The organism is Helicobacter mesocricetorum, assembly GCF_900198605.1.
GTDB classification, from domain to species: domain Bacteria; phylum Campylobacterota; class Campylobacteria; order Campylobacterales; family Helicobacteraceae; genus Helicobacter_D; species Helicobacter_D mesocricetorum.
The window spans coordinates 1-57,671 of record NZ_FZPJ01000004.1 but is presented as its reverse complement, the minus strand read 5'-3'; the positions used below and the strand labels follow the sequence as shown (position 1 = coordinate 57,671).

Annotated in this window: 58 protein-coding genes and 1 tRNA gene (1 of these 59 running past the window's edge); 23 read left to right on the top strand and 36 right to left on the bottom strand. The window is 33.6% G+C overall.

Annotated elements, in window-relative coordinates; genetic code table 11:
* On the top strand, positions 1 to 45 hold the end of the coding sequence (msrA, locus tag C6H18_RS00990) for a peptide-methionine (S)-S-oxide reductase MsrA (RefSeq protein WP_104721261.1). 450 nt of this gene lie to the left of the window's left edge; 45 of the gene's 495 nt are visible here — the last part of the coding sequence; its start codon lies off the left edge, out of view; its stop codon occupies positions 43 to 45.
* Here msrA and C6H18_RS00985 read toward each other — a convergent pair.
* From C6H18_RS00985 to C6H18_RS00970, 4 genes are all read right to left on the bottom strand, one after another.
* Positions 42 to 1,235: an acetylornithine transaminase gene (locus C6H18_RS00985; RefSeq protein WP_104721260.1), complete on the bottom strand. Its 1,194-nt coding sequence runs from the start codon at positions 1,233 to 1,235 to the stop codon at positions 42 to 44. The two genes, msrA and C6H18_RS00985, sit on opposite strands and share 4 nt — an antisense overlap.
* Positions 1,236 to 1,331: 96 nt before the next feature.
* Positions 1,332 to 1,913 (bottom strand): ribonuclease HII, encoded by a 582-nt coding sequence (locus C6H18_RS00980; protein ID WP_104721259.1) that lies wholly within the window; start codon positions 1,911 to 1,913, stop codon positions 1,332 to 1,334.
* Positions 1,913 to 4,312 (bottom strand): endopeptidase La, encoded by a 2,400-nt coding sequence (gene lon / locus C6H18_RS00975; protein WP_104721258.1) that lies wholly within the window; start codon positions 4,310 to 4,312, stop codon positions 1,913 to 1,915. The genes C6H18_RS00980 and lon overlap by 1 nt, the downstream gene beginning before the upstream one ends.
* Before the next feature lie 5 nt (positions 4,313 to 4,317).
* On the bottom strand, positions 4,318 to 4,995 hold the full coding sequence (locus C6H18_RS00970) for an outer membrane protein assembly factor BamD (RefSeq protein ID WP_104721257.1): 678 nt from the start codon (positions 4,993 to 4,995) through the stop codon (positions 4,318 to 4,320).
* A gap of 199 nt (positions 4,996 to 5,194) precedes the next feature.
* On the opposite strand from C6H18_RS00970, the gene fliW reads away from it, so the two are divergent.
* The 4 genes from fliW (at position 5,195) to flgE (ending at position 9,574) form a co-directional block, all read left to right on the top strand.
* On the top strand, positions 5,195 to 5,626 hold the full coding sequence (gene fliW, locus C6H18_RS00965) for a flagellar assembly protein FliW (RefSeq protein ID WP_104721256.1): 432 nt from the start codon (positions 5,195 to 5,197) through the stop codon (positions 5,624 to 5,626).
* Positions 5,623 to 6,360, top strand: coding sequence for a pyrroline-5-carboxylate reductase (locus tag C6H18_RS00960; RefSeq protein ID WP_104721255.1), 738 nt, complete (start codon positions 5,623 to 5,625; stop codon positions 6,358 to 6,360). Before fliW ends, C6H18_RS00960 begins: the two co-directional genes overlap by 4 nt.
* The gene (miaA, locus tag C6H18_RS00955; protein WP_104721254.1) at positions 6,357 to 7,256 is read left to right on the top strand and encodes a tRNA (adenosine(37)-N6)-dimethylallyltransferase MiaA; all 900 of its coding nucleotides are present in this window, start codon (positions 6,357 to 6,359) and stop codon (positions 7,254 to 7,256) included. Before C6H18_RS00960 ends, miaA begins: the two co-directional genes overlap by 4 nt.
* Before the next feature lie 92 nt (positions 7,257 to 7,348).
* Complete coding sequence (gene flgE, locus C6H18_RS00950) at positions 7,349 to 9,574, top strand: flagellar hook protein FlgE (RefSeq protein ID WP_104721253.1); 2,226 nt, start codon at positions 7,349 to 7,351, stop codon at positions 9,572 to 9,574.
* A 76-nt stretch (positions 9,575 to 9,650) separates the two neighbouring features.
* On the opposite strand, the gene argB is transcribed toward flgE, so the two are convergent.
* The gene (gene argB / locus C6H18_RS00945) at positions 9,651 to 10,505 is read right to left on the bottom strand and encodes an acetylglutamate kinase (RefSeq protein WP_104721252.1); all 855 of its coding nucleotides are present in this window, start codon (positions 10,503 to 10,505) and stop codon (positions 9,651 to 9,653) included.
* Between the two features lie 51 nt (positions 10,506 to 10,556).
* Between argB and C6H18_RS00940 the strand changes: the two genes are divergently transcribed.
* Positions 10,557 to 11,498, top strand: coding sequence for a D-2-hydroxyacid dehydrogenase (locus tag C6H18_RS00940; protein WP_104721251.1), 942 nt, complete (start codon positions 10,557 to 10,559; stop codon positions 11,496 to 11,498).
* Here C6H18_RS00940 and C6H18_RS00935 read toward each other — a convergent pair.
* The 10 genes from C6H18_RS00935 to purD form a co-directional block, all read right to left on the bottom strand.
* Positions 11,487 to 12,167 (bottom strand): energy transducer TonB, encoded by a 681-nt coding sequence (locus C6H18_RS00935; RefSeq protein ID WP_104721250.1) that lies wholly within the window; start codon positions 12,165 to 12,167, stop codon positions 11,487 to 11,489. The genes C6H18_RS00940 and C6H18_RS00935 overlap by 12 nt on opposite strands.
* The gene (exbD, locus tag C6H18_RS00930) at positions 12,133 to 12,516 is read right to left on the bottom strand and encodes a TonB system transport protein ExbD (RefSeq protein ID WP_104721249.1); all 384 of its coding nucleotides are present in this window, start codon (positions 12,514 to 12,516) and stop codon (positions 12,133 to 12,135) included. The genes C6H18_RS00935 and exbD overlap by 35 nt, the downstream gene beginning before the upstream one ends.
* The gene (gene exbB, locus C6H18_RS00925) at positions 12,500 to 12,937 is read right to left on the bottom strand and encodes a TonB-system energizer ExbB (RefSeq protein ID WP_104721248.1); all 438 of its coding nucleotides are present in this window, start codon (positions 12,935 to 12,937) and stop codon (positions 12,500 to 12,502) included. The genes exbD and exbB overlap by 17 nt, the downstream gene beginning before the upstream one ends.
* A gap of 172 nt (positions 12,938 to 13,109) precedes the next feature.
* A tRNA-Leu gene (locus tag C6H18_RS00920) sits at positions 13,110 to 13,193 on the bottom strand.
* A gap of 31 nt (positions 13,194 to 13,224) precedes the next feature.
* Complete coding sequence (locus C6H18_RS00915) at positions 13,225 to 13,539, bottom strand: F0F1 ATP synthase subunit C (RefSeq protein WP_104721247.1); 315 nt, start codon at positions 13,537 to 13,539, stop codon at positions 13,225 to 13,227.
* Positions 13,540 to 13,640: 101 nt separating this feature from the next.
* Positions 13,641 to 15,845, bottom strand: a complete 2,205-nt coding sequence (locus tag C6H18_RS00910) for a polyribonucleotide nucleotidyltransferase (RefSeq protein WP_104721246.1) — start codon at positions 15,843 to 15,845, stop codon at positions 13,641 to 13,643.
* Positions 15,846 to 15,860: 15 nt separating this feature from the next.
* Positions 15,861 to 16,544 (bottom strand): phosphoribosyltransferase, encoded by a 684-nt coding sequence (locus C6H18_RS00905; protein WP_233704013.1) that lies wholly within the window; start codon positions 16,542 to 16,544, stop codon positions 15,861 to 15,863.
* A gap of 14 nt (positions 16,545 to 16,558) precedes the next feature.
* Positions 16,559 to 18,685 carry an LPS-assembly protein LptD gene (locus tag C6H18_RS00900; RefSeq protein ID WP_104721245.1) on the bottom strand — a complete coding sequence of 709 codons (2,127 nt, stop codon included), beginning with the start codon at positions 18,683 to 18,685 and terminating at the stop codon, positions 16,559 to 16,561.
* Between the two features lies 1 nt (position 18,686).
* Positions 18,687 to 19,145, bottom strand: a complete 459-nt coding sequence (locus C6H18_RS00895; protein WP_104721244.1) for an RDD family protein — start codon at positions 19,143 to 19,145, stop codon at positions 18,687 to 18,689.
* Positions 19,145 to 20,410 (bottom strand): phosphoribosylamine--glycine ligase, encoded by a 1,266-nt coding sequence (purD, locus tag C6H18_RS00890; protein ID WP_104721243.1) that lies wholly within the window; start codon positions 20,408 to 20,410, stop codon positions 19,145 to 19,147. Before purD ends, C6H18_RS00895 begins: the two co-directional genes overlap by 1 nt.
* Positions 20,411 to 20,780: 370 nt before the next feature.
* On the opposite strand from purD, the gene C6H18_RS00885 reads away from it, so the two are divergent.
* Entirely contained in the window at positions 20,781 to 21,275 is a 495-nt protein-coding gene (locus C6H18_RS00885) for a c-type cytochrome (protein WP_199770097.1), read from the top strand.
* Positions 21,276 to 21,277: 2 nt separating this feature from the next.
* On the opposite strand, the gene C6H18_RS00880 is transcribed toward C6H18_RS00885, so the two are convergent.
* Positions 21,278 to 22,060: a HesA/MoeB/ThiF family protein gene (locus C6H18_RS00880; RefSeq protein ID WP_104721242.1), complete on the bottom strand. Its 783-nt coding sequence runs from the start codon at positions 22,058 to 22,060 to the stop codon at positions 21,278 to 21,280.
* A 152-nt stretch (positions 22,061 to 22,212) separates the two neighbouring features.
* Between C6H18_RS00880 and C6H18_RS00875 the strand changes: the two genes are divergently transcribed.
* From C6H18_RS00875 to C6H18_RS00850, 6 genes are read left to right on the top strand one after another with little or no spacing between them, the layout of a single operon-like run.
* Positions 22,213 to 22,656, top strand: coding sequence for a CoA-binding protein (locus C6H18_RS00875; protein WP_104721241.1), 444 nt, complete (start codon positions 22,213 to 22,215; stop codon positions 22,654 to 22,656).
* Positions 22,640 to 23,848 carry a threonine ammonia-lyase gene (ilvA, locus tag C6H18_RS00870; protein ID WP_104721240.1) on the top strand — a complete coding sequence of 403 codons (1,209 nt, stop codon included), beginning with the start codon at positions 22,640 to 22,642 and terminating at the stop codon, positions 23,846 to 23,848. Before C6H18_RS00875 ends, ilvA begins: the two co-directional genes overlap by 17 nt.
* Positions 23,849 to 23,857: 9 nt before the next feature.
* Positions 23,858 to 24,811 (top strand): hypothetical protein, encoded by a 954-nt coding sequence (locus C6H18_RS00865; RefSeq protein ID WP_104721239.1) that lies wholly within the window; start codon positions 23,858 to 23,860, stop codon positions 24,809 to 24,811.
* A 2-nt stretch (positions 24,812 to 24,813) separates the two neighbouring features.
* Positions 24,814 to 25,494 (top strand): prepilin-type N-terminal cleavage/methylation domain-containing protein, encoded by a 681-nt coding sequence (locus C6H18_RS00860; protein WP_104721238.1) that lies wholly within the window; start codon positions 24,814 to 24,816, stop codon positions 25,492 to 25,494.
* A gap of 51 nt (positions 25,495 to 25,545) precedes the next feature.
* A complete protein-coding gene (rsmA, locus tag C6H18_RS00855; RefSeq protein WP_104721237.1) occupies positions 25,546 to 26,331 on the top strand; it encodes a 16S rRNA (adenine(1518)-N(6)/adenine(1519)-N(6))-dimethyltransferase RsmA in 786 nt (261 codons plus the stop codon).
* Positions 26,332 to 26,341: 10 nt separating this feature from the next.
* Entirely contained in the window at positions 26,342 to 28,309 is a 1,968-nt protein-coding gene (locus tag C6H18_RS00850; RefSeq protein ID WP_104721236.1) for a ribonuclease J, read from the top strand.
* 627 nt (positions 28,310 to 28,936) lie between these two features.
* Here the strand turns inward: C6H18_RS00850 and rpsI are convergent.
* The 3 genes from rpsI to C6H18_RS00835 all read right to left on the bottom strand — a co-directional run bounded on the left by rpsI (position 28,937) and on the right by C6H18_RS00835 (position 31,105).
* The gene (rpsI, locus tag C6H18_RS00845) at positions 28,937 to 29,326 is read right to left on the bottom strand and encodes a 30S ribosomal protein S9 (RefSeq protein WP_104721235.1); all 390 of its coding nucleotides are present in this window, start codon (positions 29,324 to 29,326) and stop codon (positions 28,937 to 28,939) included.
* A gap of 9 nt (positions 29,327 to 29,335) precedes the next feature.
* The gene (gene rplM / locus C6H18_RS00840; RefSeq protein WP_104721234.1) at positions 29,336 to 29,755 is read right to left on the bottom strand and encodes a 50S ribosomal protein L13; all 420 of its coding nucleotides are present in this window, start codon (positions 29,753 to 29,755) and stop codon (positions 29,336 to 29,338) included.
* Positions 29,756 to 29,845: 90 nt separating this feature from the next.
* On the bottom strand, positions 29,846 to 31,105 hold the full coding sequence (locus C6H18_RS00835; RefSeq protein WP_104721233.1) for an aromatic amino acid transport family protein: 1,260 nt from the start codon (positions 31,103 to 31,105) through the stop codon (positions 29,846 to 29,848).
* A gap of 715 nt (positions 31,106 to 31,820) precedes the next feature.
* Between C6H18_RS00835 and C6H18_RS00830 the strand changes: the two genes are divergently transcribed.
* Complete coding sequence (locus C6H18_RS00830; RefSeq protein WP_407645578.1) at positions 31,821 to 32,912, top strand: NAD(P)-dependent alcohol dehydrogenase; 1,092 nt, start codon at positions 31,821 to 31,823, stop codon at positions 32,910 to 32,912.
* A gap of 389 nt (positions 32,913 to 33,301) precedes the next feature.
* On the opposite strand, the gene C6H18_RS00825 is transcribed toward C6H18_RS00830, so the two are convergent.
* The 11 genes from C6H18_RS00825 to C6H18_RS00775 all read right to left on the bottom strand — a co-directional run bounded on the left by C6H18_RS00825 (position 33,302) and on the right by C6H18_RS00775 (position 42,069).
* A complete protein-coding gene (locus tag C6H18_RS00825; protein WP_104721232.1) occupies positions 33,302 to 33,670 on the bottom strand; it encodes a hypothetical protein in 369 nt (122 codons plus the stop codon).
* Entirely contained in the window at positions 33,667 to 34,440 is a 774-nt protein-coding gene (locus C6H18_RS00820; RefSeq protein WP_104721231.1) for a type II secretion system protein, read from the bottom strand. Before C6H18_RS00820 ends, C6H18_RS00825 begins: the two co-directional genes overlap by 4 nt.
* The gene (locus C6H18_RS00815) at positions 34,437 to 34,661 is read right to left on the bottom strand and encodes a prepilin-type N-terminal cleavage/methylation domain-containing protein (RefSeq protein ID WP_104721230.1); all 225 of its coding nucleotides are present in this window, start codon (positions 34,659 to 34,661) and stop codon (positions 34,437 to 34,439) included. The genes C6H18_RS00820 and C6H18_RS00815 overlap by 4 nt, the downstream gene beginning before the upstream one ends.
* Positions 34,661 to 35,860, bottom strand: coding sequence for a type II secretion system F family protein (locus C6H18_RS00810; RefSeq protein WP_233704011.1), 1,200 nt, complete (start codon positions 35,858 to 35,860; stop codon positions 34,661 to 34,663). The genes C6H18_RS00815 and C6H18_RS00810 overlap by 1 nt, the downstream gene beginning before the upstream one ends.
* Positions 35,860 to 37,275: a GspE/PulE family protein gene (locus C6H18_RS00805; RefSeq protein WP_104721228.1), complete on the bottom strand. Its 1,416-nt coding sequence runs from the start codon at positions 37,273 to 37,275 to the stop codon at positions 35,860 to 35,862. Before C6H18_RS00805 ends, C6H18_RS00810 begins: the two co-directional genes overlap by 1 nt.
* Positions 37,275 to 37,883, bottom strand: coding sequence for an SH3 domain-containing protein (locus C6H18_RS00800; protein WP_104721227.1), 609 nt, complete (start codon positions 37,881 to 37,883; stop codon positions 37,275 to 37,277). Before C6H18_RS00800 ends, C6H18_RS00805 begins: the two co-directional genes overlap by 1 nt.
* On the bottom strand, positions 37,883 to 39,352 hold the full coding sequence (gene mshL, locus C6H18_RS00795; RefSeq protein ID WP_104721226.1) for a pilus (MSHA type) biogenesis protein MshL: 1,470 nt from the start codon (positions 39,350 to 39,352) through the stop codon (positions 37,883 to 37,885). The genes C6H18_RS00800 and mshL overlap by 1 nt, the downstream gene beginning before the upstream one ends.
* A 1-nt stretch (position 39,353) precedes the next feature.
* A complete protein-coding gene (locus tag C6H18_RS00790; protein ID WP_233704010.1) occupies positions 39,354 to 39,611 on the bottom strand; it encodes a hypothetical protein in 258 nt (85 codons plus the stop codon).
* A complete protein-coding gene (locus C6H18_RS00785; RefSeq protein ID WP_104721225.1) occupies positions 39,608 to 40,165 on the bottom strand; it encodes a hypothetical protein in 558 nt (185 codons plus the stop codon). Before C6H18_RS00785 ends, C6H18_RS00790 begins: the two co-directional genes overlap by 4 nt.
* Positions 40,162 to 41,265, bottom strand: a complete 1,104-nt coding sequence (locus C6H18_RS00780; protein ID WP_104721224.1) for a hypothetical protein — start codon at positions 41,263 to 41,265, stop codon at positions 40,162 to 40,164. Before C6H18_RS00780 ends, C6H18_RS00785 begins: the two co-directional genes overlap by 4 nt.
* 105 nt (positions 41,266 to 41,370) lie before the next feature.
* Positions 41,371 to 42,069 carry an MBL fold metallo-hydrolase gene (locus C6H18_RS00775; RefSeq protein ID WP_104721223.1) on the bottom strand — a complete coding sequence of 233 codons (699 nt, stop codon included), beginning with the start codon at positions 42,067 to 42,069 and terminating at the stop codon, positions 41,371 to 41,373.
* A gap of 69 nt (positions 42,070 to 42,138) precedes the next feature.
* Here C6H18_RS00775 and C6H18_RS00770 point away from each other — a divergent pair, with 69 nt between their 5' ends.
* Complete coding sequence (locus C6H18_RS00770; protein WP_104721222.1) at positions 42,139 to 43,230, top strand: deoxyguanosinetriphosphate triphosphohydrolase family protein; 1,092 nt, start codon at positions 42,139 to 42,141, stop codon at positions 43,228 to 43,230.
* 234 nt (positions 43,231 to 43,464) lie between these two features.
* Here C6H18_RS00770 and C6H18_RS00765 read toward each other — a convergent pair whose 3' ends face one another.
* Both C6H18_RS00765 and moaA read right to left on the bottom strand, forming a co-directional pair.
* On the bottom strand, positions 43,465 to 43,902 hold the full coding sequence (locus C6H18_RS00765) for a Dps family protein (protein WP_104721221.1): 438 nt from the start codon (positions 43,900 to 43,902) through the stop codon (positions 43,465 to 43,467).
* 126 nt (positions 43,903 to 44,028) lie between these two features.
* The gene (gene moaA / locus C6H18_RS00760) at positions 44,029 to 44,997 is read right to left on the bottom strand and encodes a GTP 3',8-cyclase MoaA (RefSeq protein ID WP_104721288.1); all 969 of its coding nucleotides are present in this window, start codon (positions 44,995 to 44,997) and stop codon (positions 44,029 to 44,031) included.
* 86 nt (positions 44,998 to 45,083) lie between these two features.
* Here moaA and C6H18_RS00755 point away from each other — a divergent pair, with 86 nt between their 5' ends.
* Together C6H18_RS00755 and flhB are read left to right on the top strand one after the other, a co-directional pair.
* Positions 45,084 to 45,647: a molybdenum cofactor guanylyltransferase gene (locus C6H18_RS00755; protein ID WP_104721220.1), complete on the top strand. Its 564-nt coding sequence runs from the start codon at positions 45,084 to 45,086 to the stop codon at positions 45,645 to 45,647.
* On the top strand, positions 45,637 to 46,701 hold the full coding sequence (gene flhB / locus C6H18_RS00750) for a flagellar biosynthesis protein FlhB (protein WP_104721219.1): 1,065 nt from the start codon (positions 45,637 to 45,639) through the stop codon (positions 46,699 to 46,701). Before C6H18_RS00755 ends, flhB begins: the two co-directional genes overlap by 11 nt.
* A gap of 2 nt (positions 46,702 to 46,703) precedes the next feature.
* On the opposite strand, the gene C6H18_RS00745 is transcribed toward flhB, so the two are convergent.
* The 3 genes from C6H18_RS00745 to ruvC are packed head-to-tail and all read right to left on the bottom strand — an operon-like array spanning position 46,704 to position 48,455.
* Entirely contained in the window at positions 46,704 to 47,345 is a 642-nt protein-coding gene (locus C6H18_RS00745) for a thiol:disulfide interchange protein DsbA/DsbL (RefSeq protein ID WP_104721218.1), read from the bottom strand.
* The gene (thyX, locus tag C6H18_RS00740) at positions 47,342 to 47,971 is read right to left on the bottom strand and encodes an FAD-dependent thymidylate synthase (RefSeq protein ID WP_104721217.1); all 630 of its coding nucleotides are present in this window, start codon (positions 47,969 to 47,971) and stop codon (positions 47,342 to 47,344) included. Before thyX ends, C6H18_RS00745 begins: the two co-directional genes overlap by 4 nt.
* The gene (gene ruvC, locus C6H18_RS00735; RefSeq protein ID WP_104721216.1) at positions 47,946 to 48,455 is read right to left on the bottom strand and encodes a crossover junction endodeoxyribonuclease RuvC; all 510 of its coding nucleotides are present in this window, start codon (positions 48,453 to 48,455) and stop codon (positions 47,946 to 47,948) included. Before ruvC ends, thyX begins: the two co-directional genes overlap by 26 nt.
* A 178-nt stretch (positions 48,456 to 48,633) precedes the next feature.
* Between ruvC and dnaA the strand changes: the two genes are divergently transcribed.
* The 4 genes from dnaA to plsY all read left to right on the top strand — a co-directional run bounded on the left by dnaA (position 48,634) and on the right by plsY (position 54,236).
* Positions 48,634 to 49,932 carry a chromosomal replication initiator protein DnaA gene (gene dnaA / locus C6H18_RS00730; protein WP_104721215.1) on the top strand — a complete coding sequence of 433 codons (1,299 nt, stop codon included), beginning with the start codon at positions 48,634 to 48,636 and terminating at the stop codon, positions 49,930 to 49,932.
* A gap of 167 nt (positions 49,933 to 50,099) precedes the next feature.
* Positions 50,100 to 51,167 (top strand): DNA polymerase III subunit beta, encoded by a 1,068-nt coding sequence (dnaN, locus tag C6H18_RS00725; RefSeq protein ID WP_104721214.1) that lies wholly within the window; start codon positions 50,100 to 50,102, stop codon positions 51,165 to 51,167.
* A gap of 26 nt (positions 51,168 to 51,193) precedes the next feature.
* Positions 51,194 to 53,512 (top strand): DNA topoisomerase (ATP-hydrolyzing) subunit B, encoded by a 2,319-nt coding sequence (gyrB, locus tag C6H18_RS00720; protein ID WP_104721213.1) that lies wholly within the window; start codon positions 51,194 to 51,196, stop codon positions 53,510 to 53,512.
* A 73-nt stretch (positions 53,513 to 53,585) separates the two neighbouring features.
* Positions 53,586 to 54,236, top strand: coding sequence for a glycerol-3-phosphate 1-O-acyltransferase PlsY (plsY, locus tag C6H18_RS00715; RefSeq protein WP_104721212.1), 651 nt, complete (start codon positions 53,586 to 53,588; stop codon positions 54,234 to 54,236).
* Between the two features lie 92 nt (positions 54,237 to 54,328).
* On the opposite strand, the gene gpmI is transcribed toward plsY, so the two are convergent.
* Positions 54,329 to 55,795: a 2,3-bisphosphoglycerate-independent phosphoglycerate mutase gene (gpmI, locus tag C6H18_RS00710; protein ID WP_104721211.1), complete on the bottom strand. Its 1,467-nt coding sequence runs from the start codon at positions 55,793 to 55,795 to the stop codon at positions 54,329 to 54,331.
* Between the two features lie 76 nt (positions 55,796 to 55,871).
* On the opposite strand from gpmI, the gene mraY reads away from it, so the two are divergent.
* The gene (gene mraY / locus C6H18_RS00705) at positions 55,872 to 56,930 is read left to right on the top strand and encodes a phospho-N-acetylmuramoyl-pentapeptide-transferase (RefSeq protein WP_104721210.1); all 1,059 of its coding nucleotides are present in this window, start codon (positions 55,872 to 55,874) and stop codon (positions 56,928 to 56,930) included.
* 91 nt (positions 56,931 to 57,021) lie between these two features.
* Positions 57,022 to 57,276 (top strand): hypothetical protein, encoded by a 255-nt coding sequence (locus tag C6H18_RS00700; protein WP_158654848.1) that lies wholly within the window; start codon positions 57,022 to 57,024, stop codon positions 57,274 to 57,276.
* Positions 57,277 to 57,671: the final 395 nt, after the last annotated feature.

The window sequence follows — 57,671 nt, the reverse complement described above, 5'->3', positions numbered from 1 at the left end:
GGCTATTGCCATATTGACTTAAGCAAAGCTTTAGAAGAGATTTAAAGCTTTAAATCTCTTATGGCTCTCTCTAATCGTTTAAACCCCTCTTCTATCTCTTCTAAGGTGATGGTTAAAGGCGGCAAGAATCGTGCGGTATTTTTACCGCTTTTAAGGATTAAAACCTGATTTTGCTTTGCATTTTTTAGAAGATTCTCTAAAGTATCCAAATTACGCATTCTAAGACCACGCATCAATCCTAATCCCACCTCTTCTATAAAAATTTCAGGATAGGTTTTTTGCAAATTTTGAAGTTTTACGCTAAAACACTCTATTTTAGTATCCAATCTCCCGCTACTCTTCTCTTCTTCTAAAATCTCTAAAACCTCTAAACCTGCTCTAGTGGATAAAAAATTCCCCCCAAAAGTGCTTCCGTGATCCCCAGCAACAAAAATATCTTTTAAAGTCGTCATCACCGCACCAATAGGAACTCCTCCACCTAAACCCTTTGCAGTCGTTATAACATCAGGATTTATCCCATATTTGCGTGAAGCAAAAAGCTCTCCACTTCGGTAAATACCTGTTTGCACCTCATCAACCATAAAAAGAATATTTTTTTCTTTCAAAAACTTCTCTAAATGGAGTATTTCCTCTCTATCTAAAGGAGTAATTCCTCCCTCACCTTGCACTAATTCTAACAAAACTGCGCAAGTAATATTGCTAACCTTATGGGGAATCTCTGCTAAATTTTTAGCATATACAAAACCATCAGGATAAGGACCAAAATAATGATGCATTTTATTTTGTGCGGTAGCCTTTAAAGTGCTAATAGTGCGTCCGTGAAAAGAAGAATCTAAAGTAATGATTTGATAACGTTTAATTTTCCCTAATTCTTCCCCAAATTTTCTTGCAATCTTTAATGCCCCCTCATTAGCTTCCGCTCCAGAATTAGCAAAAAATACCCGCATATCATAGCCACTTAATTCTACGAGTTTTTTAGCCAATCTTACCTGTGGCTCAATGCAATAAAGATTAGAAGTATGAATGAGATTATAAGCTTGCTCACTAAGGGCTTTTGCTAAACGTTCATTTCCGTGTCCTACACTACAAACTGCAATACCTGAACCAAAATCAATATAATCCCTCCCGCTCTTATCAAACAATCTAGCTCCACTGCCTTTGACAAAATGCGTATAATCTCGTGCATAAGTATGCAAAACATAGTCTAAATCCATTTGCTTTAAATCTTCTACCATCTTCACTCCTAAATTTCACTCATAAGCATTATAACCAAAATCCTAGAAAGCATTGTATATAAACTAGGGCTTTAACACCATAAAGTCTAGGTTGATTTACATTAGGGATTTTAGCTTAAAGCTTATTCTATGAATTGGGCAATAACCATAGTCTTTAATAGCCTTTAAATGCTCTTTACTTCCATAGCCTTTATTCTTTTTAAAGCCATATTGAGGATAGAGGGTATCCAAATCTATCATTTCTTTATCCTTTGCATTTTTTGCCAAAATACTTGCCGCGCTAATGCAAGGGAGTTTAGAATCTCCCTTTATAAGAGTTTGTAACAAATCTACCCCAAATTTGCAATTTCCATCAAAAATATATTTAGGGGCTTTTAGATTCTGTAAAATCTCCTTTAAGGCTTCTTGCAGACAAAGAGACAACCCCTTATCATCAATCTCTTGATGTGTTTTTTTGACTAAATAAAAATCGCTAAATCTTTGAATAAGGGGAGCTAACATATTGCGTTTGGTTTCAGAGAGACTTTTAGAATCTTTTAACTGCGCCTTTAAAGCAAGGGGGATATTTGGGCTTAAAATCACTCCACAAACAAAGAGAGAACCCGCTATACATCCTCTTCCTGCCTCATCAATCCCACAAACTACAATATCATAATCAGGAGGTAAAAGAGATTCCATTAAATTAAAACATATTTTAAGACTTCTTTAAAATGTTCCACAGGATATATTTGCAACCCCTCTCTAACCTCTTGGGGTATCTCTTCAATATCTCTCTCAAAATTTTTCTTAGGGATTAATACTTCTTTCATCCCACTTTTATAAGCTGCAATAAGCTTTTCTTGCAATCCACCAATAGGCAAGACCTTCCCACACAATGTCAATTCTCCTGTCATAGCCAATGTGCTTTTAGCAGGACGATTAGTAAAAATGGAGGCTAAAGCACTTCCTATGGCTATTCCAGCACTTGGACCATCTTTTGGCGTAGCACCCTCTGGCACATGCAAATGAATGTCAAAACAATTATAAATATTTGCCTCAAAATCTTGCTTTTTGCTTTTTTGCGCTGTGGCAATTAATGCCTTATCAACCTTTAATTCCCCACTATCAATCAAAGACTTCACATAGGAATAAGCAATCCTTGCACTCTCTTTCATCACATCGCCTAAATTTCCTGTAAGATTAAGCCCCCCCTTGCCTTTAATTTTCAAAGCTTCAATCTTCAAAACATCTCCACCAACGCTTGTCCAAGCTAAACCATTGACAAGCCCTACCTCGCTTTTCTTATCAGCATTTTCAAACTCAAAAACAATTTTATCCAAATAGTTTCCTATGTTTTTAGGTGTAATAGCTATCTTTTCTTGATTGCCTCTAAGAATCTCTTTAGCAACTTTACGCAAAATTTGTGCGATTTTTCGCCTTAGATTCCTAACCCCTGCTTCCCTTGTATATTTTTCAATCAAAACCTTAATAGCAGGCAAAGTAAAGGAGATTTCAGAATTTTGTAAGCCGTGTTTTTTTAATTCTTGTGGAATAAGATATTTTTTGGCAATTTGCTCCTTTTGGCTTGGGGTATAGCTGTTAATATTAATAAATTCCATTCTATCACGCAAAGGAGCTGGAATCTGTGTAATATCATTAGCAGTAGCGATAAAAATAACTTGGGATAAATCTAAGCTAAAGTTTGTGTAATAGTCTCTAAATTCTTTGTTTTGTTCAGGATCTAAAATCTCTAATAAAGCCGAAGAAGGATCACCCCTAAAAGAATAATGAATCTTATCAATCTCATCTAAAACAATAACCGGATTCATCTCCTTAGCATCAATTAACCCTTGCACGATTCTCCCGGGCATTGCCCCAATATAAGTGCGTCTATGCCCCCTTAGCTCATTAACATCTTCTAAGCCTCCTAGCGCAATCCTAATAAGCTTCCTCTTTAAGGCTGTGGCAATAGAGTTTGCAAGGCTCGTCTTACCGACACCTGGAGGTCCATAAAAGCACAAAATAGTCCCCTTAGAGTCATTGTTTTTTTTCCCTCGCAAAGCAAGAAGTTCTCGCACTGCAAAATACTCAACAATCCTTTCTTTGGGCTTTTGTAAGGCATAATGATCTTTATTGAGTTGGTTTTCTACTTCTGTTATTTTTAAAGTTTTTTTAGAATAGCTCCCAAAGGGAATCTCCAAAACAAGCTCTATATAATTTTGCAACAAATTTGCATCAGCACTATCAGGATGCATCCTTGAAAGCTTATTGATTTGTTTGGCAATCTCTTTATAAGCATCTTTACTCATCACATCCTTAAAGTTCTCTAACTTTTTCCTATACTCCTCTATTTCAACATCTTTGCCATTATCTACTCCAAGTTCTTTTTGGATTTGCTTTAATTGCTCTTTTAAAAAATATTCTTTGTTAATCTTTTCCATTTGGGAATTGACTTTATTTTTAATTTCTTTTTGAATCTGCTGAGCTTTAATCTCTTCCATAATAATATCAATAAGCGTTACAAGCCTTTCTTCTGGATCATTTTCTTTAAAAACTTTATAAGCTTGTTCTTTTTTTAATCGTGCTGCACTAGCAATTAAATCTGCAGCACGATTGGGATCCATAGTTTCATTAATGCTTCTTAATAAATCCTGTGGAAACATTTGTGAGATACTATATAAAGTGCGTAATTTCTCTTTTAAAACTGATAAAATTGCTTCCACACGACTTGCATCATAACTGGTTGAAAGGATGGGCGTAATTTCTGCAATCAAAGGGCTTTTAGAAGTAATCTCTGAAATACTTCCCCGACTTAAGCCTTGAAAAAGAATTTTTACTCTTCCCTCTGGTAACACAACACGGCGCATAATAGTGCCAATTACACCTACATCATAAAAGGTCTCTTCCTCATCTTCTCTATTTTTAGAAGCTGTAATAAAAATGAGTTTATTGCTACTTTCTATGGCTATATCTATGGCTTTAATATTTTCCTCATCACTAATAAAAAGAGGTGCTATCATAAAAGGATACAAAAACATATCTTCTTCAATGATTATTGGTAATTGCTTTGGGAATTCTCCATAACGTTCTAATTGCATATTTCCTACCATTCAAAGATTTTCTGATACCAAGGCGACTTGGCTTCTTGATAAAAAACATCTTTTATCCAAGCATTTTCATCAATTTTTTTCTGATAATATTCAACAGCTTGCTTCTTATCCTTCCTTTTATAAATCCTTATAATTTCTTTTTCTAGGCTAAGATTTGCTAGTTGGAGCCTTAGTAATATCATATCAGAGAATGGACGATAACGCGAATAAGGATATTTGTCGCTAAAGTTTTCGGCTAATTTAACAGAATCCATTAAAAGCTGTTGGTCTCTATGCTGTTTTGCAAAAGCAAAATAATTCGCCTGTAACTTCAAAAACTCCACAAAATCAATATTTCTTTCATCCCCAAAACGTTTAATGAATTCATCAAAATAAAAGCTTGCCAAAAGATATTCCTCTGATTGCATATGCGCCCTACCTAAAATAAGCATTGCTTCAGAAAGCAAAGGAGAATTTAAATGCTCACTTTGCAAAGAAACAAAGTAACTATCTGCTTTTTCTAAATCCCCATTACGAATTTCTTTAAGCATATTTTCATACCAATAATCCGCAGGCTTATTAATCTCATCAAGTGCTAAACCACTATTTGTCTTTGAAGAACAAGCACTAAGCCCTATAACACCTATTAAAACACCTACACTCAAAAAACAGATTCTAAAAAACTGCATCATTTTATCCCTTAAAACGATATTTTCGCCTCAACATATTAACAATCACATTGTTTATAAATTTAAATTGGCGATTATAACTTAAGTTACATACAGGTTTTATAAATTTTAAATAAAAATTGATTTTTTGCTTTTATTACGATAGAATGTTTGGTATAAAACTTTAATTCTTTTAAAAATGATTTTTACAAGGTTCAAGCATATGGAATTTCTAGTAAAATCTCCAATCTTAGGATTTGAGCATATCCAAAAAATGACATTAGAAAAAATTGCAAAAGATGATGAGACTTTTATGCAACTAAAAAGTTGCGGGGATGATGGAATTTCTTTTACTTTGGTTAATCCTTATACAATGCGAGCAGATTATCAATTTGAAATTCCAGCCCCCATTAAAGCACTCTTAGAGCTACCAGGAAAAACCAATATAGATCCAACAAACACCAAACTTGCAACATTAAATATTGTCTGTATTAGAGAACCTATTGAAGAATCAACGGTAAATTTTCTAGCACCACTACTTTTTAATTTTGAAACCCTCACTATGGCACAAGTTGTTTTAGAAAGCTTTAGATATGAAAATTTTGGCTTATCAGAACCCATTTCAAAATTTTTTGATTTTAATGCCAAAATATGAAAACACTCCTTATTGTAGGCTATGGAAAAATGGCAAAAGCCATTTGCGAAGGCTTAAAAGGAAAGTTTGAAATACAGGTATGTGGCAGAGATTCTAAAAAAATCGAAGACTTCTGCTCACAATTCCAAGCAACCCCTCAATACAACCCCAAAGAGATTAAAATTGACAATAAAGAAGTCCTACTTTGCATAAAGCCTTATGCCCTTAATAGCTTCCAATTTACAGGGGAGGCAAAATGTCTTTATTCCATACTAAATGCTATCCCCCTAGAAACATTGCGAAAAGCTATACAATCTAAATATTATATTCGTGCTATGCCAAATGTTTGCGCAAGTGTTGGTAAATCTATGACAAGTTTATGTGGTGATGAATCCTATAAAAACGAAGCCGTTGAAATCTTTAATAGCATTGGGGATTGTATTTGGCTTGAAGAAACATTATTCCCAATAGCGACAGCTCTTAGCGGTTGCGCTCCGGCTTTTCTAGCCCTCGTTGCAGAATCCATAATAGATTCTGCAGTAACTAACGGGCTAACTAGAGAACAAGCTACCCGTATAGTCAAAACACTATTTGCTGGCTTTGGAACACTTCTTCAAACCCAACATCCCACATTTTTAAAAGAAAACGTAATGAGTCCGGGAGGCTCTACGGCTCAAGGAATAGCAAGTTTAGAAAAGAATGCCCTAAGGAATGCCTTTTTTGAAGCTATTTTAGCTTCCAAGAATTCTGCTTGAGAGAAATTGCCATTTTAGGAGCAAGTGGCTCTGGCAAAACCGAACTATCCTTAAACCTTGCCGATAAATTAAACGCTATTATCCTTTCTTTGGATTCTCTAAGCATTTATCAGCAAATCAATATCGCCTCTGCAAAACCCTCTAAAGAAGAAATAAGAGAAATACCGCACTTTGGTATCGATATTTTAACCCCAAAGGAATCTCATAATGCACAAGTTTTTATCCAAGAATACCAAAAAGCTAAAGCTTATGCAAAAAATCATCAAAAAAACCTCTTAATTGTCGGGGGAACAAGCTTTTATCTAAAAATACTCTTAGAAGGACTCTCAACATTCCCTAAACTCACCCAAGAAGAAAAAACAGCTATACGGCAAAAAATCCATACATTTTCCACCCAACAATCCCGCTTTATTTATCTAAAATCTATTGATAAAACAACAAAGATCCATCCCAATGATACCTATCGCACCAATAAAGCGTTAGAGATTTATTTTAGCACCTCTTTAACTCCCACGCAATATTTCCAAAAAAACCCTCCAATACCCCTTTTAAAAAATTGTGAAATTTATGAAATACTCTTATCTAAAGAAGAACTCAAGCAAAAAATTACAAAAAGAACTCACCTTATGTTGCAAAAAGGACTTATAGAGGAGGTAACAACACTCTTAAATCGCTTTGGGGATTCTTATCAATGGGCTAAGAGTATAGGCATTAAGGAAGTAAGGCAATTCTTAAAAGGAGAGTTTTCCAAAGAATACTTAGAATCATTAATTACAACCCATACTTTACAGTTAGCAAAACGACAAAAAACCTTTAATAAAACACAATTTAAAGAACATTTTTGTGGTAGCGCACACGAAGTTTCAGAAATGCTTTTATCTAAAAACCTTTCTTAAATAACTTCGCAATCCAACCCTTAGAAAATACAAAATTGGAATAGTATTTGCTTTATTGTCTGAAAAATACTTTTTTACTAAAAGGATTGCAAATGTTACGATCTCTATGGTCCGGAGTAGGCGGTATGCAGGCGCATCAAATCGCATTAGATGTCGAATCCAATAATATTGCCAATGTCAATACCAATGGCTTTAAATACTCCCGTGCAGATTTTTCTACTATGATTGTTCAAACTCAACGTGGTGCAACAGTTCCATATAATGGTTTTGGTGGTGTTAATGACTATTCTATTGGACTTGGAACCGGGATAGAAACTACTACAAAAGTTTTCTCACAAGGCTCTTTACAAAACACACAAAGAAAGGCAGACTTGGCATTAACAGGAAATGGTATGTTTGTAGTAAGTGGGAATGGCGGTGTATCTCATCTTTATACAAGAGATGGGGGATTATCCTTTGATGCAGTAGGAAATCTTGTAACAACAAGCGGATACATTGTCCAAGGGTGGCTTAGAGATTTAGGAGATCTTAATTCATCAGGCACAGGAACCGTAGATTCTACTAGACCCACTGGAAACATCACTATCGATCCTCGACTTACTATCCCAGCAAGAGCAACTACAAATGTTACGGGAGCTATCAATTTAACAAGCGGAGTAAGAACAGAGCATACCACTCTCCCAAACCCCTTAGATAGCACAGCAACAAATAACTATTTAGCAGGTGGATTAGATAGGACTTATGATACTAAAGATAGACAACTTGAAGTTGAGCAAGATATGGGAGTTATGTTTAATGATGCTGGAGAATCTATGCGCTTACAAGAAAATCAAGGGATATGGGTAAGCTACCAAACCGCTACTTCACAAGCCCTAGACATTGATAGTGCTTACGCAGGTTCTACAACTATTACTATTAATGAAGTTGATATTACTTGGACAAATAACCCACAAACTTCTAGGTCTTCTAATTTACTCTCTGCACAAGTAGCCATTAATAACCAAAAAGATACCACAGGCGTAGAAGCCCTCATTAGAAGTGGGCGACTTGTCTTGCAAAATACCAATCAAATTGATGGTGATGCGAGTAAGAAAAACATAAGGGCTAAAATCACAGGAGGCACCGCTTTTAGCGATAGTGCTAATATTACCGTAACTACTGCTTTTAGATACAGCTATACCCAACAAACCGATGCAGATTCTGCCTCAGGAAACTTCCGAACAACAGAAGATTTAAGAGCCTTACTCCAACAAGACGCAAACAAAATTAAACAATTTGGTGGAGATTCTGCAGCAGCTGCCGCAGCGGCTGCCAATGGTCTTTTTGTGCAATCAACTTTTAGTGTTAAAGTAATACTCAATAATAGCGGACAATTTGCAATTGAAAACAAACAAGATGGATTTAATGCAAGTGCTAATACAATAGGTATAGGTGCTGGTTTAAGACAACCTGCGTATGACAATCTTAACATATTTGTCTCCGCTTATAACGATACACTTACAACCACCAATGTTCTTTTTAAAAATCAAATGAAAGGATTAAACACAGGAGTATTAGTCGAAGGAGGAAATGTTACCACTTCTAGCGGCTTAAGAATGGCTAAATTTGCTTCTACTATTGCCATTTATGACAGCCTTGGGAATAAACACAATTTAACCATAGACTTCACCAAAATTAGAGATAAAGAATGGGCTTGGAAAGTTATCGTTCCAGAACCCGCAGAGTTACTTGGGGCTAGCGCACAAAGATCTAATATCTTAGAAGGCGGTAGTGTAACCTTTGGGAATCAAGGAGAATTGCTAGGATTTAATCCTTCTACTATCCAATTTAAACCCAACAATGGAGCTGCTTTTCCACAAAATATCAATTTAAATTTTGGGACAGCAGGGGGACATTCTGGACTTACAAGCACAGGTTCAGAATCCTCAGCCACACAAGTTAATGGTGATGGTTATCCATCAGGACAGCTTGAAAGCTTCTACTTTGATAAAACAGGCACAATGATAGGACACTTTAATAATGGACGCGATCTTGCTTTGGCACAAGTAGCTGTTGCAACATTTGCGAATTACGAAGGTTTGCAAGAATCTGGAAGCAATCTCTATGCAGAAAGCCCAAACTCTGGACGAGCCACAATAGGAACTGCTGGAACAGGGGGCAGGGCATCCGTAGAAGCCTCTAAATTAGAGATGAGCAATACAGACCTTAGTAGAGGATTAACGCAACTTATTGTCGTGCAAAGAGGATTTCAAGCAAACTCTAAATCTGTTACCACCGCTGATCAGATTCTCAACACTCTCTTGGGATTAAAGCAATAATCCTAAGAGATTCCTCTAAAATATCTTGTCTAATTCTTATATCAAGAAATTATATCTTTAACAAAATATCAAAATTTCATTCTGCTATAAACTGACTTCCTATTCCTTGAGAGGTAAAAAGCTCCAATAAAAGAGAATGCGGAACTCTACCATCAATAATATGTGCTTTTTCCACACCTTGTTTTACACATTCCAAACACGCTTCCACTTTAGGTATCATACCACCGACAATCACACCTTTTGCGATTAACTCTTGCGCTTCTTGCAAGTTTAAACTCTCTAAAATTTCTTTATTCTCATCTAAAACCCCTCTAGTATCTGTTAAAAAAATAGCTCTTTGGGCTTTTGTCGCAATAGCCACAGAGCTTGCGACACTATCTGCATTAACATTAAACCCCGGATGCCCTGATTCTTCGCCACTAGCAATGGGTGCAATCACAGGAATGAGATTCTGCTCTAAAAGATTATCAATTACCTCTGCCCTAACCTCTGTAATTTCTCCAGTGTAGCCATACTTCCCGCCATCTTTTTCTCTAGCTTGTAATAAAGAGGCGTCCTTGCCACTAATACCAATGGCATTTACACCGTGAAAATTTAAAAATGCGGTAATTTCTTTATTGATTTCGCCACTAAGCACCATTTCAACAATCCTTAAAGCATCAATGCTTGTTACTCTAAGCCCATTAATAAATTGACTTTGGATTTGGAGTAGCTCTAATAATTCGTTAATCCTTTTTCCCCCACCATGAACAATAATGGGTTTAATCCCTAGCATATAAAGCAAAACAATATCAATAGCAAACTGCTCTTTTAAATGAGGATTAATTTGTGCCGCACCGCCATACTTAATCACAATTTTAGAACCCCTAAAAAGTCTAATATATGGAAGCGAATCAAGCAAGATAGAGACGATTCTAGAATGATTGCGCATTTTATTCCTTTTTGTAGTAAAATAGTATAAATTATACCAAAAGGATACCCAATGCAAAACAAAATCGTGTTTTTAGACGCTTTAAGTTTAGGGGAGAGCAATATCCAATCAAAACTTGAATCTTTTGGCACTTACACTGCCTACCCTACAACCAAACCCGAAGAAACCTTGCAAAGAAGCAAAGGAGCAAATATTATTCTTAGCAATAAAGTCGTTTTAAACAAAGAAACCTTAGAAGCCCTCAAACAAGACTTAAAGCTTATTTGCATTACAGCAACCGGGATAAATAATGTGGATTTAGAAGCCGCAAAAGAATTAGGCATAGTAGTTAAAAATGTCGCTGGATATTCTACCCAAAGTGTGGCACAGCACACTTTAATGTTAGCCTTAGGACTTTGCGCAAAATTACCCTTTTATGATTCTTATGTTAAGAGTGGAGAATACGCCAAAAATCCTCTTTTTACAGAACTTTCTTTGCCTTTAGAGCTTTTAAACAACAAACAATGGGGGATTATTGGATTGGGTTCTATTGGAAGAGAAGTTGCGAGATTAGCATCTGCCTTTGGTGCTAAGGTATGCTATTACTCAACAAGTGGCAAAAACACAAATAAAGACTATCCATCCTTGCCTTTAGAAGAACTCCTAAAAACAAGTTTTGTAATTTCTATCCACGCACCCTTAAATCCAGCAACACAAAATTTGCTCCACGCAAAAAACCTATCGTTCCTGCAAGAAAATAGCATTTTAATCAACATTGGAAGAGGCGGAATCATTAATGAAGAAGATTTAGCACAAGCACTAAAACAGCGAAGATTCTATGTAGGGCTTGATGTATTTACTAAGGAGCCTATACAAGAAAATAATCCCTTGCTTGATAAAAGCATTTCTCACCAAATGCTATTTACTCCCCATAACGCTTGGGGATACGAACAAAGCAAAGAAATATTAATCGAAGGGATAGTTAAAAACATTAAAGAGTTTTTAGCTCTTTAAATGATATTGGATAGGGATTTGGATAATTACATTATTTTTTGCTGATGGAAAACTCTCTTGTGCATCAAAAATAGTTCTTAAAGCCGATTTATCCAAAATAGGGTTTCCTGAAGATTTTATAATCTTTACACTTTGAACTCCTCCACCTGCAAGTAAAGTAAATTCTATCGTAACAACACCCTCTATCCTCATCATTCTAGCCTTTCTTGGGTAATGGAGATTCCTATCAATAGCCTGTTTGATAGCGAGCAAAAAAGGATCATTATTCTTACCAAAAGTTAGCATCTGGGGTGCCTGATTTGTAGGAGTTGGATTGGGATTGGAGGCAACCTTTTGTATCGGTGGCTCTAAAGCCTCTTGCGGCGAGGGTTGAACCATTTTATATTCTTTGCGATGATGTTTGGGTTTGGTTTTCTTAGGCAAAGGCTTATTAATCTTCTGTATGGGTTTGGGCATTGGAGGCTGAAGAGGCTGAACTTGTGGTGTATCGGGCATAAATTGATTTAAGGAGATAGCAAGATTTTGAGTTTGCAATCCTACATCTTCTTTTGAGGTAAAATTTTTTCCTACTATCAAAACACTCAAAATAAGAAAACCATAAATTGCACTTGCCATAATAAAAGAATACAAAGTGCTATTGCTGTTGCGTGGCAATACTGAAGTTTTCATGATCTTTTCCTTTTAGAATATCAACAATTTGGATAAAAGTATCAAATTTAGCTTCCCTATCACTCCTTAATTCAACCAAAGTTTTAGGATTAAGATTGACTAATTCATTTCTTAGCACTTCTAAATCCACCAAAACATCCTCTAAATAAAGCTTATTCTCCTTATCCACAAGTATTCTAATCTTTTTTTCATCTTGATTAGACATAGAATGAGAACTCTTAGGCAAATCAATAGGTATTTTTCCCTGAGCAATAAAGGTAGAGACACTCAAGACAATCGCCAATAAAACTAGCATAATATCAATAAAAGGGACGATATTTAAGGATTCATTTTTAGGAATCTTTAACATTACTATTCCTTGTTTTATAGAGATTGCTAAGAAGCGTAATCTTACGATAAAAGGCATTATAAGCAATCAAGGTCGGGATAGCCACAGCAAGCCCTAATGCAGTCGCCTTTAGAGCCAAAGATAGACCAGTCATAATTTCTTTGGTATCTATATTTCCACTCAAGCCCATATCATAAAAAGTAATCATAATCCCTATAACGGTCCCCAATAAACCCACATAAGGAGCATTAGAATAAATAATATAAAGCGTTGTTAAATGCTTAGTGATAGAATCTTCAAAAGATTCCAAAGTAGGGTATTCTTCAAATTCAATCTTTGCAAAAAATATAACGCGTTCAATGCTAAGCCAAAGTGCAATAAACCCCATAACACCCAAAATTCCAAAAATCGCATAATCGACACTCTCTTTTAAAAACTCCATTGCCAATAATCCTTGTTTATTAAAATATCACTTAAGATTATAACATAAATTACTTAATAATAAGAAATATTTTTATTATTAGGCAATAAGCACAAAATATCTTTTAGGATAAAATTTTGCTAAAAAGTTTAAAAATTAAAAAACTAGAAATGAAAAACTCAGAAAGTATATATGGTGCGCTGGGCGAGACTTGAACTCGCACGGGTCGCCCCGCCACCCCCTCAAGATGGTGTGTCTACCATTCCACCACCAGCGCAAAAGTAGTAGATTCAAGGAATCCTTGAATCTTATAAGCCTAAAATTGCTAAAAATGGATTTGCATAGAGTAAAATAAGTGCTACAACAAGTGTATAAATAACCTGCGCTTCAATCATAGCTAAAGCAATAAACATTGTTGTCATTAATTTACCACCAATTCCGGGATTTCTAGCCATACCAGAAATAGTCGCCGCCGCTGTATTTCCCATACCAACTGCACCACCTAATGCGGCAATACCCAAACCAATACCTGCAGCAATTGCAGAATAAGACAACAATGTTTCACCTTCCGCAGCAAAAGCAACACTTGCTAATGCAAAGAAAACTAAAAGTAACTTTTTCATATTTTCTCCTTAATATTTCAAAGCCCGTTCGGATCTATCCCCTACTTACTGCTTTGTGAAAATGGATATTATAGTATTTTTACTAAAACTTTAATAAAAATTTATTCCCTTATCCAATCAAGCTCTACCTTATTTTTATTGACTGATAACACTTCTACTTTTATTTCATCATCAATATTTAAATAATCAGAAATCTTTCCCTCACCCCTATTGATAACTTTTGAAATATGCAATAATCCATCATACCCTTGTGGCAACTCTATAAATACTCCAAACTCTACGATCTTTTTTATCTTCCCTACATAAATATCCCCTACCTTATAAAGATCCCAAGGATTAATTCTTCCTTCTTTTTCTTTATTGGCAATCCCTAAAATATATTCTTTAGCAGCATCTACTTTTTGCCTATTTTTTCCACTTAAACTCACTTCTCCATTATCACGATTTAAATCAATAGCAACTTCAAACTTCTCAATAATCTCTTTAATCGTTTTCCCCCCTTGTCCTATAACCTCAACGATTTTACTTGGATGGATAGAAAACACCTGCGAAGTGGGTAACACAGATTCATTTAAAACAATTTTACTCTTAGCCTCCTCCATAATCTCTAAAACACGCATTCTTGCCTCTTTAGCCTGTAACAATACTGCCTTTAAGATTTTAGTGTTTAGCCCCCCTAATTTAATATCCATTTGCATAGCAGTGATGCCATTTTTTGAACCTGCTATTTTAAAATCCATATCACCATCGTGATCTTCTAACCCCATAATATCTGTCAAAATCACATACTCTTCCCCCTCACAAACCAACCCCATAGCGATTCCTGCGATTAAATTTGTGCATGGCACACCTGCAGCAGCTAATGCCAAAGAACCACCACAAATCGTTGCCATAGAAGAAGAACCATTGGATTCTAAAATTTCAGAAACAAGACGAATGGTTTTAAATTTGCCCTCTACAAGACTAGATTCTAATGCTCTTTTTGCTAAATTTCCGTGTCCTAATTCTCGCCTTCCAGGTGCTGATATACTATTTGCTTCGCCAACGCAAAAAGGAGGAAAATTATAATGCACCATAAACCTCTCTTTAGATGAACATTTATCTGTTAATAATTCATAACTCTGCGCATCCATATCTCCACCCAAAGTTGCTACAACCAAAGCTTGTGTTTGCCCTCTTGTAAAAAGCGCACTAGAATGCGCATTGGGTAAGATATTAGTTTGGATGCTAATAGGACGAATCTCATCAAACCTTCTTCCATCAGCTCTCTTGCCTTCTTTTAATATCATAGTTCGCACAATTTCTTTTTTCAGTCTTAAGGTTGTCTCTAATACCCTCTCTTTTAAACATTCTGTATCTTCTGGATTTTGCTCTCTCCACTCTTGCAGTATCTTCTTGACAAAAGCATTCAGTTTGCTATTGCGCTCTGTTTTGCTCAACAAATAAATCACCGCTCTTAATTCTTCTAAATAGTTTTGTCTAATATAAGATTCTATCTTATCACATACAAAACTTGTCCTCCCCTCTTTTAAAACAATAGCTTTCTTTATAAAAGGTGAAAAATGTTGGCTAATAAGCTGATTTTTTTGCGCTATCATCTCTTGTGCCAACTCTAAAGCTTCCAGAATTGTCTCCTCATTAGCCTCATTAGCACTAAAATAATGCAATTGATCCTCTAAAATCTCATTAGCAAGAGGGAGAGAATGGGAATCCTCTTTGGCTTTAATACCCCCAAAACTGCGCATCTCAATCATCAATAAATCTTCATTAGCACCACTTACAAACAAATCTAAAGTGCTTTGCTCTAACTCCTTAGCATTAGGATTTACAATGAATTTTTCATTGATTCTACCTATACGCACAGCACTAACAGGGATATTAATAGGTATCTCTGAAACAAAAAGAGCCACACTTGCAGCATTTAAAGCCAAAATTTGTAAATCCGCATCAGGCTCTACACTTAATACTAAAATAGTAATTTGTGTAGGGTAGCAATAATCTTTAGGAAAAAGCGGACGCAAACTCCTATCTACGATTCTAGCACTTAAAGTTTCAAAATCACTAGGTTTAGCCTCTCTTTTTACATAGCCACCCGGAAACTTTCCTGCCGCATAAGCTTTTTCTATGTATTGCACCGTTAAAGGCAAAAAATCCTCTTCTACAATGGTATCCGTATCAATAGTAACCGTAGCTAAAAGGACATTATTCCCTTGTTGATAATATACGCTTCCACTTGCCGATTGCGCAAAAGTATCTAAAGTATATTTTTCTTGGCTGTTTAAAAATAATAGATTCACTTCTTGCATTATTTCTCCTTAAAGCTATTGTATTTTAGTAAAAATTTCCTCGATAGTAGATGTAGGGATTGGTGTATAATCCCTATAATAATACCCAATATCCACAAAATCTTTTAATTTATAAAGGCAAAAAACACCATCTATTGTCTCCTCAATAGCTTTAGCAACCTCCAAAGGAGCTATGGGCGTCGCACAATAAATCGTCTTAGCTTGTAGGGTAACCATAGATTTAATCGAAGCAAAAGCAGTAATACCACTATCAATACCCTCATCAACTAATAAAACATTTTTATTTTTAAAAGACATTAAAGGATTTCCTTTGCGATACTGGTAAATTAAAGGCAATATCTTATCATCATATTGCCTCTCTACTTCTCCATAAATATAATCCAAACTAATCCCAAAAGATTCGACTAAAAAATCATTAATAACAACATCTTGAGTTTCTGTTGCCATAGCAATTTCGCATTCTGGATTATTCGGCGCGTAAATAGGCGAGGTAAAAAGAAAAGCCAAAGGAGCCTTTATAGTTTGTGCTAATCTCTGTGCAAAATAAACTCCTGCAAATGAGATTCCCACCACCACACAATCTTCTTTAAGAAAAAAATTCAAAGGTAAATTATTTAACAATTTAGCTAAAGCATCTTCGCGGTTTTCAAAAAAAATTTTGCGTCTTGGAGAATGCTGTGAATTCCCTAACAAGTCCAAATTTTTGCCCTCTCTTAACGACTAAGCTTTATATCACTGCTTAAAAGTGGTATAAATTTGACGGTTAAGAGAACATACCTATCATCTCTTGCCTCAGCCCCTCTAGTAGTTAGCACAGGATGGATTGTGCTTACATACTTAATCCCAAAGGCAAAACAACGAATCTCTGTATCAATGCCAACCTGCCAAGTCTTGAAATATTTTTCTTTATAATCATAACCAACATTTGCGTATAAAACAAAATCTTCAAAATCTCTTTTAAATCCCGCATTGATATAATTTGCCTCGCCAAATCTCCCTTTTACAAGATCGTTTCTAGCAAATTTCTCACGAATAAAATGGCTAAATGTCGCCACCAAAAAATCCTCTTTATATTCGGCTTGATGGGTAGCTTCTGATATTCTATTCCTTGAATGGGAATAAAAGATACTGCTTAAGAATCTCCAATGGTGATTGTAAAAATACTGGATTTCATTGTGAAGTTCTCCTGTGCGATTACTATCCTCAAAATAAAAAGCTTGATTGATTTTATGAGACAGCAATAAAACATTATCTAAGTCATAAAAATATTGAGAACCGCTTAATAAAAACTCCTGCCTATCCCCCGGTAATTCAAAAAAATCTGTAAAACTTCCTTTTTTATTATCTACTCCAGGAAAGGTATATTGCATACCCAAGTTTAAGGTATGCCCAAAATTATTATATTTTTTTACCAAATCTGTATCTGCATTAAAGACATAATGTTGGCTAAAATATCTTCCATTTTCTAAATTCAAACCCGATGCATTGTTATAATCTATCATTGTCCCATAAAATACAGGAGATATAGAGACATTAGCATAATCATCTAATAAGCTTTGTGTATAAATAAAAGGCAATTTTGCTTCTTGTTGAATCGCACGATAACCAATAGGTCTTGTATAATTCTTCACCCCATAATCAAAAGAATAATAAAAATTATCCACTAAAATACTATCAATTTGTCGGTGGTATTGAATCTCAGGCAAGGTTTGCAAAGTTTCTGCATTACTTGTTTTTTCTAAATCGGAGTAATATCTACCATAAAACCCCACATAATCATTATCGCTTTTTAAAAAATAATTTAAACGCGAGGTTAGCAAACTACCTTGCAAATCTGCTCGCTCTCTTGCTTGTTCTGCTTGGGTTTTAAAATAATCAATATCAGAAATTTGAGAAATATCTGTATATAAACCATCTTCGCGAAAATAATTATGCGATTTTGTCAATAAATCTTTACGCGAATATTCAAGCTGTATTCCATAATGCTCTTGATTTTCTAAATTATAAGTATCTTGATAGCTATTGGTATTTCTAAAAACTCCAAAATTTAACCAAAAAATCTGATTTTTATCATCAATTACCCTAAATTCATTATAAAATCCCGCACCTCTTCTTGTCCTAATTTGTGGCGAAAAAGTCATATCCCACCAATTATTTGGTGCGATAAATATAGGTTGTGAGTAAATAAAACCATCATCGCGAGAGTTCCCAATTATTGGGTAGAGCAAACCACTTTTTCTCTTATAACCAGCAGAAAAGGATAAATAAGGAAAATATAAAATAGGCGTATCATACACGCACAAACGAGGATGCCAAACTTTTAACCACTCTTTATTAACGTCATATTCCGCCTGTGCTGCTTGAATCTTCCAAATAGGATTATGCACCCTACAAGCTGAAACCGTGGTATCTTCTAGTTGATAAACACTGCCATCAAACTCTGCGGTTTTAGAATTCACCCACAAACCACTTTGCAACTCTTGTAGATAAAAAGGCTCCAAAAAGGAATAATCCTCTTGGACTTTAATCTTTACCTTTTGTGCCTTCAAATAAAGCGAATTCCCTTTGTAGGCATTGACATTGTCTATAAGGGTTATCTCTCCTGTTTGGGTATCATAAATAGCTCTATTAGCGGTTACAAAATAATCTAAATTAATGATAGTAACATTGCCTTTTCCTATAATTTGCGCTTTATCATACTCCACATCATCTGCTAAAAATTCAAAAACTACTTCTTGGTTTTTATTAAAATGCTTAATAGAAGGTTTGGCACTCATAATACTAGGGGCTATTAGAATGGCTGTAAGGGCAATGGAACAAGCACTTTTTTTCAAAAACATATTATTTAAGCTCTATAACAATGGTATTTACGATTCTATCGTGCAAGGCTTGATAAACTCGGCTATTTAGTATAAAGAGAAAAGGGATATAAAACAAAACCATACTTAAGAATCTTACTAAAGAACGTAAAAAAGATTGCATAAGGCTAGGATTATCCAAAAGAGCAACTTCAACCACTTTAATTTTAACAACCATTTTGCCTATTGTAGCCCCATAAAATTTGACAAAAAGCCAATGATAAACAATAGCAATTATAAACATTGAGAATGTATAATCTGATACAATCTCTAAGGCGATTTCTATATCTTGAGAATTTTGTGAGATTTCCTCCCAAGCGATTCCAAGTATTATCATACTTATTAGTAATTCATCAATCACAAAAGCTACAAATCGTTTCCATAAAGGAGCAATTTGTAGCTCTTCTCTTGCAAGTATTTCTTCAATCTTTTCTACATTCATTATTCCTCCTCCAAGACTTGATAAGCAATGTCTTTACGGAACTGCATCCCCTCAAACTTTATAGTTTTAACTATTCCATAGGCATTTTTAGTCGCCTCTTTAACATTCCTACCCTTGCCTACACACACAAGAACTCTTCCACCACTTGCTAAAAGATGTTTTCCATCTTTTTGCACTCCAGCAAAAACAATGGAAGCATTTTCCACAGGAGTAGCATCTAAAAAGGTAATCTTTTCTTTTTTAGAGTTTTTATAAGGATATTCTTTTGAAGCAACCACCACGCCAACACAAACGTTTTCTTCTAATTCATAATCAACATTTTTCAAATCACCCTTAGCACAGCCCATAAGACAATCCAAAAGACCTCTTTTAAATAAAGGCATTAGCACCTCGCATTCTGGATCTCCAAAGCGAACATTAAACTCAAGCAAATAGGGTCTGCCTTTAACCACCATAATGCCACAAAAGAGGACACCGCTAAAAGGATTCCCCTCTCTTTCCATACCTGTTAAAGTGGGATCAATAATGGTTTCTTTGATTTCTTCAAGGAGAGCAGGGGTTGCCAAAGAAGAGGGAGCATAAGCCCCCATTCCTCCAGTATTAGGACCTTTATCACTATCTAATAGTCGTTTATGATCTTGTGCAGCGGGCAGAAGTATAAAATCCTTACCATCACACATTGCAAAAACAGATAATTCAAAACCCTCTAAATATTCTTCAATCACTATTTTTTTACCCGAATCCCCAAAGGATTTACCACTTAACATTTCTTTGGCAGTATTTTTTGCTTCTTCATAGCTTTGGGCGATAACTACACCCTTACCAGCACATAAACCATCAGCTTTAACAACAATAGGGAGATTCAAAGTTTCAATAAAACGACAAGCTTCTGCATAATCTTGGGTTTGCACAAACGTCGCTGTTGGTATATCATATCGCCTTGCAAATTCCTTCATATAAACCTTAGAACCCTCTAGCCTAGCAGCTTTTGAACTGGGACCAAAGACTAAAATATCATTTTCCCTTAGTATATCAGCCAAACCTTCTACCAAAGGAGCTTCAGGACCTATTATAACAAGCCCTATTTTTTCCCTTACGGCAAACTCTACAAAATCTTTGTGATTTTTAAAGTCAATGTTTTTTCCTAATTTTTCCGTTGCTCCATTTCCGGGATAAAAATAGATTCCCTCAATCCTGCATTCATTTTGCAATGCTAAACCAATGGCGTATTCTCTACCGCCACTTCCGACAATCACAATCTCCATAATTTACCTTTATTTTTAATCTTTAAAATCTTCAGATTTAAAAACTTTAAAAATTAAAAACCCAAGTGAACGTTCTACTAATGTAAGCCCGTAAATGGCAAAAATTCCAATCATAAGTTTCTTATTAGGTGGCAGATTCTCATCTCAACTTAAGAGACTAATAACGAAAACACCATCACACAAAGAAATCTATACGACCAGCACTACTCAATGTGTTGGACTCAAAATAAAATTGCGTTTCACTCAGGCGACTAGAATTATAAAACATCCTACCTAAAGTAGCTTTTAATTATGAATAGAAATAAAAAATTAAATATTTTTTTGGCAGAATTGTAAAAATGATTTAAAACCTTAAAAGTTGGAGCGCATTATGAAGAAATTCTTTTTATTGGCTGTTTTATGTCTTAGCTTTTTAAATGCTGAAGATTGTATTTGTTTTGAACTCAAGGGGGAATTTGGGGAAGAAATTAAAGCAATCTTAAAAAAATATTCTAAAAATCTAGACTCAAAAGATATTCAAATTATTCGTGAAGATGCAGATTTAACCACACAAGAAAAAAGCTTTTTAGAAAGTTTAATTGGCACAGGCAAAGTTGATTCTAGCAATAAAAGGGCAAATTTAGAAAATGGGGAGAAACTTTTTCAAAGGGATTGTGCAACCTGCCACGGAAAAAATGCGGAAGTCTCTATTGTAGGCAAACCCTCTATTAACACTTGGAAAGCGGCAGATATTGCCGATGAGCTTAAAAGCTACCAAAATCAAACTTTTCAAGGACAATCACGCTTTATTAAAAACCAAATCGCCCAACGTTATACTAAAAAAGATATGGAGGATATTGGATATTATATAGAAACACTCCGATAGTTCTAGGCATAGAGCTTAGAATCAAGGGTATTTAAGCCACTCTCTCCACACACCCTACAATGAGGGTTTCGTTTTATATTAATTTTTCTAAACTCCATATCTCTAATATCACAACTCAACAATTGATTAAAAAGCGGTTTCCCAACTCCTGTAAGTATCTTGATGACTTCATTAGCCTCAATACAACCAAAAAGCCCTGCTACTGAACCTAAGATTCCTACTTCAGCACCTGTTAAAACAACTCCCTTTGGAGGACTATCAAAAAGACAAGCATAACAAGCACTCTCTTTAGGCTTAATACTCATAGCCTGTCCGCAAAAGTGCAAAGCACTCCCCCTTACTAAGATTTTATTTGCTAAAATGCAAGCATCATTTACTAAAAACTTCGAAGCAAAAGCATCCGTAGCTTCAACCACTAAATCATAATCTTTAAGAATCCCCAAAATATTATTAGCGTTTAGTCGTTCTTTGTAGGTATTGATTTTAAGATTTGGATTTAAAATTGCTAATTTTTCTTTAGCAGATTGTGCCTTATTTTTTTGCAAATCTTGAGTATTGTGCAAAATCTGTCTTTGGAGATTACTTAAATCTAAAATATCTCCATCACATATCCCAATCTCACCCACACCAGCAGCGGCTAGATAATACAACACCGGAGACCCAAGCCCACCAGCACCAACTACAAAAACCTTAGCTCTCTTTAATTTCTCCTGCCCCTCTTCCCCGACACCCTCTAATAAAAGATTGCGATTGTATCTTTCTAACTCTTCTGTGCTTAATGCCATTTTATTTCCTTAAAAAACCTAAAATAATCCCAATTATAACCTATTTAGCCATTCTTTCTTGAATTTTTATTGTCTAAACAGAATATTATAAAAATTTTTGTTACAATATTTTTTAGATTCTATAAGCCCCAATAAACCACAAGGACAATCTTATGCTAGATACTCTTAAAAAAACACTTCTAAACACACCAAAAAATATAGCAATTTTAGGACTTTCTCCAGATCCTACAAAAACAAGCCATCAAGTGGCGCAATACCTTCTCCAAAAGGGCTTTAACATTATCCCTATTTATCCAAAAGGAGGGGAGATTTTAGGCAAAAAAGCCTATCATTCTTTACAAGAGGCTTTTAGCGAAGAATCCATTCAAAAAAATGGAGAAATAGAAATACTCAATATTTTTAGAAAGAGTGAAGCATTAAAAGGCATTGCTGAAGAAATTATAGAACTTCCTAATAAACCTAAATGCGTATGGATTCAATTAGGACTACAAAGCCAAGAGGCAAAAAACATTTTAGAGCAAAATAACCTACTTTATATTGAAAATTCCTGCATCAAACTTGAACACCAAAGGCTATTTTATGATTGCTCTTGCTAAGTTTATTGATGCCAAAAAACGTTTAAAAGGCATCTGCCAACACACAAAACTTGCTTTTGCCCCTAAACTTAGCCACATTAGCCAATCTCAAGTTTATGTTAAACAAGAAAATCTCCAAAACACAGGTTCTTTCAAACTAAGGGGTGCTTTTAATAAAATATCCACTTTAAATCAATCCCAAAGAGCCAAAGGAGTTATCGCAGCAAGTGCCGGTAATCACGCACAAGGCGTAGCATATAGCGCAAAACATTATGGCATAAAGGCGGTGATTGTGATGCCAGAGGCTACACCCTTATTAAAAGTTATGGGGGTCAAGGAATTAGGAGCAGAGGCTATCTTATATGGCAATAATTATGACGAAGCTTATGCCTATGCACTTGAATTCGCCAAAGAAAATAAACTGCATTTCATCCACCCTTTTAGCGATGATGAAGTCATAGCAGGACAAGGCACCATCGCTTTAGAAATGATAGAAGATCAAAACAACCTCACTACTATTGTTGTGCCTATTGGCGGTGGTGGATTAATTACTGGCATAGCCTCTGTATATAAACAAATGCTCCCTAATACAAGAATCATAGGAGTTGTCGCCAAAGGAGCTCCAGGGATGTATCACTCCTTTTACCAAAAAAGCATTCAAAGCACAAAAGAAGTCCGAACTATTGCCGATGGGATAGCAGTGCGTGATGTGAATGCAAAGAATTTTCATCATATCTTAGAGGTTGTTGATGAAATTGTAATGGTTGATGATGAAGAAATTGCCAATGCGATTTTATACCTTTTAGAAAATCAAAAACTCGTTGTAGAGGGGGCTGGTGCAAGTGTAGTTGCCGCACTCTTACACCATAAATTCACCATCAAAGATAAGGAATTTATTGGGCTTGTCTTAAGTGGTGGAAATATTGATGTCAATATGCTTGGGGTTATTATAGAAAAAGGCTTAGTGCGCTCTCACCGCAAAATGAGTTTTAGTGTTACACTTATTGATAAACCCGGAAGCTTAGAACGTTTAAGCAATCTGCTCTCTAACCTCCAAGCCAATATCGTAAAAGTAGATTTTGACAGAATCTCTGCTTCTTTAGTCTATGGGGATGCTAATATTTCTGTAAGGCTAGAAACAAAAGGGGCAGAACACCAAGAACAAATCAGAAAAGCTTTATTACTTAATGGTTATAAATTCACAGAATCTTAAAGGTTAAGCTTGAAAGAAAATAAGGTTTATCTTTACTTAGGGGCTTTACTCTTCTTAGATACTTTATTAATATTTTCTCTTAGCAGTATCCTAAACATTGAAGGCTACAAAATAGAAACTTTTGGGCATAGAGGCTTAAGTGAATGTTTAAAAGATTGGGAGTTTTTTTGCGATTCATCTAACCTTAGGGGTATTTTTTTATGCTTTCATTTCTCCAATGCCCTTTTGCTATTTCTCTTCTCTAAAGACTTCTTAAAGCGTCCTAGCGATGCACTTTTTTGCACACTTTTGTTTTTGCTATTACCCGGTGTTAATATCGATATAATGTTGCTTTTAAAGGGGCAAATTATTATCTTTTTTCCCTTGCTTTTATGCTTACTCCAACAAAGAAATCAAAAGATTCCCTACTGGTTACTTGCCATAATGGCAATACTTGATAAAAGTTTCTCACTAGTTTTTTTAGCACTTATCTTTTATGGAATCTCTAAAAAAGATACTTTTTTAATATTCTCTTCTCTTGCATTTTTCGCTCTAAATATGTATCTTTTTGGTTTAAACATAGGGGGATACCCTAGAGGATATTTTATAGATACTAGCGCATACTTACTCTTCCTCTTTTCTCCTTTGGTTTTTCTTTATTTTCTCTATGCACTTTATCGCTTTATAAATACATCAAACAAACCGCTTATTTGGTATATCGCTATCACAGCTTTATGCTTTATTTGGCTACTTTCTTTGCGCCAAAAAGTAGAGATACAAGCTTTTGCCCCTTTATTGATAGTTGGCTTACCCCTAATGACAAGGCTTTATTTCTGTGGGCTTAGAGTGCGATTACCACAATTTAGAATGCGCTATAAAATCCCCTTTATCATAACCTTTATTGTCTTGCTATCTTTCACTTTTGGATTATTTTTTAGCAAATCTTTAATGCTTTTACATAGCGCAATTTACCTCCATAACTAACTATGAAACACAACTTAAAGGGCTTTAGTCTTTTTGAGCTTTTATTGGTTTTATCCCTAATTGGTATTTTTAGCTCCATAGCCCTTATCTCTTATCCAAAATCCCATTTACAAGAAGCGCAAGAACAAGTAATTAACCATTTGCATTTCACAAGATATCTTGCGCTACATACTACAAAAACCATTACTCAAGCCCCCTTTTGTCAAAGTGATTTTTGTCAAGAAGAGAGAAAACATTTTGAGAAAAGCTTTTGGAGATTGCAATTTACTAATCTTAAAAATATCGGTTGGGCTTATTCTATCTTTAGCGATAGTGCTAGAATCTCTAAAACAAAAAATTTTGATAATAGACCTATGGATTCTTCTGAAATAGCTAGAAACCCCTTTGATGGCAAGTATTTAAGCGTTTATACCTATAATAATACCAAATTTGCCAATGGCTTAAGAGAAGGGGATTTATCTCTACAAAAACGTTACAAAATAAGCCATATCAAAATAAAAGGAGGGTGTGGCGAATATGAAGGAGGAAGAATCCTTTTTGATGAACTAGGTTTTTTGCGCTGCAAGATTGCTAATAATCCTGTAAGTCTTCCAACCAATACCCTTATTATAGAATTATTGGATGACTTTGGGAGGAGTGCAAAAATCTGTATTTTACAAAGCGGATTTGTGAAAAAATGTTAAATTAATAAAAAAGTGCTACAATGCTGGATTAATTTCAAGGTTTTTTACAAAATGAATAAAATTCTTGCAAAAAAACATTTCGGACAGAATTTCTTGCAAGATGAAAGTGTTTTAACGCAGATAATCCAATCCATTCCCAAACTAAAAAGCACTATCGAAATTATCGAAATTGGGACTGGCTTAGGTGATCTAACAAATAAGCTTTTAAGCTTAGGAAGTATCACTACTTATGAGGTCGATAAGGAATTAGTTCCTTATTTAAAGGAACATTTCAAGCAAGCATTAAATATGGGGGCTTTGCGATTAGAAGTGGGTGATATATTACAAATATGGAAGAAAGAGAATTTAAGAGAGAAACCTTATTTTCTCATATCTAATCTTCCCTATTATATTGCCACACCCCTTATAATAAAGGCAATAAAAGATTCTATGTGTCAGGGCTTTTTAGTAATGACGCAAAAGGAGGTTGCACTAAAGTTTTGCGCAAATGTTGGCGAAAGCGATTTTAGTGCATTATCTGTTTTGATTAAGAGCATAGGAGAGAGCAAATTACTTTTTGATGTCCCTCCACAATGTTTTAATCCACCTCCTAAAGTTATTTCTTCTGTATTTTTATTTACAAAAACAAAATATGAAGAAAATGACTTTTTGGAAAAATTAGAGAAGTTATTAAAAATAGCCTTTAATATGCCACGCAAAACGCTTTTTAATAATCTTGCAAAAAGCTATGACAAGACAAAGATTTTAGAATGTTTGCAAAAGCTTGATATTAACACCAACAAAAGACCTCACGAGATTGATACCTTCTTTTATCACCAACTTTTGAAATTCCTATAAAGGCAGAACTATGGAAGAAAATAAACCAGAAACACAAAAAGAAAATAATGCTTCAAAAGATTACAAAGAACAGAATAAAAGATATTTCAAACCTCGCCCAAAAGAGAAAAAAAGTGATAATCCTCAAAACCAAAGAGGACGATACAACAAAAAAGGGGAAGGGCAAAGTCTTAGTAATGATAAACCTAAGCAATACAATAAAAGCTATAACAATAAAGATATTCAACAATCTAATCTGGATTTGAAAAAAAATGTTGAAATTAATGCCAAGATTCACCAAAGCTCTTTATCCACACACTCACAAGTGCAATTTAATCCTAATGGAAAAGTAAGAATCACTCCACTTGGCGGGTTAGGGGAGATTGGTGCGAATATGACGGTGCTTGAGACACAAAATTCAGCCATAATTATTGACGCTGGAATGAGTTTTCCTGATGATAATATACACGGCGTAGATATTTTAGTGCCAGATTTTAGCTATTTAGAAGCCATTAAAGATAAAATTGTTGGCATTATCATTACTCACGCCCACGAAGATCATATTGGCGCAATGCCTTATTTGTTTAAAAAATACCAATTTCCCATCTATGGGACTTCTTTACCCTTAGGGCTTATTGGTTCAAAATTTGACGAACACGGCTTAAAACGATTCCGCTCCTTTTTTAGACCCATTGAAAAACGCAAACCCATCAGAATAGGAGAATTTGAAATTGAGTGGATTCATATTACACATTCTATTGTGGATTCTAGTGCATTAGCTATTAAAACAGAGGCAGGGATTGTCTTTCATACAGGAGATTTCAAGATTGATCATACGCCCATTGATGGCTATCCCACAGATTTAAATCGGATTGCTTATTATGGAGAACAAGGTGTATTATTGCTACTTAGCGACTCAACAAACTCTCATAAAGCAGGTTATACTCCTAGTGAAGCAAGTGTAGGACCAGCTTTTGATTTACTCTTTTCACGAGCAAAAGGACGGGTGATTATGAGCACTTTTAGCTCTAATATCCATCGTGTTTATCAAGCCATTCAACACGGAATCAAATATGGAAGAAAAGTCTCTGTGATAGGTCGATCTATGGAAAAAAATCTAGAAATTGCTAGAACATTAGGCTATATTGAAATTCCACAGAATATTTTTATAGAAGCCCACGAAGTAGCAAAATATCCCGATGAAGAAGTGCTAATCATCACCACAGGTAGCCAAGGAGAAACAATGAGTGCGCTCTATCGTATGGCAACGGATGAACACCGACATATTAAAATCAAGCCCACAGATATTATCATTCTTTCCGCCAAAGCCATTCCGGGCAATGAAGGCTCCATTTCTAATGTCTTAAACTTCCTTAACAAAGCAGGAGCAAAGGTTTATTATCAAGATTTTGGGGAGATTCATACTAGCGGACACGCCGCACAAGAAGAACAAAAACTTATGCTTAGACTTGTAAAACCTAAGTTTTTCCTACCCGTCCATGGAGAATATAACCATATCCTAAAGCATAAAGAAACCGCTATTTCCTGCGGTGTTAATGAAAAAAATATTTATCTTATGGAAGATGGAGACCAAATCGAAATTGCACATAATTACTTACGCAAAGTTCGTAGCGTAAAAACAGGAAAAACTTATATTGATAACCAAATTAGTGCGATAGTTGCTAATGATGTCGTCTTAGAGCGACAAAATCTTGCAGAAAATGGTATCCTTGTAGTCATTGCACAAATCGATAAAACAAAAAACTCCCTCGTCCAAAAACCTCGTATCTACTCTATGGGAATCATTGCCAATAGAGATACGATGAGTTTTAATAAAGAGATTGAGGAATTCTTTGAGCTTTTTGTAAAAAATTGCAAAAAAGAACTTTATAATAGCCAGAAGGCTATGGAAAATGAAATTCGCAACTCTTTAAGAAAAATACTCTTTAAAAAGCTAAAACGTTATCCAGCAATTCTTGCTAATGTCGTTTTTTATTAGAATCCACTTTGGATTCTAAATAATCCCAAGTTAGCCAACCCAAGCCTAAAAATTGTAAGCGTCAGTTTAAGTTTTGATAAAACAAGTTTATAATTTAACTTTAATTTAGAGTGAAAGACTAAGAATAAACACGCCACAAAGATCCTTTAAAATAAGTTTTAAAAACTTATTAGAGGAATTAAATTCCTATCTATCAAATCTAAAAAAGCTTTATAGCCCACCAACATCTTCAAAGTCTCGCCCTCTAACTCTATAAAACGCATAAATTTTATTGCTAAAAAGCTTCTATCTTGGCTTGTTTATAGTTGCTTTAAATTTGTCTTTCATCAAATATTCCATCAAGTTTATGCCATCCCAATGATACAAATCTCTTGCTCTTTTGTAATCTCATTGCATAAAAGTTTAATTAATTGACTTTGTGTTTGTTTAGTATCTTTAAGTTCTTTTAATTACCTAGCTTCATAAAACCCCTGCAAAAGCATTACAATATAAATCTTAGAATCGTAGCTTACTACTAAAAACCCTAATACAAAAATAAACCCGAATTGTTGTGAAATTCCTACTAGTAAATAAGATTTTATTGAGGAATAAAAGTTTTGTAAAACCCAAGCAAAAGGCTTGGATTGATTATCGTTTTGAGAATTGTGGGCTTCTTCTTGCCTTTCTTTTTCCGTATTTTTTACGCTCTACAACCCTTGAATCTCTTGTTAATAAACCCTTTGGCTTAAGGATTGCTCTAAAATTTGTATCATAGGCTACAAGTGCCTTAGCGATTCCGTGCCTTAAAGCTTCTGCTTGTGCAGAATATCCACTCCCCATTGTTACAGCGACAATATCAACGCTCTTTTCTTGCTTTGTCAAAAACAAAGGTTGCATAACTTTCATTTTAATAGCTTCGTGTCCTCCAAGCCAATCATTAAGATTAGTTTCGTTAATACTTAATTTTCCACTCCCTGAAGTTAGCCATACTTTAGCAATTGCTGTTTTTCTCTTTCCTGTTGCATAAATTTTTGCCATTATTTGTCCTTACTTTGATACTTGTGCGCTATGAGGATGATTGCCATCACAATATACTTTTAACTTCTTAATCATTGCTCTACCTAATTTTGTTTTAGGAAGCATTCCCCTAACTGCTAATTTATAAAGCTTTTCTGGATGCTTTTCTAGCATTTCTTTAAGGGTTTTGGATTTGGTGCTTCCAAAATAACCTGAATGCGTGAAATATTCTTTATCTTCAAGTTTAACCCCACTAAACTTAACCTTAGGAGCATTAATAATAACAACAAAATCTCCACAATCTACATTTGGGGTATAACAAGGCTTATGTTTGCCTCTTAAAAGTGTTGCAACTTCTGCAACTAACCGACCAAATATTTTACCCTCCGCATCAAGAACGATCCACTCGCGTTTGATTTCATTGGCTTTCGCCATTTTGGTAATATTCATTATTTACCCTTTATTTAGATTTACTTTTGAAGTTGCGATTATAACAAACTTATCTAATTATTAACTTAATTTAAGTTTATTTTAAATACTTTAAAACAGCTTATACACTATACTAGTAATTGTTAAAAATCCTGTAATAAAAATAAAAAGATCTAAAAGAGGATTCTTGTATTTTTTGAGTTTGCTAACACTCCAAATCGCAATAATTGGCATAATAAATAAAATCATTGCAATAATAGGTCCTCCTAAATCCTCAATAAATCCTAAGATACTTGGATTGATAAAGCTTACAACGATAATAGTTATATACATAAAAAGTGTGCTAAAAATCTTAATATTCCTCACAGAAACATCTTGAAATCCAGATATTTTAAGCCCTTTTCGCACAATTCCATTTAGTCCCTCATAAGCACCAAAATAATGCCCAAAAAAGGAAGAAACAATAGCCAAGAAAGCAACTAATGGCGCTCCATAAGCGATAATTGGCGTTTCAAATTTATTAGCAAAATAAGAAAGAATAGGAATATTTGCTACTCTTGCTGCTTGAAAATCATTAGGCTCTAAGCATAAAATACAAGAAAAAACAAAAAACATTACAAAAACTAGCAACATTAAAGAAGTTCTAAGAAGAATCTGATTAGCTTTGTTTTCGGAATTATCACCATATTCACGGCGGACACTTAGGGTAAAGGTAGAAATAGCAGGGGAGTGATTAAAGGCAAAAACAAGCACGGGCAAAGTAAGCCATACAACCTCAACAAACTCCTTAATGCTTGGTGCATTCTGGATAATCTCTAGCTTCCAATAAGGGATTAAATATAATGAAAAACCAAATAACACCATACAAAGAGGATAAACAAGGGCATTACAAGCTTTGGTTATCCACTCTTCTTTTAAGGTCATAACACTCATCATCAAGCTCACCAACACAAAAGCTAAAATCACTCTAACACTTGGATAAAGGCTTAAAGTTTCCGCATCATAAAAGCTTGTTAATTGCATTTGATTGACAAAAAAGCTTCCAAAGGTATTGGTAATCCCAACCCCATAAGCTAGACAAATGGGATAAATAGCAAAGAAATATAAAATCGTAATAAAAAAGCTCACCCCCCTACCCCAATATTCTTCAGCAACGTGGGTAATATCGTGTTCTGTGCTTTGGGATTCATTGACAAAACGACTTAATGCCCTATGGGATAACCACACCATAGGAAAAATGAGCAAAGTCATAACAACCACAGGCCAAAAGCCACCGGTTCCAGCCCGAATAGGCAAAAATAAAATTCCAGCTCCTACGGCTGTGCCAAAGAGCGAGAGCATCCAACGCGTATCAAATTTAGTCCATTGCATAAGGATTCCTTTCTTTAAAATGCCAAAACATTAGCCAAAGATTTTTGAATTGTCAAGCGCAAAACCACAACTTAAATCTTGCATTACAGACTTAATCTACACTCACTTCCCCCACAAATCCACCTCCAATACCATAAATAATACCACCATTTCTTAATCTTAGATTGTGGAATATTAAACGAGAATATTCACAAAGTAATTTCCAAACTAAAACCCTCTAAAATTTACGCAAATAACCATAATCTTCTCATAGGTTTATCCCATTTTCTTAAGGTATGTTGATTAACCAGATTGCTCTTATGTTTTAGGCTATGATAGGATTTTTAAATTTCAATCTATCCGCTCAGCACAAAGGAATCTTTTAGGCAAATACCGCTAAATAAATTAGAATGATGCGATAATTTATAAATCCTAATTAGCTTTCAAAAATACCACAAAAGTCTTGACTGACACCTACTCTAATCCTTTATAATTTGTCTTTAACTTAAAAACTAGGAGCTAAATTATGAAAAATAATTCTAAAAAGACTACTATAATATCTCAACCCCTCAAAGAATATAGCAAAACCCCAGATAATAAGCGACGCAAATTTTTAAAAACCTCCCTTCTTGCAGGGGGAGTTTTAGGTGGAAGTATGTTTGGAGGCAATCTCCTATCCCCTCTAAAGGCGAAAACTCCAAACCCCATCATTCCTCAAGAATCCCCAAAACCAAGCATTGAGCAAAACCTCCTTGAGTTTCAATCCAATGCCCCCATTAGTGCTAAAGGCTATGCGGCTTTTGGCAAGGAATGGAAGTTTCATCCTTATAACTTTATGCGCCATTCAGTAGGCGATAATGATGTCTTAATTGAAATTTTATACGCAGGAATTTGTCATAGTGATTTGCACACCATCAAAGGAGAGCACGGACCTGCTAATCATCCTATGATACCCGGTCACGAGATTGCAGGACGCATTGTTGCCGTTGGTTCAAAAGTTCGCAAGTTTAAAGTTGGCGATTATGCAGGGGTTGGTTGTATGGTTAATAGCTGTGGAGAATGTGAGACTTGTAAGCGAAGCGAAGAGCAATTTTGCACAAGAGGGCAAACGGTTTTTACCTACAATAGCAAAGATGTCTTTCATAATGGAGAAATCAGCCAAGGAGGCTATTCAAGCAATATTGTCTTAAGCGAAAAATTCGCCTTTAAACTTCCTAAAAATGTCGCCATAGAAAAGGTAGCCCCCCTACTTTGTGCGGGCATTACGACTTATTCGCCCATTAAATACTCAAAGGTAAAAAAAGGACAAAAAGTCGCCGTAGCTGGACTTGGAGGGCTAGGACATATGGCGGCAAAATATATGGTAGCCCTTGGGGCAGAAGTGAGTGCTTTTGATATTTTGGATAAATCCAAAGAAGCGCAAAAACTAGGAATCAAACATTTTATCCAAGTGGATTCTCAAGAGTTTAACACCCTTAGCAATAAATTTGATTTCATTATTTCAACCATTCCTTACCAATACGACATTAACGCTTATCATAAAATGCTAAAAATGTATGGAGAGTTAGCCATCGTTGGGCTTCCTTCACACGAGGATAATCCAAAGCTTGATGCTAATGCGATGATTTGGGGCTTTAAGCGAAAAATTTATAGCTCACTCATTGGCGGAGTTTCCCAAACTCAAGAAATGCTTGATTATTCTATCAAAAACAATATTTATCCAGAAGTAGAGATAATCCCTATCCAAAAACTTGAAGAAGCTTACAAAAAAGTCGCCGCAGGGGAAGCAAACTTCCGCTATGTAATTGATATGAAAAGCTTGAGCTAAATAAGCTCTTGCTATGCTTTAGGATTTTCTTTATGCCCTTAAGAGCAAAATCCACCCTTCCTTAAATCTTATCTTAGAATCCATAATAACCAAAATCCCTAGAGTATATGGGATTGAGTTCTTATTCTCTTGCCCCAAAACTCTACTTTGGCAATGTATTTTTGACAATGTATTAATGTATTTTGGACTACTCTTATGTTTTAGGCTATGAAAAGTCGTAAAAATATGCGATAGCTTAATTTATGTGAAGTTAAATAAGGGATTGTCTAATAATCTCTAAATTCTGTGGGGGCAAATGGCAAGAAATGAGGAAATAATGGGGAGAAAATGTGAGAGAAGCGATAAAAAGCGCAGATTCTACACCTTATATAGAAATCAAAATATAGTATTTAGTAAAGAAAACTTTGAAAACTAACAGAATATTTTTGTTCTTCTTGTGTTCCAAAAATATCCACCCAATAAATCTCCACCCCCAAAGTGTTTTCAACTTTTGTAATAAGGGCTTTATAATGGTAAATCCTATCAAAACTCATAGAAAATTCTGCAAAATTTAAACTAGAAAAAAGAATTTGTCGGTTTTTAAGCTTGTCTTTTAAAACACTCCTAAAGCTCTGCATATGCAAAATCAACCAAATTTGGCTTTGACTTTCTTGCAAAATACCTTGCGTTAAGACGACATTCTTAAGACTTAAGAAAAATATCATTCCCCCAACCACAACAAGCAAAACCAAAGAAAGTAAAACATAAGCTCTCTTCAAAAACCCTCCTCTAAGATAATATGGCTTTTACAAAGTAAGTCTTTAGGCTTTTTGCAAAGCGTAAGCTTCAATCCAAACTCCATCCTCTCTAGCTTAATACTCTGGATAAAATCATCAAGCAAGTAAGCCTTATCAGACATTAAAAACAATTGATTATCCTTTAAAACAATCTTTTTATGAGCCATTCTAGGATTAAGCAAATACACCTTTGGGAAAAATATTTTTAAAGAATTATTCATTAAAAATTCTGGTATTTGGGTATGAATCTGATAAGCATCTTGTGAAAGTATTTTTGCTCTAAATTTAGGAGTATAATAATCTCTAGGGTGGATATTGGGGTATAAAAACAATAATTCAAAAGATTGTGAATAAAGAGTGCATAAAGTATTAAGATGTGCCTGAAATTGTTGATTAAGCGACAAAACTTCAAGCTTTAAAGTGTTACTAGTGTTACTCATTGTAGCCTTAGCGACAAGAGAGCTAAAACAAGGCAAAGAATATTCCCCAATCCTCACCCATTGATTACTTTTTTCTAAAAACTCTAAAGTATCACCTTGCAAGAAAATACTCTCAAAAATAGCCTTTTGGAGTATCCTTTGTATCTGCGCAATAGTATTAAGCAAAGAAATTTCTAACAAATACTTCTGCCTACTACTTTGATAATCCCCATAAATAGCCAACAAACTCTTCCCGCTTATCCCCACTATCACCCCAACAATCAAAGCGACAATTAATACTTCAATAAGCCCAAAAGCTCTTAACTTTTTCATTGAATATTGATAAGAGGGAGGGATTGATTTGAGGGCAAATGATACACACAATTCCTTTGCAATGTAGCACAAACAGGTATCACTAAGGATTGAACGCTATTAGAAGAATCTTCTTGCCATAAAACCTTTGCAAAAAAGATAAAGCTTAAGCTAACTATACTTAAAGCTATCAATAATTCTATGAGAGAAAATGCCCTCAAGAAGCTTAATGCAAACTTCATCAAAATGCTTTCATCTTTAAAGGAAGTTCCCAAAGGGGCAAAAATATCCCTAAGGCAAGCCACAATACAAGCAATCCCAAAAATACAATCATCAAAGGCTCTAAACTAGCCATCAATGCTTCACTTCTAGTTTGCAACTCTTCCTTATGAAGATCCAATATAACCTCTAAAGCTTCTAAAAACCCCTCCTCATCTTTAGCACTATGGATTAGTCCTAAAGTAAGCCTATCCCAAATACCGCTTTTTTCAAAACTCTCGGCAATGCCAACACCCTTTAGGATATACCCATAAATATCCTCTACCCTAAGCCTCAAATAGGTATTCTCAATCCCTTTTGAAGAAATTTTTAAAACCTGCTCTAAAGGAATCTTACTCCGATAAAGCCAATAAAAACTTAGCAAAAATTGACTCATTGCATAATGATAAATAACCCTCCCTAAAAAAGGTAACGATAAAGCTATTTTAGACAATATTTCTTGGAGAAAAATAGAATGCCTATAAAGCCAAACCCCAATAAGACTTATTAGGCAAATCCCAAAAACAATCCCTATTCCCCACTCTACAACCAAAGTTCGCATAAATAATAAACTCTTACTCACTAAAGGCAAATCTGATTGAAAATCTAAAAACAAAGATTCAAATTGTGGGAGAACAAAAATCGTAATCCCTAAAAACACCAATACCATAACCACGCTAACAAATAAAGGATAAAACAGGATTTTCTTTAAAACTTTTTCATTCTTTTGACGATTTTTTAATCCTAAAATAATAAACTCCAAAACCTCAATAAGTCTTCCGCTTTTATGCCCTATTTCAATCATTGAACAAATAAATTCTTCAAAACCTGCTTCTAAAAAACAAAGCGGCAGAGTTTTACCCTTTTGTAGCCCAAAGAGGACTTTTTTAAATTTTAGCTTTAAAAGAGGATTATGGACTTGTAAAATGGTGTTCTCTAGGACGGATAATAAGGGCATTTTTGCCCTTAAGCCCAATTTTAACTGATAAAATGCACTCATAAGTTCTTTAGTCTTAGGAGGGATAAGAATAATTATAGCCTCTAAAAGGCTTACTTTAGGCAAAATCTCCAGAACAAAAACTTTATCTTTTTGCAATTTTGCATAAAGGGATTTTTCATCAGTAGCATAAAATCTTTGTGTGTAAATTTTCCCCTCTTTTTTAAAGCGAACCAAAAAACACATTATTTAACAACCCGATAAACTTCTTTTAAATCCGTAATTCCAAGTTCTACCTTTTTTAAGCCTTGTTGGTAAAGGCTAAAATCCAAATCCCTCTCTCTTAATAAATCCAAAGCCCTCTGCTTATCTATTTTCTGATAAATAAAATCCTCTAAAACCTTATCCATCTCTACAACCTCTGCAATAACTTCTCTGCCATTATATCCTGTGTTATTACAGATTACACAACCCTTAGAGACAAAAGAATCTCCCTCTAAAACTTTGCATACACAAAGTTTTCTTACAAGCCTTTGGGCAATGATTCCGCTTAGTGATTGGGCGATAAAATAAGGCTCTAATCCCATATCCAACAAACGCACTATCGTATCTAAAGAATCGTTAGTATGCAAAGTTGCAAACACTAAATGCCCTGTAAAAGCTGCTTGAATGGCTATTTGTAAGGTTTCTCTATCCCGCACCTCCCCTAGAATTATCACATCAGGATCTTGCCGCAAAACATTTTTTAAAATACTAGCAAAAGACATTTTTTGCCCAACTGCAACTTGAGCGATTCTAGGAAGACGATATTCTATGGGATCTTCTAGGGTAATTATCTTTAAATTCCTATCTTTAATGATATTTAAAATCCCATACATCGTCGTGCTTTTGCCACTCCCAGTAGGACCTGTTATAAAAACCAATCCATAAGGAAGCGAAAAAAGTCGCCTAATTTTCTCCATTTGGATAGGCAAAAAACCCAAACTCTCTAAGGATAAAAGTGTTTTTTGCTTATCTAACACCCTCAAAACAATCGATTCTCCATCCATTAAAGGCAAAACAGAAACCCTAAAATCTAATAATCTTTTAGAATCTTCTTTTAACAATTCTAAAGAAAATCTCCCATCTTGTGGCATCGTATTTTCTGTAATATTCAAATTAGCCAACAATTTTAAAGAAGAACTAAGGGGAGCAAAAACCCATCCTTGAAAATTAAATCTCTCTATTAAAACACCATCGATTCGGAAACAAATACGGCATTGCTCAAAATCTTTTTGAAAATGTATATCACTTGCTCTTTTAGACACTCCCTCTTGCAAGATTAATGTAACTAACTCCAAAATACTAGAGTTTTCACCCTCTGAAATCTTTTGAATCTCATCAAAAATTTGAGACAAAAGCTTGATTAATCGCTCTTCTAATTTTAACCACGATAATGCTTTTTTAAAATCCTCTTCACTAATCCTTCCAAACTCTAAAACTTTTCCCTCAAAATGCTTTTTAAAAAAATCGTGGTATTTAAAATCATCAGGGTTTTTTAATCCAATCCATAATTTCTCGCTCTCTTCTTTGATGATGATTGCTTGAAAATACTCCACTTGCTCTGTATTTAAAAGTAAAGCTGATTCCTTTTCAATCTCCCCTAAGCAAAAACTCTTCACTAAATCTTATTCCCTCTTTGCATTTTCTCTAAAAGCATAGCAAGACTTTTATCATAAGAATGAGCCAAAAATTGCTTCAAAATAGCAATAGCCTCTTGTCTATTGCCCTCTAAATACATACTTTTTATAAAAATCTCCCAACTTTTTATATTCTTGGGGTCTGCTTGGTTAATCTGCAAGGCTAAGGATTTTGCTCTTTTATAATCTGCATTTGCTAAAGATTCTTGAGCCTCATAGAGCATAGTGGGCTTTTGTATGCTACTAAAATAAAATTTCTTAGGATTCTTTATCGCATTCAAAGCTATTTTGGATTCTTCTTTGGATTCTTCTTGGATGACATCTTTTTTTGTTACAGGATTTAATCGTAAATACTTCAAGGATACCCAGCCTAATTTTGTTTCTAAAAAGTCGTTTTTAGTAGAGAAATACTCACAAATTGCATCATTGCGATAGAGTTTTCCAGAAATATCTGCACCCATATTAGGCAACTCTCTGATATTTAGAGTGTGTGCGCTCACATACAAACAAGGCTTAAAGGGTTTTTTATCAAAAAACATCCCCAACATAAGGCAACCACATATTACACAAACAAATGCTAATTTTAACATCACTCTTCCTCTATGAGTTTATAACCCAAGGATTCTAAGCTAAATACCAAATCCTCATTAATGATTTTTGGCTCTATAATAAAAACAATCTCTTCTATATTTTCAATATCTTGAGAATAAGAAAAGAAGGTTTTAAGAAGAGGAATATCGCCCAAAAGCGGAATCTTGCTTTCTTTTTTAGAAACATTTTGGGATATAAGCCCCCCTAAAATAATCTTTTGATTATTTTTAACCCTTACAATAGAAGAGAGCTGATTAGTCGTTAGATTAGGCGGTGTTTCAAAGGCGTTACTTGGCAATTCCAACTTATTCTCTCTTGTTTTAGTAATAGAAGGATTAATTTTAAGCATAATCTCATCATCAAAAACCAAAGGAGTAACATCAAGCAAAACTCCAGCAAAGATTGTTGGATATTCGTTATCTGTATTAGTCAGGGTTGTTTGCGCATTAGTGTTTTGATAGACAGAGCTTTTTTTATAACGCAAAATATCCCCCACACTAATCATAGCAGGCTGATTATTAAGCGTTAAAATCTTAGGATTAGAGATAGATTGCACTTTTCCATAAGTCTTTAAAAACTCAATAATTCGCTCTAAGCTTAAGCCTTGTGAAAAAATATTTATTCCATAAGAAATCACATTCCTACCGCTCCCACCAACCACATTTAACCCACTCACATTCCCAACCTCTCCATCTCCACCAAAATTAGGGTTTTGACCAAATGAAGGTATTGCCAAATTTTGCAAATTATACAATTCATTCCAATTAATGCCCGTTGTATTATTATGATTATGGGAGATACTCAAGATATTCACATCAATTAAAACTTGCTTTTGCAGCCTTTGGTGCAAACTATCAATATAGGATTCAACTTTTTGCAAACTCTCTTTATCCGCCCTAACGCTAATCAACCCAGCCCCTCTATTCACAATCACATTAGAATCATTTTCTGTTTTATTTAAAAGCAATAAGACTTCCTCTTCAATCATATCCCAAAAATTAAAACCATCTTCACTAGTAATATCAATACCCGATTTGTTTAAACTCTGTGTTGTAGTATCCCTATAAGCGTTGGAATAGCTTTCGTCATTATTAATAAAAACCGAAGTGCTACTAGAGCCTTGCCGATTAGTGCCAACATAATTAATCTTAAAAGTTTTTATTTTTTCTACTTGCAAGGTTAAGAGATTATTCGCATAATCATAATGCAAATTTGCCACATCAAATAATAAATCAAACACAAAATCCAAATCTTTTTGTTTAATATTGACTAATGGTAAAAGTCTATCAAGGCTTTTTTGCGTTTCTAAATCCTTATAAATAACACTAAAATGGCATTCTTTAGCAAATTCATTTAAAACTTCCATAATTTTGACTTTTGAATCCTCTAAAGAGAGATTAAATAAACGATTTTCACAATTTCCATAGACGATAATGCTACAAAAACATATAATCCACCAAAACCGCATATCAATCCTCCCAAAGCCTCTTTTTTGCCAAACAAATTTTTCTTTCCCCCAAAATAACACAATCTTTTTGGACTTCTTTAATCAATAATCCCTCAAAAGTATCTTTTGCTTGATACCATTTTCCATTAAGATTCACCTTTGTATCCATAATTCCCAATAATTCAATAAAATCCCTATCTTCGTAAAAAAAGGGATCATAAGACAATAATTCTTTACTAAAAGCTTGCAACACCATAAGCATAAAAATATATATTTTCAAAACTCTTCCTTGAAGTCTAATAGTTCCATCTGCATAGCAAAATCTAAATTTCTAGCATTAGGATAAATCCAAAAGTCTGTGATTTTTAAAGCCTTAAAAAAGCTTTCTATCCTTAAGAGGAATCCAAAAACATTTTTAAATGTCCCACTCCCTTCTAAAAATATCTGTTGATCTTGTGCTAAAACAAACTGCTCTAAAGCAAACTCTTGGCTTAATAAGTTAAGCTGTGCAATAACACTAGAATTTGTTTGGAGGAGGAGTTTTTGTTTTTCTTGTGTAGATAAAGTCTGCTCTAAATTAGCAATAGTTTCCTCTAGTGCATAAACATTATTCTCCTCTGCAACCTTTAAAAACTCTCTTTTCAATCCCGATAAATAATTTTGAAGCTCTTTAGATTGTGTTTTTTGATAATACAAAGAATATTCTGCCCTTTCTAAAAATCCCCACAAAGGAAGCATAGCAAAAAGGACAAAACAAAGACAAAAAAGCAAAATCTTCTCTCTAATGCTTTTTGCCTTAATCCACTCTTCTATTTGCACCAAAAAGCCTATCAACTTTTAAGCCTCACAAAATAAAAAGATTGGATAGGCTCTAAAAGCTCTAAAACACCTAATCCTTTTTGCTCTAAAAACTCAATAAACTTTAAACTATACTCTCCTATTAGTAGCATTTCATAAGCATCTTGGGAATAGTGAAAATAGGCAATTTTGATATTATTTTGCGCTAAAGATTCCTTAGCCTTTGCAAAAAATATCATAGGTGATTGTTTAGGTATAAATTTCTCCAAATAAGCTTTATTAAATGCTATTTTTTCCTGAAGCTGAAAATATTTTTCACTCAATGCTTTAAAATCCTTTTTATTTCCACTATATTTTTTATATTCTAACTGCTGGGATTGAATTTGCTGTTTTAAATCTTCATTATGCCTCTGCTCCAAAAAAGCTAAAATTTCTAAGGTTAGGGGATAAGAGATGCCCAGAAGCATTCCCATAATACTTATTAAAATTAATTTTCCTACATTTTGTCTCCAAAATGGAATAATCTCTTTAGTTGGGATAAAGTTTAGCACTTTAGGATAATCCAATAAGTTTTGCGTATGCTCATAAACATCAACCAACCTAATTTCTTTGTTAATATACTGCTTTAGACTCTGTCTTAAATTATCATTCTCGCACCAAAGATAAAAATCCGTAGTTATTTCTTGCTCTATTTTATAAAGAGATTTCACAATTTCTTTATGCTCCAAAATATCCAAAAAAATAATAGATTCTTGATAATAAACAATAATGCCGATATCTAAGGGATTGATAATATCTGCAATAATAAAAACATTAAAATCCTTATCATTAGGCAAAAAAACTTGGGTTAAAAAAATAGGATTGGTTAAAAATGTAGTATCTTTAGTAGAGTATTGGGTAAAACTATCTGTGCAAACCACGATACAATAGAATAAATTAGGGTTTAGGGCATTATTAAAGCTTAAAAAATATTCACAATCTCGCTTTAAGCCAAAAATCAAACAAATCTGCTCTTCTAAGCTATCACGCAAACATTCTTTATTAAGCTTTTCTTCATTTATCTCTAGCGAATAAAAAGCAATTTCTTTTAAGGGCAAATAGGCAACCACAAAACCCCCTAAAACTTCATTTGGCATTAAATATGCGTTAATTCTATCGCAATTACTAAGGATAAAAAATATTTGCCTTATTTTTAATCATAAAAAATCTAAAGATGTTACTTTTTATCTTGCTATATCTTGTTAAATCCTAGCCAACCAATAAGGAATATTTTCTTTTTCAGAAAAAACATCCGTGCTGCCACCATGCCCCGGAAAAACAGGTATATTTTCTTCAAAATTTAAAAAAGATTCTAAACTCTTTTTCATCGCCTCTGAAGAAGAATAAGGAAAATCACTACGACCAATAGAACGATAAAAAATAAAATCTCCGCTAAACATTATTTTCTCTTCTATTGCTTTATGCGATAGGACAATCACGCTACAACCGGGAGTATGTCCGGGGTAACAAATAAACTCCATAGAAAAATTGCCAAAATTGTAGGTATTTTTACGATTAAGATTTTGCGTGTTTGCTGTCTTTTCTTCTATTACTTCCCCTTCTTTTGCACCCACTAAAATATCAGGTATGGATGAGGGCAATCCTGTGCTAAAACAATCATCTTTGAGCATAAAGGCGTCTTCAAAGGGACAAAGAAGAGGAATTTGTGCAAAATGTTCTTTTAAAGCCGCATTGCTCCAAGTATGGTCAAAATGCCCGTGTGTATTTAAAATCGCTAATGGCTTTTTAGCATTCTGCAATACCCAATCTACAGCATTAATTCCTGCATCGATGATTAAAGATTCTTGTGTATTTTTGTCAAATACCAAATAACAATTTGTCTGATATTCCCCAAAAGATTGCATTAAGACTTTAAAGGCATTATTTTCAAAAACATTCATAAAAATTCCTTAAGTTTTTTGTAAATATTAGCACAAAGGCGATAAAATACAAACAAAACAAGGATTGTAATGCAACCTCATTATCGTTTTTATCCATCTACGGAAGACTTTAGAGACGCTTTTAGCAGGGATAGGGATAGGATTATTCATAGCTCTTATTTTAGAAGGTTAGAGTATAAAACACAAGTTTTTTTAAATTCTAGTGGGGATTATTTTCGCACTCGCTTAACGCATTCTTTAGAAGTTAGCCAAATTGCTAGAACCCTCTCTTACCATTTAGGGCTTAACCAAAATTTAGCAGAAGCTATTGCTTTAGCCCACGACTTAGGGCATACACCCTTTGGACACGCAGGAGGAGATGAGCTTGATAGAGTGATAAAAGAAGATGGATATTCTTGTGGATTTGAACACAACTTCCAATCCTTTAGAGTAGTTACAAATTTAGAAAAACGTTACCAAAATTTCAATGGGCTAAATCTTTGCTTTGCGACTTTAGAAGGTATATTAAAACATTCTTATCCTTATGAAAAACCCTTTTTAAGCAGTTATTACAAAGAAGCCTTCAAGCTAAACTTCCACCCAAGCCTAGAAGCTATTATTGTGGATTTATCCGATGAAATCGCTTATATTAGCCACGATATTGATGATGGAATCAAATATCATCTTATTAACTTTGGCACCTTAGCAGAAAGCAAACTTGTAAGAAACTGCATAGAATATGTAGAAAATGAAGAAAAAATTTCTTTTAAAGAATCTATTTTTCGTCATCGCTTCACTTCAAGGCTTATCACATTACTCGTTTATGATTTACTGCAAAATAACCAATCTTTCACACAAGAATATCCGCAATGCTTCGTATATCCATCCCATAGCCCCTTGCCCATAACACATACAAAAAGTATGCAAAAGGATATAAAGATTCTTAAAAAAATCCTTTTTAAACATCTCTATCGCCACGAAGAGATTTACAAAAAAATGTTTATGGGGAAGCGGTGTATTAAAAAACTCTATGAATGCCTAAGTAATGATACAGCTTTGTTGCCCAAAGATTTGCAACTCAAAATAGAACAAGGGGCAAAAATCCATAGAATATGTGCAGACTATATTGCTTCAATGACAGATAGATACGCAATTGCTCTTTATAAAGAATTGGGTTTTTAGCAATTTTATAAATCCTTTTAAATCCTAAAATAACCGCAATTAAAATTACAGAGCCTTTTGTCCTTTTATACAAAACAACCAAAGATATAGCCAATTTGAAAAATATCAATATAAAAGTAATTGGCAAGCATAAAATAAATTTTAGAAGAGGAATAACTACATTAGATAAATAAAAATCTATGGAATCTAAAAAGAGAGGGTTAAATACATACGCACCAAAGAGGTGCTAAGAGTTTAAGCAAGTTGGGCTTTTAACATCCAAATTGCTTTCTCTAAAGCTGCTATCTTCTCATCAGCTAAAGCAACAGTTGCCTTATCATTTGCCTCTCCTGCTACATCTGATAATTCTTTAAAAGATTTTAAAAAATATTCGTAATCTGGAAGAACCGCTTTTGTAATAGTCTTAGAATCAAAGCTTGTTTTGCTCTCTTCTTTAATCTTACTATGAGAGAGCATATCTTTAATTGTTACATAAGGTTTCTCACCAATTTGCAAGATTCTCTCTGCCATATCATCCATCAAATCTGCCATATCATCATACATACCCTCTAATGCTGTATGCACAGGATGAAAATCCATTCCTTTAACATTCCAATGATAGTTATGCAATTTAATATAAAAAACTGCTGAATCTGCTTGGATTTGTTTAAGTATTAGAACAACTTTCTTCATATTGAACTCCTTTTTAATTAATGTTTCATTTTTATTATATCACTTTTATTATAAAAGTTGATGAAATTATATCTATAAATTATTAAAAGAAAATTATTATTATTTAATAATTAAATTTATTTGTTACTATCCACCTGTTTTATAAAACGCACGCATTGAAGTTTGATTTTCATTCCAATCATTTTTTTCTGGTTTTTTTTCTACACAAAGCTTCAAACGTTTCAATATCTCTTGACTATCTCCATAAAGCATTGCTTCTTTAATATCAATAGCATTCTCGTGATAAAGACAAGGTATTAATTTGCCCTCGCTACTTAAACGGATTCTATTGCAAGTTTTACAAAAATCATCATTATGAGGAGCAATAATTCCAAAAATATAAGATTCTTGATTTTGCATAATCTCAAAGAGAGTAGCAGGACCAAAAACATCTTTTTGCAATAATTTAAAAGAATATTTTTTCTCAATTTTTTCCAAAATCTCTTTTGCCCTTAGTCCGTCTATACCACTTCTAGCGTGCATATTTTCCATAAATTCAATAAAACGTACACCAATACCTAAATTTATCCCATATTCTAAGATATCTATAACCTCATCTTCATTAATAGTTTTTAGAGGCACCATATTTAATTTTATTAAAAATCCCTCTTTTTTAGCAGACTCAATCCCTTGTAGGATTTTTTCTAATCCATCGCGTTTGGAAATACATTGGATTTTTTCTTTCTTTAGAGAATCTAAAGAAATATTAATACGTTTTAATCCTGCTTCTTTTAGAGATTTAGCAAGGGGAGCTAAAAGATAAGCATTAGTTGTTAAAGCAATATCAATAGATGGGCTTAATTGATAAATTTGTGCGATAAAATCTACGATTCCTTTTCTAAGAAGTGGTTCTCCACCAGTGATTCGTATTTTCTTAACACCTTCATTAATCGCAACTTTAATGAAATTTAACACACCCTCTAAAGGCACATCATCCTCTTCGCTTCCTATATCCATAGGAATATTTGGCATACAATAAAGACAGCGGAAATTACAACGTTGTGTAACACTAATGCGCATATAATCAATAGTGCGTCCAAAACTATCTACTAACAATAAATCTCCTAAAAATTTATTACAAATCATAGTCTTAAGAATATTAAAAAAAGCTATAATTTGATAAAACTTTAAAAAGGGCAATTTTGCTAACTTGCATTATTTTATCGGGCGGGAAAAGTTCAAGAATGGGCATATTAAAACAAAATTTAGACTTCTTTGGACAAAGCCTAGCAAACTTCCAAGCCAAAAACTTTTACCAAATCTTTAAAAATTTATATTTCTCTAGTAAAACCCCTATTATTAATGATTATAATGTCCAAACCATTTTAGATAATGAAAATACTTTTGCCCCCATTTTTGGACTAAAAAGTGTTTTAGAAACCTTGCAGCAAAATATTTTTGTTATCTCCATAGATACCCCTTTTTTGCAAAAAAATTCCATCTTAAAAATCATAGAATCTTTTCAACAACACCAAAAAGCAACCTTTGCAAAAAATGAAAAGATTCATCCGCTCATTGGAATCTATCCCAAAGATTCCTTGCCCCTTATTAATAACCAAATCCAAAAAGGCAATTATCGGTTAATGGACTTATTAAAAAATATGGAACCCTTAGAATTTGTTAAAATAAGCACTCAAGAAAGTAGCAATTTAAATTACCCAAAAGACTACCAACAAGCAATTAAAAGAAGCATAAATGGCAGATGAACAAGAAAAAACCGAAGCCCCCTCAGCTCGTAAAATTCAAAAAGCAAGAGAAGAAGGAAATGTCTTAAAAAGCCCCGATGTTAATGCTTTTTTGGGATTAGTTGTAGGGCTTGTATTGGTTTTTTTATGTTTTAGCTTTTGGGTTAAAGGTGTTGGGAATATTTTTGAAAATGTTTATAGCCATTTTAACCAAGAATTCTCACGCAATAATGCTATGTCCCTAGCAATCTCATTAGCTTTTGAGATATTATCATTACTTGCACCCATTTTTGCTTCTTTAATGATTGCTGGAATAGTAGCAAATATCTCTCAAAGTGGGTTTTTGCTAACAACTAAAGCTATCCAACCAAAATTACAAAAACTAAATTTTATCTCTGGTATTAAAAATCTTATTTCTACAAAAAAGCTTTTGGATGGTTTTTTAATTACTTTTAAAGTCCTAACAGCCTTTGTTATTGCATTTTTTGTATTTTTAAACTTCATAAAAGAACTCACCACTGTCTCACTTTTTCCTGTTGGGGAACAAATGCTTTGGTTTAAAGATAAAGCCCTCATTCTTATAGCCATCTTATTAACTTTTTTCTTAACTATGGCAACTTTAGACTATTTCCTTAAGCGATACCAATATTATAAATCCTTAAGAATGAGCAAACAAGAAGTGAAAGATGAATTTAAAAACCAAGAGGGGGATCAGCAAATTAAAGGAAAGATTCGCTCTTTGATGTTTCAAGCTGCTAAAAAACGGATGATGCAAAATATCCCAAATGCCGATGTTGTAGTTACTAACCCCACACATTATGCAGTAGCTTTGCGTTATGATAATACTAAAGAAAAAGCACCTAGAGTGTTGGCTAAAGGGGTAGATTTCTTAGCCCAAAAGATTAAAGAAATTGCCAAAGAACACGAAATACCCATTATAGAAAATCCTCCTTTAGCAAGAGCTCTTTATAAAGATGTAGATATTGATAAAGAAATTCCTGAATCTCTTTATCAAGCAATGGTTGAGGTTTTAATTAAAGTGCGTAAAATTAACGATGAAAAGAAAAATCAGTAAAATTACTCTTCTAATAAAACATTAATTTTAAAAATCAAATCTTCTATACTCTTAATATTTCGTGACACAATCATATATTTGCCATTAATAATAAAACTAGGAACACCTTGAATACTAGCATATTCCATAGCTTCTGGCATAGCTTCTAATATTTCTTTAGCTTCCTTAGAGTTTAAGAGTTGTTGAAATTCTTGCTCATCAATATTCATTAAAAAATAAGAATTCTCTAAAAATAACTGCGCATTCTTCCAATTTCTTCGCTCTCTATGAATAGTATTAAAATAATAATCTAAAACTTTTTTATAAAGGGCATCAGGAGATTTTGTATCTCTTTTATTCTCTTTATCTTTTAACAAAGCCACAACAACAATATCAGAAAATTCTTTATGGTATCTTGCAGTTGTGCTTAAATGATAAGGCAAAAACTTTGTATCTTGTGGAAGCATTTCTAGTATCTTTGGCAATAATCCATTATAATATGCGCAATGAGGGCAACCAATATTAAAAAGCTCTATAACGCTATTTTGAGAATCTTTTAAAGGTTTTTCTAAAACAATATAATCAACTCCTAATTTCAAGTTATTTGCAAAAGATTGCATAGCCAACAAACAAAAAACCCATACTATAAAGTTTAAAATCTTCATTTTATCTCCTCTATAAAATCTTTAAAAAGAAATTGATGATCTTGTGGGATTATATCAAAAATCGCTAAGGCAAGCTCTCTAATTTCCCAAAGTGCGCTTTTAGAACTTCTTAAGGCTAAGAAATTTTGCAAACTTCTAGCATTAATACTCCAAGTAAGTTCTGTTTTATAAGATTCTGGCATCGCAAATTTGGCTAAATCATTGCTAATGTTTTGCGACAAAAGATTGCGTAAATTTTCTAACGCAAAAACCGATGCTTCATTGACAAAATCATTAGGAGTAAAAACCAAAAACTTCTTAGCCCTTTTTAGATTATCAGAATTAATAGGCAAAAAACTAGCTTCATTTTTTAATTCTTTTAAAGTATAACGACTGCTTTTTACACTCAAAGATGCGATTCTATGTCTTGCTAATTCTTGTAAAGTCGCTCTTGAAATGTCTTGTATGTAAAAAGTATAATAAAGATGCTCTAAAGTAGAGGCGTGTTTAAATTTGTTCCCCACTCGATAAATAAGCTCTTTGTCTTTTTCTCCACCTTTATCACCTTTTTCAAAACTCTGCCAACAAGTCCGAATAGCGTGAGAACAAATAGAAAGATCACTACAATTTAGAAGTGTAATTTGCATCAAAATTCCTTTTTTCAAATTTCAATCTTTGTGCGTGGGCAATAGCAATAGCAATAGCATCGGTAATGTCTAAGGGTTTAATTTCTGTTTTAATCCCTAAAAGCTTTCTTACCATAAATGAAACCTGCTCTTTAGTAGCCTTGCCATTACCTGTAAGAGATTTTTTAACCTGCAATGGCGTATATTCTGCAAAATTTCCTAACTCTTGTAAAATTTTAAGACTTAAAGCCCCTCTAAATTGTGCGAGTTTAATAACGGTTTTTGGATTATACGCATAAAAAATATCTTCGATTGCAACAGAGTGGATTTGATGATTTTTTAAAACCAAATCAATACCCTCTACAAATTCTAAAATTTGGTATTGCAATACTCTTTGCTTGATTTTAATTAAACCTGCTTCTAGTAGTTTTAAAGAACCTTTATCTAAGGCTAAAATGGCATAGCCACAATTTCTACTTCCAGGATCAATGCCTAAGATATTCAAAACTTCCCTTTATCTTAGATAAATTTATTATTTTAAGGATTTAAAATATGCTATAAAATTTTAGAATAATACCACAAACTTTCAATGACTATTCGTTACAATTACAAAATTATTTGATTATCTTTAAATAGCACATTTTCACATTTTATTCACAAGTGTGAAAATAAAAGGATATAAATTGCACCCTATCTTATTACAGCTTAAAAAAGAAATTTCACCTTTTGAATTTGAAAACTATATTAGTCAAATTGTTTATAATGAAAAATACTCCCGTGATGATAGAATCATATTTAATGCTCCCAATATTTTTATCGCAAGTTTTATTAGGACAAAATATCTACACAAAATCACACATTTATTTGAAACACAAAATGGTTTTAAGCCCGAAATTATTATAGAAGTCTATAACCAAACCACAAAAAAAGCGATAAAAAATAACCAAAAAAAGACGAATGTCGCGACAAATTTGAATCCCTCTTTAACTTTTAATTCTTTTATTGTAGGGAACTCCAATAGCTTCGCTTTTAATGTCGCAAAAGCCGTTGCACAAAATCAAAGCACTTCTTATAATCCTCTAGTTATTTATGGAAATACCGGACTTGGAAAAACACATTTATTAAACGCTATTGGAAATGTTAATGCAGCGGTAGGAAAAATCGTTATTTATACGACAAGTGAGCAATTTTTAAATGATTATCTACTGCATATCCGCAACAATTCAATGGAAAGATTCCGACAAAAATACCGCGCTTGTGATTATCTCTTAATCGATGATATTCAATTTTTAAGTGGTAAAAATCAAATCCAAGAAGAGTTTTTTCACACCTTTAATGAATTAAAAGAAAACTATAAACAAATCGTGCTAACATCAGATAGACCTCCAAAAAATATGAATGGCTTAGAAGAAAGATTAAAAACACGATTTACTTCAGGATTACTCGCAGATATTCAACCTCCAGAATTAGAAACCAAAATTAATATTATCAATGCAAAATGTGAATTAGATGGGATTATTTTAAGCCCAAAAGTCATTGACTTTATTGCTGCAAATATCAATGATAATATCCGAGAAATTGAAGGTGTTTTAGTAAAATTAAACTTTTCTATTAATGTTACAAACATTCAAGAAGTTACGATTGATTTTGTGAAAGATATTTTAAAAGAATATATCAAAGAATCCAAAGAAAATATCAATTTGGATGGGATTATTGAAGCTACTTCAAAATACCTCAATATCAAACCTTCAGAAATTAAAAGCAAAAGTCGCTCTAAAAACATTGTTATAGCTAGAAAAATTGTCATTTATTTAGCACGAACACTCACACCTAACTCTATGCCTTATCTAGCAAACTTCTTTGGTATGAAAGACCATAGCACTATTAGCAAAGCTATGAAAAGTATCCAAGATGAAATCAATAAAAACGAAAATTTAAAAACTATGATTGAGGAATTAACAAACAAAATTAAACAAAATTAATCCATTAAAAAACAAAGTTTTGCTAGAATGCCTTGAATAAATGTGAAAAACTTTCAAAAAACATTTAAGAAATGAAGAATTAAATTTAGGAGATTTTGAAAAGTTATTCAACTTTTCAACCACCCTACTAATACTTCTAAATTCTAATAATATAAAAGGAGCTTCTTATGAATATCACTATACAAAATAGTGTGCTAGATAGTGTGCTTACTGCCTTACAACCCTTTTTAGACAAAAAAGATTCTAGCCAAATCACCTCCCATATATACCTAGAAACTAAAAACAATCAACTAATTTGTAAAGCAACAGATTTTGAAATAGGTTTATGCACTATTACAGATTCCTTAAATATCAAAGAACAAGGAATAGCAACAGCAAATGGAAAACAAATGTTAGATATTGTTAAACGTCTAAAAGAAGGAGAGGTTAATATCTATACAACCGAAGAAAACCTCCATATCCAACAAAACAAAAGCTCTTTTAAACTCTCAACCTTTAATGCCCAAGAATTTCCAATCTTCCCAGAATACGAAAACTTACCAAAACTAGAAATTAACTCTTTTGAACTTATCTCTTCTATGAAAAAAATCTTTCCTGTTATTGACATTAACAACCAAAAAAGAGAATTAAATGGAGCATTATTAAATATTAAAGAATATTCTTATAACTTCATCGCAACAGATACAAAACGACTAGCTATAATAAAGTTTGAAAATGCTACTGGCAATAATCTCTCATTAATCTTTCCCAAAAAAGCCATCACAGAGATTCAAAAACTCTTTTTTGATAATATAGAGCTTTTTTATAATGAAAAAAATCTCATTATAAAATCTCAAAATTATATTTTCTTCTCTCATTTAATTAATGGAAAATTCCCAGATTACGAAAGAATTATTCCAAAAGAAATGCAAACAGAGCTAACACTTTCTAAATCAACAATCATTGAGGGTATTAAAGTTATTAATTCAGTTACTAATGATGTTAAAATAATCTTTAAACCCAATGAAATTTTATTTGAATCCCTAAGTCAAGATAGTTCAGAAGCTAAAACCCAATTAGAAATCAATTTGCCTTTAAACGAAGAAATAGAAATTGGTATTAACTCCCGCCATGTTTTGGATTTCTTAACCCAGATTGACACTGTAGAATTTACTTGGTATTTAAATGGTAAAAATAATCCTTTTATGTTAAAAAGTGAGAATTTTTCAACCGTTATAATGCCAATTATTTTATAAGAATTTTTAAATCTTTAAGGAAAATAATGGAAAATAAACAATACTCTGGAAGTAGTATTAAAGTTTTAAAAGGTTTAGAAGCAGTCAGAAAACGTCCGGGAATGTATATTGGGGATACTAATATCAATGGACTTCATCACCTAATCTATGAAGTTGTTGATAACTCTATTGATGAAGCAATGGCTGGTTATTGTAATAGCATTTATATTACACTTACTAAAGAAGGAAGTGCAATTATTAAAGATAATGGAAGAGGGATTCCCGTAGATATTCATCCAACAGAAAAAATTCCTGCTGCAACCGTTGTTTTAACAGTGCTTCACGCTGGAGGGAAGTTTGATCAAGAAACTTACAAGGTTTCTGGTGGATTACACGGGGTCGGAGTTTCTGTTGTTAATGCACTTTCAAAAAACTTACAAATGACTATTTACAAAAATGGCAATATCTACCAACAAAACTTTCAACAAGGAATCCCACAAGATGAATTACAAATCATTGGGAAAAGTAAAGAAAATGGAACTATTATTGAGTTTATTCCAGATAATGAAATTTTTGAAACCACAAACTTTCAAAGGGATATTTTAACCAAGAGATTTAAAGAACTTGCCTACTTAAACAAGCAAATCACTATTTATTTTAAAGACGAAAGAGAGGGATTTGAAGAAATTTACCATTTTGATGGAGGTTTGAATCAATTTGTAAGTGATTTAAATAAAAAAACCCTTATTTCTTCTGTGATAAATTTTGAAAGCCTAGATAGTGAGGTAGAAACTCAAATTGCTCTTGCTTATAATGATGGATTTGAAGAGAAAGTATTAAGCTTTGTTAATAATATTAAAACTAGTGATGGAGGAACTCACGAAGCAGGATTTCGCACAGGATTGACACGGGCTATCACAAACTATATCGAAGCTAATGCTAATGCTAGAGAAAAAGATTTTAAAATTACAGGGGATGATATTCGTGAGGGATTAATTGCGATTGTTTCTGTAAAGGTTATTGACCCACAATTTGAAGGACAAACAAAGGGTAAATTAGGGAGTTCTTTTGTGCGTCCTATCGTGCAGAAATTAACCTTTGAAAAACTTATGAAGTTTTTTGAAGAAAACCCTAATGAAGCAAGAGCTATTATGGAAAAAGCTTTACTTGCAGCAAGAGGAAGAGAAGCTGCTAAGAAAGCTAGAGAATTAACACGCAAAAAAGAAAACTTTAGTGTAGGAACACTACCTGGAAAATTAGCTGATTGTCAAAGCAAAGATCCAAGTATTTCTGAAATTTATCTTGTAGAGGGGGATTCTGCTGGTGGTTCTGCTAAGCAAGGAAGAGATAGGGTTTCTCAAGCGATTTTGCCTTTAAAAGGAAAGATTTTAAATGTAGAAAAAAGTCGCCTAGATAAAATCTTAAAATCTGAAGAAATTAAGAATCTTATTATTGCTCTTGGTTGTGGGATTGGTGAGGATTTTGATATTACAAAAATTCGTTATAACAAAATTATTATTATGACAGATGCAGATGTTGATGGAAGCCATATCCAAACACTTTTAATGACTTTTTTCTTCCGGTATTTAAAAGGGATTATTGAAGCCGGATATTTATACCTTGCCCAACCACCACTTTATCGTTTCAAAAAAGGAAAAAAAGAAATTTATCTTAAAGATGAAAAAGCCCTTAGCGGATATTTGATAGAAAATGGGATCGAAAATTTTGAATTTAGAGGAATTGGAACAAAGGATTTAATAGACTTTTTTAAAATTGTTGCTCATTATCGCCTAACCCTTAATCATTTGCAAAAACGTTTCTCACTTATTGAAGTTATCCGCTTTTTAGTTGAAAACAGAGAACTACTCCAATTAGAACACCAAGCTTTATACCAAGCAATTTTAGAAAAGATACAATCTTTAAATTATAATATTTTAAATCAAACATTTGATGAAGGAAAAATTCATTTATATGTGCAAACAGATGTAGGCTTAGTAGATATAAAAATTGATGAAGAGCTTTTTTCACATCCTTTGTTTGAAGAAGCGTATTTAATTTATAATAAACTTAAAGAATGGGATTTAGGCTTTTTAGAGGGGAAAGACCCCATTAATTTGCTTAATACTATCGAGGAGAGTAGTAAAAAAGGTGCTTATATCCAACGATACAAAGGACTAGGAGAAATGAATCCAGAGCAGCTTTGGGAAACTACAATGACGCCTGAAAATCGTCGTTTAATTCGTGTAGAAATAAACGATGAGCTCAAAGCAAGTGATATTTTTTCTCTTTTTATGGGGGATGAGGTAGAACCAAGAAGAGAATATATCCAAACACACGCTAAAGATGTTAAACACTTAGATGTTTAGTTGCGAATAAATTCTTAACGATAGAATTTTATTGAATGGTTTAAGATAGAAAATAAATAATTTAGGATTTATGATGTTTGTTTTGACAGGAATAATAGATTTTTTTACAAGTGCTAATGGGATTTTTTATATTTTGGCTTATTTAGTGGGTGGAATCCCTTTTGGACTTTTGTATGGAAAGATTTTTGGAGGAATTAATATCCTTAAAGTAGGAAGTGGAAGCATTGGCGCAACGAATGTTTTAAGGGCTTTAAAAGAAAGAAAACCAGAAATTGCAAAAAAAGTTGCTTTTTTGACAATCCTAAGTGATGCCCTAAAAGGAATTTTAGTGCTTTTATTGGCAAAATATGCAGGATTAACTTATGAGGCACAATGGATGATAGCTTTTTTAGCTGTAATTGGGCATTGCTTTTCTCCTTTTTTGAAATTTGAAGGTGGAAAAGGAGTTGCTACAAGCGTTGGAGTCATTGGTATGTTTTTACCCTTAGAAGCTATCTTAGGATTAGTCGTTTGGTTTTTAGTTGGAAAATTTTTAAAAATCTCTTCTTTAGCTTCTTTATTTGGCGTATTATTTGGTGTTGGAATGAGTTTTATTATCCATCCTGATATTCCTCATATCCACACACATACACCCCTTATTTTAATTACTATTGTTATCTTTTATAAGCATATTCCAAATATTGTTCGTTTAATTCAAAGAAAAGAACAAAAAGTCCTTGAATAGCTATTCTTTGAGAGATTAAGAAATAAGTTGGCTATACCAATAACTTTAAATTTTCTAATAAACTTAAATTTAAAAGTTAGGATTTGTGCAATTTAAAACAAAGCCTCATCCATTTCTTTGGGAATCTCAATCTCTAGGAGCTTTAAGATGGTTGGGGCAATGTTATTTAAACCTCCGTTTTTGACTTTTGTTACACAAGGTGCATCGACAAATCCCCATACTTCGCCGATAGTATGGTTAGTCAAGATTTCTCCTTTTTCATTTTGCATTTCCTCACAATTCCCGTGATCACTTGTTAAAACAAAGGCATAATTATTTTCTTTAGCTTTTTTGTGAATCCTACCAAGCTCTTTATCGACTGCTTCTACTGCTAAAACCGCTGCATTAAAATTCCCTGTATGCCCCACCATATCCCCATTAGCAAAATTCACGACGATAAAATCATAGAATTCATCAATAGCCTTTAAAACCGCATCACCTACTTCTTTGGCACTCATTTCAGGCTTTTCATCATAGGTTTTGACACCAGGTGAGGGGATTAGGACTCTTGTTTCATTGATATAGGGTTCTTCTAATCCACCATTAAAAAAAAAGGTTATATGCGCGTATTTTTCTGTTTCTGCGGTGTGGAATTGTCGCAAGTTGTTTTTAGCGATAACTTCTGCTAGTGTGTTGGTAATGGTTTCTTTGGGGAAAAGAATAGGGAAGTTAAAGGTTTTATCATAAGGAGTCATTGTAATAAGCGGAACTTTTACCCAGCTTTTGCGCTTAAAACCCTCAAAATCTTCATTCCCTAAAGCACTAACAATCTCTCTAGCCCTATCACTCCTAAAGTTTGCAAAAATAATCCCATCTTCTTTTTGGATAGAATCTTTTACAAAACAAGCCGGCTCTATGAATTCATCAAAAATCCCATTTTCATACTGGTTTTGCAGATACTCCTTAGGAGAAAAGTCGCTAAAATTATCGCCCAATGCTATCACATCATAAGCCCTTTGCACCCTATCCCAACGATTATCTCTATCCATAGCAAAGAATCTTCCGCCTAAACTCGCAATTTTAATATTTTTATTTTCGATAGCTTTTTGGATAGATTCTAAAAACCCTAAAGCACTTTGTGGCAATACATCTCTCCCATCGGTAATAAGGTGTAAATAAATTTCAAATTTTGTCTCTAATCCCAAAGCAAGGGCTAAAATATGGTTAATATGAGAATGCACTCCCCCATCACTCATAAGCCCTATTAAATGGATTCTTTTTTTAGAATCTAGAACTTTCAAGGCAGGATTATCTAATAAGCTCCCATTTTCAATGGCTTTATTGATTTTAACTAAATCTTGATAGAGGATTCTTCCACTCCCCAAACACATATGCCCTACCTCTGAATTCCCCATTTGTCCCTCTGGAAGCCCTACAAAATCACCATAGGTTTTTATCATCCCAAAAGGAATCTCTTTAAAAAATTTCTCATAATTTGGCTTTTTAGCCTTAAAAAAGGCATTATATTTTTCTTGTTGGCTATAACCAATCCCATCGGTTATAATTAAAATTGTTTTCATAGTATTCCCATTTTTAAAGTTTGTTTGGATAAAATGCTATCCTAATTTTTTTAAATTTTTTTGAAGTTTTTTGAGAATGCTTTATTATTTTTATTCTTTGTTTAATATCAATATTTTCCAATACATAACCTTTAGAGCCGCTAGCGCATTTTTTATCGCTTTTATTTTGGTGCTTGTTTGGATGCCAAAATATATTTTATGGGCTCAAAGCAAAAAGGCAAATCAACCTATTTCAAAATATGCTCCTAAGAATCACTTACAAAAGACTAATACCCCTACTATGGGAGGCATTGTTTTTATCTTTTCTACATTGATTGCTTCTTTGATTTGTGCGAAGTTAGATAATGCTTATGTAATATTAGGAATCCTCTGTATTATCTTTTTTTCTTTGATTGGGATTAAAGATGATTTATCAAAGGTTCTACGCAAAAAAAACGCTGGTATGAGTGCGAAAGTCAAATTTTCTTTGCAAATATTGAGTTCCTTTTTATTAGCCTTTGGCTTGTATATGGTGGGCTTTGAAGATTCTTTTTATGTGCCATTTATTAAAAATCCGCTTTGGCATTGGGGGGCTATTAGCATTGCCTTTTGGATTGTAGTTTTTGTTGCTACAAGCAATGCGGTGAATTTAACCGATGGTTTAGATGGCTTGGTAACTATTCCCTCTATTTATGCGCTGACTTCATTAGGGATTTTTGTTTATATTGCTGGAAACTCTGGTTTAAGTGATTATCTCTTGTGGCCCAAGGTTGTAGGAAGCGGAGAAGTGGCGATTATCTCTGCGGCTCTTGTGGGTTCTTTAGTAGGCTTTTTATGGTATAACTGCCATCCAGCACAAGTTTTTATGGGAGATAGTGGAAGTTTAGCCTTGGGAGGATTTATCGCTTATATGGCAATCATTTCAAAAAATGAGATTTTGCTTTTGGTGATTGGATTTGTTTTTGTTGTAGAAGCACTCTCTGTCATTTTACAGATTGGGAGTTACAAAGCAAGGGGTAAAAAAATATTTTTAATGGCACCCCTACACCATCATTTTGAAGAAAAGGGCTTAAGTGAGAGCAAGATCATCGTGCGCTTTTGGATTGTTGCGTTAATGAGTAATCTCATTGCACTTTTAACCTTAAAGTTAAGATAATTGGAGAGAAATTTATCTTAAGGCTAAAGTTCAGTAATCCAAGGAATGGTTTTTGCTTTTGATCTTTAAAGTGATAAGTTTAAGGATTAAAATGGCATTTAAAATTAATACGAGCATTCCTACGATTAATCCGACCTATTCTCCCAAAAAATTACCACAAGAAAACAAGCAATTTTCTTTACCAAACTCCCAAAAACCCAAACTCCTAAAACCTCAAAAAAGCTTTCCACCACAGAATTTACTTGATAAATACCAGGCAAGTGCGACATTTCTTAATACACAAAATCTCTTAAAGCAAGAATTAAAAATCCAAAAAGCACACCGCTATCTATTTACCCCAATATAAAGACTCTCCATAAAACTATGTTATAATCACTCCATCGTTAGTTTCGTATGTTTTTAAAGGAAATTTTATGAAAAACATTAATAAAAACAAAATAATCAATACCCGGGCGGGGGGGGGGCAATAATGCCTTCTCTTGTAGCTACTCCACCAAGCCTATCTTCTGTAAAAATTGATTCTAATCTTTTAGAATCTACAATCCATACTCAAACTTTAGAAATAGATACTAAACTAGACTCTAATTTGTATTTTAAAGTAGATTCTAATTTACATACTAAACTGACTTTTTTTTTTTTCTTTTTCCCTTTCCCTTTTCAATCCTACTTTACCATACCCTTTATATTAAACCTTTTGTTATTTATTTCCAATCTTTCCCTTATAACCATTTGACCCTTCCC

Bases quoted from the DNA above. Each gene is read 5' to 3' on its own strand.
- mshL (WP_104721226.1), bottom strand. From the start codon at position 39,352: ATGCGGTTTTGGTGGATTATATGTTTTTGTAGCATTATCGTCTATGGA.
- rplM (WP_104721234.1), bottom strand. From the start codon at position 29,755: ATGAATATTACCAAAATGGCGAAAGCCAATGAAATCAAACGCGAGTGG.
- C6H18_RS00700 (WP_158654848.1), top strand. From the start codon at position 57,022: ATGGCATTTAAAATTAATACGAGCATTCCTACGATTAATCCGACCTAT.
- gyrB (WP_104721213.1), top strand. From the start codon at position 51,194: ATGGAAAATAAACAATACTCTGGAAGTAGTATTAAAGTTTTAAAAGGT.
- dnaN (WP_104721214.1), top strand. From the start codon at position 50,100: ATGAATATCACTATACAAAATAGTGTGCTAGATAGTGTGCTTACTGCC.
- C6H18_RS00800 (WP_104721227.1), bottom strand. From the start codon at position 37,883: ATGTTAAAATTAGCATTTGTTTGTGTAATATGTGGTTGCCTTATGTTG.
- C6H18_RS00820 (WP_104721231.1), bottom strand. From the start codon at position 34,440: ATGAAAAAGTTAAGAGCTTTTGGGCTTATTGAAGTATTAATTGTCGCT.
- C6H18_RS00960 (WP_104721255.1), top strand. From the start codon at position 5,623: ATGAAAACACTCCTTATTGTAGGCTATGGAAAAATGGCAAAAGCCATT.
- flhB (WP_104721219.1), top strand. From the start codon at position 45,637: ATGGCAGATGAACAAGAAAAAACCGAAGCCCCCTCAGCTCGTAAAATT.
- fliW (WP_104721256.1), top strand. From the start codon at position 5,195: ATGGAATTTCTAGTAAAATCTCCAATCTTAGGATTTGAGCATATCCAA.
- C6H18_RS00940 (WP_104721251.1), top strand. From the start codon at position 10,557: ATGCAAAACAAAATCGTGTTTTTAGACGCTTTAAGTTTAGGGGAGAGC.
- rsmA (WP_104721237.1), top strand. From the start codon at position 25,546: ATGAATAAAATTCTTGCAAAAAAACATTTCGGACAGAATTTCTTGCAA.
- C6H18_RS00895 (WP_104721244.1), bottom strand. From the start codon at position 19,145: ATGAATGTAGAAAAGATTGAAGAAATACTTGCAAGAGAAGAGCTACAA.
- C6H18_RS00770 (WP_104721222.1), top strand. From the start codon at position 42,139: ATGCAACCTCATTATCGTTTTTATCCATCTACGGAAGACTTTAGAGAC.
- C6H18_RS00985 (WP_104721260.1), bottom strand. From the start codon at position 1,235: ATGGTAGAAGATTTAAAGCAAATGGATTTAGACTATGTTTTGCATACT.
- argB (WP_104721252.1), bottom strand. From the start codon at position 10,505: ATGCGCAATCATTCTAGAATCGTCTCTATCTTGCTTGATTCGCTTCCA.
- thyX (WP_104721217.1), bottom strand. From the start codon at position 47,971: ATGCAAATTACACTTCTAAATTGTAGTGATCTTTCTATTTGTTCTCAC.
- C6H18_RS00935 (WP_104721250.1), bottom strand. From the start codon at position 12,167: ATGAAAACTTCAGTATTGCCACGCAACAGCAATAGCACTTTGTATTCT.
- C6H18_RS00745 (WP_104721218.1), bottom strand. From the start codon at position 47,345: ATGAAGATTTTAAACTTTATAGTATGGGTTTTTTGTTTGTTGGCTATG.
- C6H18_RS00780 (WP_104721224.1), bottom strand. From the start codon at position 41,265: ATGCCAAATGAAGTTTTAGGGGGTTTTGTGGTTGCCTATTTGCCCTTA.
- C6H18_RS00835 (WP_104721233.1), bottom strand. From the start codon at position 31,105: ATGCAATGGACTAAATTTGATACGCGTTGGATGCTCTCGCTCTTTGGC.
- lon (WP_104721258.1), bottom strand. From the start codon at position 4,312: ATGCAATTAGAACGTTATGGAGAATTCCCAAAGCAATTACCAATAATC.
- C6H18_RS00775 (WP_104721223.1), bottom strand. From the start codon at position 42,069: ATGAATGTTTTTGAAAATAATGCCTTTAAAGTCTTAATGCAATCTTTT.
- C6H18_RS00815 (WP_104721230.1), bottom strand. From the start codon at position 34,661: ATGAAGTTTGCATTAAGCTTCTTGAGGGCATTTTCTCTCATAGAATTA.
- C6H18_RS00810 (WP_233704011.1), bottom strand. From the start codon at position 35,860: ATGTGTTTTTTGGTTCGCTTTAAAAAAGAGGGGAAAATTTACACACAA.
- flgE (WP_104721253.1), top strand. From the start codon at position 7,349: ATGTTACGATCTCTATGGTCCGGAGTAGGCGGTATGCAGGCGCATCAA.
- plsY (WP_104721212.1), top strand. From the start codon at position 53,586: ATGTTTGTTTTGACAGGAATAATAGATTTTTTTACAAGTGCTAATGGG.
- C6H18_RS00765 (WP_104721221.1), bottom strand. From the start codon at position 43,902: ATGAAGAAAGTTGTTCTAATACTTAAACAAATCCAAGCAGATTCAGCA.
- C6H18_RS00875 (WP_104721241.1), top strand. From the start codon at position 22,213: ATGCTAGATACTCTTAAAAAAACACTTCTAAACACACCAAAAAATATA.
- C6H18_RS00885 (WP_199770097.1), top strand. From the start codon at position 20,781: ATGAAGAAATTCTTTTTATTGGCTGTTTTATGTCTTAGCTTTTTAAAT.
- C6H18_RS00970 (WP_104721257.1), bottom strand. From the start codon at position 4,995: ATGATGCAGTTTTTTAGAATCTGTTTTTTGAGTGTAGGTGTTTTAATA.
- exbD (WP_104721249.1), bottom strand. From the start codon at position 12,516: ATGTTAAAGATTCCTAAAAATGAATCCTTAAATATCGTCCCTTTTATT.
- C6H18_RS00850 (WP_104721236.1), top strand. From the start codon at position 26,342: ATGGAAGAAAATAAACCAGAAACACAAAAAGAAAATAATGCTTCAAAA.
- C6H18_RS00915 (WP_104721247.1), bottom strand. From the start codon at position 13,539: ATGAAAAAGTTACTTTTAGTTTTCTTTGCATTAGCAAGTGTTGCTTTT.
- exbB (WP_104721248.1), bottom strand. From the start codon at position 12,937: ATGGAGTTTTTAAAAGAGAGTGTCGATTATGCGATTTTTGGAATTTTG.
- C6H18_RS00860 (WP_104721238.1), top strand. From the start codon at position 24,814: ATGAAACACAACTTAAAGGGCTTTAGTCTTTTTGAGCTTTTATTGGTT.
- C6H18_RS00910 (WP_104721246.1), bottom strand. From the start codon at position 15,845: ATGCAAGAAGTGAATCTATTATTTTTAAACAGCCAAGAAAAATATACT.
- gpmI (WP_104721211.1), bottom strand. From the start codon at position 55,795: ATGAAAACAATTTTAATTATAACCGATGGGATTGGTTATAGCCAACAA.
- C6H18_RS00980 (WP_104721259.1), bottom strand. From the start codon at position 1,913: ATGGAATCTCTTTTACCTCCTGATTATGATATTGTAGTTTGTGGGATT.
- purD (WP_104721243.1), bottom strand. From the start codon at position 20,410: ATGGAGATTGTGATTGTCGGAAGTGGCGGTAGAGAATACGCCATTGGT.
- C6H18_RS00880 (WP_104721242.1), bottom strand. From the start codon at position 22,060: ATGGCATTAAGCACAGAAGAGTTAGAAAGATACAATCGCAATCTTTTA.
- C6H18_RS00900 (WP_104721245.1), bottom strand. From the start codon at position 18,685: ATGTTTTTGAAAAAAAGTGCTTGTTCCATTGCCCTTACAGCCATTCTA.
- ilvA (WP_104721240.1), top strand. From the start codon at position 22,640: ATGATTGCTCTTGCTAAGTTTATTGATGCCAAAAAACGTTTAAAAGGC.
- rpsI (WP_104721235.1), bottom strand. From the start codon at position 29,326: ATGGCAAAAATTTATGCAACAGGAAAGAGAAAAACAGCAATTGCTAAA.
- mraY (WP_104721210.1), top strand. From the start codon at position 55,872: ATGCTTTATTATTTTTATTCTTTGTTTAATATCAATATTTTCCAATAC.